Annotated in this window: 57 protein-coding genes and 3 pseudogenes (2 of these 60 running past the window's edge); 31 read left to right on the top strand and 29 right to left on the bottom strand. The window is 61.9% G+C overall.

The window, feature by feature from the left end; genetic code table 11:
* From uvrD to BLW24_RS06985, 5 genes are all read left to right on the top strand, one after another.
* A protein-coding gene (uvrD, locus tag BLW24_RS06965; protein WP_090378417.1) for a DNA helicase II crosses the window boundary here: on the top strand, window positions 1-1,088 show its 3' portion. It extends 1,117 nt beyond the left edge of the window; the window shows 1,088 of its 2,205 coding nt (coding positions 1,118-2,205); the start codon falls outside the window, past its left edge; its stop codon occupies window positions 1,086-1,088.
* A gap of 32 nt (window positions 1,089-1,120) precedes the next feature.
* Entirely contained in the window at window positions 1,121-2,209 is a 1,089-nt protein-coding gene (locus BLW24_RS06970; RefSeq protein ID WP_090378420.1) for a TRAP transporter substrate-binding protein, read from the top strand.
* Window positions 2,210-2,311: 102 nt separating this feature from the next.
* Window positions 2,312-2,890: a TetR family transcriptional regulator gene (locus BLW24_RS06975; protein WP_090378423.1), complete on the top strand. Its 579-nt coding sequence runs from the start codon at window positions 2,312-2,314 to the stop codon at window positions 2,888-2,890.
* A 298-nt stretch (window positions 2,891-3,188) separates the two neighbouring features.
* Window positions 3,189-4,034 carry a Tim44 domain-containing protein gene (locus BLW24_RS06980; protein WP_090378426.1) on the top strand — a complete coding sequence of 282 codons (846 nt, stop codon included), beginning with the start codon at window positions 3,189-3,191 and terminating at the stop codon, window positions 4,032-4,034.
* 135 nt (window positions 4,035-4,169) lie between these two features.
* Entirely contained in the window at window positions 4,170-4,538 is a 369-nt protein-coding gene (locus tag BLW24_RS06985) for a VOC family protein (RefSeq protein ID WP_090387646.1), read from the top strand.
* On the opposite strand, the gene BLW24_RS06990 is transcribed toward BLW24_RS06985, so the two are convergent.
* Together BLW24_RS06990 and BLW24_RS06995 are read right to left on the bottom strand one after the other, a co-directional pair.
* Window positions 4,535-4,777: a hypothetical protein gene (locus tag BLW24_RS06990; protein WP_090378429.1), complete on the bottom strand. Its 243-nt coding sequence runs from the start codon at window positions 4,775-4,777 to the stop codon at window positions 4,535-4,537. The genes BLW24_RS06985 and BLW24_RS06990 overlap by 4 nt on opposite strands.
* Complete coding sequence (locus tag BLW24_RS06995) at window positions 4,774-5,121, bottom strand: hypothetical protein (RefSeq protein WP_090378432.1); 348 nt, start codon at window positions 5,119-5,121, stop codon at window positions 4,774-4,776. Before BLW24_RS06995 ends, BLW24_RS06990 begins: the two co-directional genes overlap by 4 nt.
* Before the next feature lie 134 nt (window positions 5,122-5,255).
* Here BLW24_RS06995 and BLW24_RS07000 point away from each other — a divergent pair, with 134 nt between their 5' ends.
* Window positions 5,256-5,666 (top strand): SMI1/KNR4 family protein, encoded by a 411-nt coding sequence (locus tag BLW24_RS07000; RefSeq protein ID WP_090378435.1) that lies wholly within the window; start codon window positions 5,256-5,258, stop codon window positions 5,664-5,666.
* Between the two features lie 63 nt (window positions 5,667-5,729).
* Here BLW24_RS07000 and BLW24_RS07005 read toward each other — a convergent pair whose 3' ends face one another.
* From BLW24_RS07005 to BLW24_RS07030, 6 genes and pseudogenes are all read right to left on the bottom strand, one after another.
* The gene (locus tag BLW24_RS07005; protein WP_090378438.1) at window positions 5,730-6,422 is read right to left on the bottom strand and encodes a sensor histidine kinase; all 693 of its coding nucleotides are present in this window, start codon (window positions 6,420-6,422) and stop codon (window positions 5,730-5,732) included.
* On the bottom strand, window positions 6,419-6,985 hold the full coding sequence (locus BLW24_RS07010) for a tetratricopeptide repeat protein (RefSeq protein ID WP_090378441.1): 567 nt from the start codon (window positions 6,983-6,985) through the stop codon (window positions 6,419-6,421). The genes BLW24_RS07005 and BLW24_RS07010 overlap by 4 nt, the downstream gene beginning before the upstream one ends.
* 151 nt (window positions 6,986-7,136) lie before the next feature.
* On the bottom strand, window positions 7,137-8,117 hold the full coding sequence (locus BLW24_RS07015; protein WP_090375326.1) for an IS5 family transposase: 981 nt from the start codon (window positions 8,115-8,117) through the stop codon (window positions 7,137-7,139).
* Window positions 8,118-8,187: 70 nt separating this feature from the next.
* A pseudogene (locus BLW24_RS07020) lies at window positions 8,188-9,219 on the bottom strand (response regulator); the annotation flags it as partial.
* 70 nt (window positions 9,220-9,289) lie between these two features.
* Window positions 9,290-9,943 (bottom strand): GntR family transcriptional regulator, encoded by a 654-nt coding sequence (locus BLW24_RS07025; RefSeq protein ID WP_090378447.1) that lies wholly within the window; start codon window positions 9,941-9,943, stop codon window positions 9,290-9,292.
* 207 nt (window positions 9,944-10,150) lie between these two features.
* The gene (locus tag BLW24_RS07030) at window positions 10,151-10,921 is read right to left on the bottom strand and encodes an SDR family NAD(P)-dependent oxidoreductase (protein WP_090378450.1); all 771 of its coding nucleotides are present in this window, start codon (window positions 10,919-10,921) and stop codon (window positions 10,151-10,153) included.
* A gap of 123 nt (window positions 10,922-11,044) precedes the next feature.
* On the opposite strand from BLW24_RS07030, the gene BLW24_RS07035 reads away from it, so the two are divergent.
* The 5 genes from BLW24_RS07035 to BLW24_RS07055 all read left to right on the top strand — a co-directional run bounded on the left by BLW24_RS07035 (window position 11,045) and on the right by BLW24_RS07055 (window position 16,870).
* Window positions 11,045-12,442, top strand: coding sequence for an aspartate aminotransferase family protein (locus BLW24_RS07035; RefSeq protein WP_090387647.1), 1,398 nt, complete (start codon window positions 11,045-11,047; stop codon window positions 12,440-12,442).
* 129 nt (window positions 12,443-12,571) lie between these two features.
* A complete protein-coding gene (locus BLW24_RS07040; RefSeq protein WP_090378454.1) occupies window positions 12,572-13,951 on the top strand; it encodes a glutamine synthetase family protein in 1,380 nt (459 codons plus the stop codon).
* Between the two features lie 55 nt (window positions 13,952-14,006).
* Entirely contained in the window at window positions 14,007-14,738 is a 732-nt protein-coding gene (locus BLW24_RS07045; protein WP_090378457.1) for a substrate-binding periplasmic protein, read from the top strand.
* Window positions 14,739-14,787: 49 nt separating this feature from the next.
* Window positions 14,788-15,267: an acyl-CoA thioesterase gene (locus tag BLW24_RS07050; protein ID WP_090378460.1), complete on the top strand. Its 480-nt coding sequence runs from the start codon at window positions 14,788-14,790 to the stop codon at window positions 15,265-15,267.
* Between the two features lie 64 nt (window positions 15,268-15,331).
* A complete protein-coding gene (locus tag BLW24_RS07055; RefSeq protein WP_090378462.1) occupies window positions 15,332-16,870 on the top strand; it encodes a sensor domain-containing diguanylate cyclase in 1,539 nt (512 codons plus the stop codon).
* 3 nt (window positions 16,871-16,873) lie between these two features.
* Here BLW24_RS07055 and BLW24_RS07060 read toward each other — a convergent pair whose 3' ends face one another.
* On the bottom strand, window positions 16,874-17,407 hold the full coding sequence (locus BLW24_RS07060) for a zf-TFIIB domain-containing protein (protein ID WP_090378465.1): 534 nt from the start codon (window positions 17,405-17,407) through the stop codon (window positions 16,874-16,876).
* A 121-nt stretch (window positions 17,408-17,528) separates the two neighbouring features.
* Between BLW24_RS07060 and BLW24_RS07065 the strand changes: the two genes are divergently transcribed.
* Window positions 17,529-17,933, top strand: coding sequence for a DUF3301 domain-containing protein (locus BLW24_RS07065; protein ID WP_090378467.1), 405 nt, complete (start codon window positions 17,529-17,531; stop codon window positions 17,931-17,933).
* A gap of 39 nt (window positions 17,934-17,972) precedes the next feature.
* On the opposite strand, the gene BLW24_RS07070 is transcribed toward BLW24_RS07065, so the two are convergent.
* The 3 genes from BLW24_RS07070 to BLW24_RS07080 all read right to left on the bottom strand — a co-directional run bounded on the left by BLW24_RS07070 (window position 17,973) and on the right by BLW24_RS07080 (window position 20,114).
* Window positions 17,973-18,347 carry a DUF7079 family protein gene (locus tag BLW24_RS07070; protein WP_090378471.1) on the bottom strand — a complete coding sequence of 125 codons (375 nt, stop codon included), beginning with the start codon at window positions 18,345-18,347 and terminating at the stop codon, window positions 17,973-17,975.
* Between the two features lie 2 nt (window positions 18,348-18,349).
* A complete protein-coding gene (locus BLW24_RS07075; protein WP_090378474.1) occupies window positions 18,350-19,228 on the bottom strand; it encodes an alpha/beta fold hydrolase in 879 nt (292 codons plus the stop codon).
* Window positions 19,229-19,331: 103 nt separating this feature from the next.
* On the bottom strand, window positions 19,332-20,114 hold the full coding sequence (locus BLW24_RS07080; protein ID WP_139272649.1) for an alpha/beta fold hydrolase: 783 nt from the start codon (window positions 20,112-20,114) through the stop codon (window positions 19,332-19,334).
* A 179-nt stretch (window positions 20,115-20,293) separates the two neighbouring features.
* Between BLW24_RS07080 and BLW24_RS07085 the strand changes: the two genes are divergently transcribed.
* The gene (locus BLW24_RS07085; RefSeq protein ID WP_090378480.1) at window positions 20,294-20,914 is read left to right on the top strand and encodes a TetR/AcrR family transcriptional regulator; all 621 of its coding nucleotides are present in this window, start codon (window positions 20,294-20,296) and stop codon (window positions 20,912-20,914) included.
* On the opposite strand, the pseudogene BLW24_RS07090 reads toward BLW24_RS07085, so the two are convergent.
* From BLW24_RS07090 to BLW24_RS07110, 5 genes and pseudogenes are all read right to left on the bottom strand, one after another.
* Window positions 20,911-21,615: pseudogene (locus BLW24_RS07090) on the bottom strand (DUF1329 domain-containing protein); the annotation flags it as partial. The gene BLW24_RS07085 and the pseudogene BLW24_RS07090 overlap by 4 nt on opposite strands.
* Before the next feature lie 57 nt (window positions 21,616-21,672).
* Entirely contained in the window at window positions 21,673-23,229 is a 1,557-nt protein-coding gene (tnpC, locus tag BLW24_RS07095) for an IS66 family transposase (protein WP_090375474.1), read from the bottom strand.
* Window positions 23,230-23,247: 18 nt separating this feature from the next.
* Window positions 23,248-23,643 (bottom strand): IS66 family insertion sequence element accessory protein TnpB, encoded by a 396-nt coding sequence (gene tnpB, locus BLW24_RS07100; protein WP_244161054.1) that lies wholly within the window; start codon window positions 23,641-23,643, stop codon window positions 23,248-23,250.
* Between the two features lie 32 nt (window positions 23,644-23,675).
* A complete protein-coding gene (locus BLW24_RS07105) occupies window positions 23,676-24,344 on the bottom strand; it encodes a DUF1329 domain-containing protein (RefSeq protein WP_244161101.1) in 669 nt (222 codons plus the stop codon).
* A gap of 12 nt (window positions 24,345-24,356) precedes the next feature.
* The gene (locus BLW24_RS07110) at window positions 24,357-25,034 is read right to left on the bottom strand and encodes a DUF1302 family protein (RefSeq protein WP_167360338.1); all 678 of its coding nucleotides are present in this window, start codon (window positions 25,032-25,034) and stop codon (window positions 24,357-24,359) included.
* 145 nt (window positions 25,035-25,179) lie between these two features.
* On the opposite strand from BLW24_RS07110, the gene BLW24_RS07115 reads away from it, so the two are divergent.
* Window positions 25,180-26,160 carry an IS5 family transposase gene (locus tag BLW24_RS07115; protein ID WP_090375425.1) on the top strand — a complete coding sequence of 327 codons (981 nt, stop codon included), beginning with the start codon at window positions 25,180-25,182 and terminating at the stop codon, window positions 26,158-26,160.
* 134 nt (window positions 26,161-26,294) lie between these two features.
* On the opposite strand, the gene BLW24_RS07120 is transcribed toward BLW24_RS07115, so the two are convergent.
* On the bottom strand, window positions 26,295-27,419 hold the full coding sequence (locus BLW24_RS07120) for a DUF1302 domain-containing protein (protein WP_338062049.1): 1,125 nt from the start codon (window positions 27,417-27,419) through the stop codon (window positions 26,295-26,297).
* A gap of 351 nt (window positions 27,420-27,770) precedes the next feature.
* Between BLW24_RS07120 and BLW24_RS07125 the strand changes: the two genes are divergently transcribed.
* The gene (locus BLW24_RS07125) at window positions 27,771-28,628 is read left to right on the top strand and encodes an extracellular medium-chain-length polyhydroxyalkanoate depolymerase (protein ID WP_244161102.1); all 858 of its coding nucleotides are present in this window, start codon (window positions 27,771-27,773) and stop codon (window positions 28,626-28,628) included.
* A gap of 51 nt (window positions 28,629-28,679) precedes the next feature.
* Window positions 28,680-29,477, top strand: coding sequence for a hypothetical protein (locus BLW24_RS07130; RefSeq protein WP_090378487.1), 798 nt, complete (start codon window positions 28,680-28,682; stop codon window positions 29,475-29,477).
* A gap of 14 nt (window positions 29,478-29,491) precedes the next feature.
* Here BLW24_RS07130 and BLW24_RS07135 read toward each other — a convergent pair whose 3' ends face one another.
* Complete coding sequence (locus BLW24_RS07135; RefSeq protein ID WP_090378491.1) at window positions 29,492-30,454, bottom strand: CobW family GTP-binding protein; 963 nt, start codon at window positions 30,452-30,454, stop codon at window positions 29,492-29,494.
* Between the two features lie 143 nt (window positions 30,455-30,597).
* Between BLW24_RS07135 and BLW24_RS07140 the strand changes: the two genes are divergently transcribed.
* On the top strand, window positions 30,598-30,951 hold the full coding sequence (locus BLW24_RS07140) for an NADH:ubiquinone oxidoreductase (protein WP_090378495.1): 354 nt from the start codon (window positions 30,598-30,600) through the stop codon (window positions 30,949-30,951).
* Between the two features lie 324 nt (window positions 30,952-31,275).
* On the opposite strand, the gene BLW24_RS07145 is transcribed toward BLW24_RS07140, so the two are convergent.
* From BLW24_RS07145 to dksA, 3 genes are read right to left on the bottom strand one after another with little or no spacing between them, the layout of a single operon-like run.
* On the bottom strand, window positions 31,276-31,920 hold the full coding sequence (locus BLW24_RS07145; protein ID WP_090378498.1) for a DUF1826 domain-containing protein: 645 nt from the start codon (window positions 31,918-31,920) through the stop codon (window positions 31,276-31,278).
* Window positions 31,920-33,125 carry a zinc metallochaperone GTPase ZigA gene (zigA, locus tag BLW24_RS07150; protein ID WP_090387650.1) on the bottom strand — a complete coding sequence of 402 codons (1,206 nt, stop codon included), beginning with the start codon at window positions 33,123-33,125 and terminating at the stop codon, window positions 31,920-31,922. The genes BLW24_RS07145 and zigA overlap by 1 nt, the downstream gene beginning before the upstream one ends.
* Window positions 33,126-33,129: 4 nt before the next feature.
* Window positions 33,130-33,558, bottom strand: coding sequence for an RNA polymerase-binding protein DksA (dksA, locus tag BLW24_RS07155; protein WP_090387651.1), 429 nt, complete (start codon window positions 33,556-33,558; stop codon window positions 33,130-33,132).
* 75 nt (window positions 33,559-33,633) lie between these two features.
* Between dksA and folE2 the strand changes: the two genes are divergently transcribed.
* From folE2 to BLW24_RS07205, 10 genes and pseudogenes are all read left to right on the top strand, one after another.
* The gene (folE2, locus tag BLW24_RS07160; RefSeq protein ID WP_090378501.1) at window positions 33,634-34,530 is read left to right on the top strand and encodes a GTP cyclohydrolase FolE2; all 897 of its coding nucleotides are present in this window, start codon (window positions 33,634-33,636) and stop codon (window positions 34,528-34,530) included.
* On the top strand, window positions 34,527-35,198 hold the full coding sequence (locus BLW24_RS07165; protein WP_090378503.1) for a metal ABC transporter ATP-binding protein: 672 nt from the start codon (window positions 34,527-34,529) through the stop codon (window positions 35,196-35,198). Before folE2 ends, BLW24_RS07165 begins: the two co-directional genes overlap by 4 nt.
* A gap of 41 nt (window positions 35,199-35,239) precedes the next feature.
* Window positions 35,240-36,066: pseudogene (locus BLW24_RS07170) on the top strand (metal ABC transporter permease).
* A gap of 10 nt (window positions 36,067-36,076) precedes the next feature.
* On the top strand, window positions 36,077-36,949 hold the full coding sequence (locus BLW24_RS07175) for a metal ABC transporter substrate-binding protein (protein WP_090378506.1): 873 nt from the start codon (window positions 36,077-36,079) through the stop codon (window positions 36,947-36,949).
* A complete protein-coding gene (gene hisI, locus BLW24_RS07180; RefSeq protein ID WP_208600147.1) occupies window positions 36,946-37,353 on the top strand; it encodes a phosphoribosyl-AMP cyclohydrolase in 408 nt (135 codons plus the stop codon). The genes BLW24_RS07175 and hisI overlap by 4 nt, the downstream gene beginning before the upstream one ends.
* Window positions 37,350-37,595 carry a membrane protein insertion efficiency factor YidD gene (gene yidD, locus BLW24_RS26145; protein WP_208600148.1) on the top strand — a complete coding sequence of 82 codons (246 nt, stop codon included), beginning with the start codon at window positions 37,350-37,352 and terminating at the stop codon, window positions 37,593-37,595. The genes hisI and yidD overlap by 4 nt, the downstream gene beginning before the upstream one ends.
* Window positions 37,588-38,928 carry a dihydroorotase gene (locus BLW24_RS07190; RefSeq protein WP_090378512.1) on the top strand — a complete coding sequence of 447 codons (1,341 nt, stop codon included), beginning with the start codon at window positions 37,588-37,590 and terminating at the stop codon, window positions 38,926-38,928. The genes yidD and BLW24_RS07190 overlap by 8 nt, the downstream gene beginning before the upstream one ends.
* 212 nt (window positions 38,929-39,140) lie before the next feature.
* Window positions 39,141-41,063 (top strand): threonine--tRNA ligase, encoded by a 1,923-nt coding sequence (gene thrS / locus BLW24_RS07195; RefSeq protein WP_090378515.1) that lies wholly within the window; start codon window positions 39,141-39,143, stop codon window positions 41,061-41,063.
* A 98-nt stretch (window positions 41,064-41,161) separates the two neighbouring features.
* Window positions 41,162-41,644, top strand: coding sequence for a GNAT family N-acetyltransferase (locus BLW24_RS07200; protein WP_090378518.1), 483 nt, complete (start codon window positions 41,162-41,164; stop codon window positions 41,642-41,644).
* Window positions 41,641-41,877 (top strand): hypothetical protein, encoded by a 237-nt coding sequence (locus BLW24_RS07205; RefSeq protein WP_090378522.1) that lies wholly within the window; start codon window positions 41,641-41,643, stop codon window positions 41,875-41,877. The genes BLW24_RS07200 and BLW24_RS07205 overlap by 4 nt, the downstream gene beginning before the upstream one ends.
* A gap of 179 nt (window positions 41,878-42,056) precedes the next feature.
* Here the strand turns inward: BLW24_RS07205 and BLW24_RS26955 are convergent, their stop codons facing one another.
* The 3 genes from BLW24_RS26955 to BLW24_RS07215 are packed head-to-tail and all read right to left on the bottom strand — an operon-like array spanning window position 42,057 to window position 44,550.
* Window positions 42,057-43,061, bottom strand: coding sequence for a DUF2207 family protein (locus BLW24_RS26955; protein ID WP_338062050.1), 1,005 nt, complete (start codon window positions 43,059-43,061; stop codon window positions 42,057-42,059).
* Between the two features lie 9 nt (window positions 43,062-43,070).
* Entirely contained in the window at window positions 43,071-43,982 is a 912-nt protein-coding gene (locus BLW24_RS26960) for a DUF2207 domain-containing protein (RefSeq protein WP_338062051.1), read from the bottom strand.
* 1 nt (window position 43,983) lies between these two features.
* Window positions 43,984-44,550, bottom strand: a complete 567-nt coding sequence (locus tag BLW24_RS07215) for a LemA family protein (protein ID WP_090378525.1) — start codon at window positions 44,548-44,550, stop codon at window positions 43,984-43,986.
* A 360-nt stretch (window positions 44,551-44,910) separates the two neighbouring features.
* On the opposite strand from BLW24_RS07215, the gene BLW24_RS07220 reads away from it, so the two are divergent.
* Entirely contained in the window at window positions 44,911-46,785 is a 1,875-nt protein-coding gene (locus BLW24_RS07220) for a DUF294 nucleotidyltransferase-like domain-containing protein (protein WP_090378527.1), read from the top strand.
* A complete protein-coding gene (locus BLW24_RS07225) occupies window positions 46,782-47,492 on the top strand; it encodes a 3'-5' exonuclease (protein ID WP_208600149.1) in 711 nt (236 codons plus the stop codon). The genes BLW24_RS07220 and BLW24_RS07225 overlap by 4 nt, the downstream gene beginning before the upstream one ends.
* A gap of 120 nt (window positions 47,493-47,612) precedes the next feature.
* Here the strand turns inward: BLW24_RS07225 and BLW24_RS07230 are convergent, their stop codons facing one another.
* The gene (locus BLW24_RS07230; RefSeq protein ID WP_420875032.1) at window positions 47,613-48,977 is read right to left on the bottom strand and encodes a phosphate ABC transporter substrate-binding/OmpA family protein; all 1,365 of its coding nucleotides are present in this window, start codon (window positions 48,975-48,977) and stop codon (window positions 47,613-47,615) included.
* A gap of 219 nt (window positions 48,978-49,196) precedes the next feature.
* Entirely contained in the window at window positions 49,197-50,864 is a 1,668-nt protein-coding gene (locus BLW24_RS07235; protein ID WP_090378535.1) for a BCCT family transporter, read from the bottom strand.
* 272 nt (window positions 50,865-51,136) lie between these two features.
* Between BLW24_RS07235 and BLW24_RS07240 the strand changes: the two genes are divergently transcribed.
* Both BLW24_RS07240 and BLW24_RS26410 read left to right on the top strand, forming a co-directional pair.
* Entirely contained in the window at window positions 51,137-51,751 is a 615-nt protein-coding gene (locus BLW24_RS07240; RefSeq protein WP_244161104.1) for a type 2 periplasmic-binding domain-containing protein, read from the top strand.
* Window positions 51,720-51,884: a hypothetical protein gene (locus tag BLW24_RS26410; RefSeq protein ID WP_244161105.1), complete on the top strand. Its 165-nt coding sequence runs from the start codon at window positions 51,720-51,722 to the stop codon at window positions 51,882-51,884. The genes BLW24_RS07240 and BLW24_RS26410 overlap by 32 nt, the downstream gene beginning before the upstream one ends.
* Here BLW24_RS26410 and BLW24_RS07245 read toward each other — a convergent pair.
* Both BLW24_RS07245 and BLW24_RS07250 read right to left on the bottom strand, forming a co-directional pair.
* Window positions 51,881-53,110 carry a PepSY-associated TM helix domain-containing protein gene (locus tag BLW24_RS07245; RefSeq protein WP_090378538.1) on the bottom strand — a complete coding sequence of 410 codons (1,230 nt, stop codon included), beginning with the start codon at window positions 53,108-53,110 and terminating at the stop codon, window positions 51,881-51,883. The genes BLW24_RS26410 and BLW24_RS07245 overlap by 4 nt on opposite strands.
* 65 nt (window positions 53,111-53,175) lie before the next feature.
* Window positions 53,176-55,163, bottom strand: the 3' portion of a protein-coding gene (locus BLW24_RS07250) for a TonB-dependent siderophore receptor (protein WP_090378540.1). The gene runs 130 nt beyond the window's last position; only the last 1,988 of its 2,118 coding nucleotides appear in the window; the start codon falls outside the window, past its right edge; the stop codon is at window positions 53,176-53,178.

The raw sequence follows: 55,163 nt of genomic DNA on the forward strand, positions 1-55,163 counted from the left end.
AGAAGATCCCCTACCGTATCTACGGCGGCCAGCGCTTCTTTGAACGCGCGGAAATCAAGAACGCCATGGCCTACCTGCGCCTGCTCGACGGCCGCGGCAACGACGCGGCGCTGGAGCGGGTGATCAACGTGCCGGCGCGCGGTATCGGTGAGAAGAGTGTCGAGACCCTCCGCGAATACGCCCGCGCCCATGATGTGTCGATGTGGGAAGCGATTCGCCTGATGGTCGCCGCCAAGGCCCTGCCAGGCCGCGCGTCGAGCGCGCTGGCCGGGTTTATCGAACTGATCGAAAACCTAGCGGCCAAGGCGCTGAGCATGCCGCTGCACCTGATGACCCAGACGGTGATCGAGCAGAGCGGGCTGATCGCCTATCACAAGGCCGAAAAAGGCGAAAAAGCCCAGGCTCGCATCGAGAACCTTGAGGAACTGGTCAGCGCCGCGCGCACCTTCGAGAACAACGAAGACGATGAACTCAGCCCGCTGCAGGCCTTTCTGACCCACGCCTCACTGGAAGCCGGCGACACCCAGGCCGCGGAAAACGAGGACAGCGTGCAGCTGATGACTCTGCACAGCGCCAAGGGCCTGGAATTTCCCCAGGTATTTCTGGTGGGCATGGAAGAAGGCCTGTTCCCACACAAGATGAGCCTGGAAGAACCCGGCCGTTTAGAAGAGGAGCGCCGCCTGGCCTACGTCGGTATCACCCGCGCCATGAGCAAGCTGGTGATCACCTACGCCGAAACCCGACGTCTGTATGGCAACGAGACCTACAACAAGGTGTCGCGCTTCGTCCGCGAGATTCCGCCGCAGCTGATTCAGGAAGTGCGCCTGTCCAATAGCGTCAGCCGGCCGTTCGGCGCGGTCAGCCGCAATATGGGCGGCAATAGCATGAGCGGTGGCAGTCTGTTCGCCGGCAGCGCCGTACCGGACACCGGCTTCAGCCTCGGCCAGCGTGTGCAGCATTCGCTGTTCGGCGAAGGCACCATCCTCAACTTCGAAGGCTCCGGCGCCCAGGCGCGGGTGCAGGTGAATTTCGAGAGCGAAGGCAGCAAATGGCTGATGCTCAGCTATGCCAAGCTGCAGGCGCTGTAATCGACAATCTATTCAAACAATAAGGAGCCGCCATGATCCGCCGCCCCCTGCTGCTTGCCAGCGCCCTGCTCGCCGCCATCGGCCTGAGCGGTTGCAAGGAAGAGCCTGCCGAACCGCAAGCACCAACGCCTGCCGCAGAAAGCTATCAGTGGAAAATGGTCACCGCCTGGCCAAAGAATTTTCCTGGCCTGGGCACCGCCGCCGAGCGTTTGGCCGAGCGGGTCAAGACCATGAGCAACGGCCGCCTGACCATCAAGGTGTATGCCGGTGGCGAGCTGGTGCCGCCGCTGGAGGTGTTTGACGCCGTGTCACGCGGCACTGCCGAGCTGGGTCACGGCGCCGCCTATTACTGGAAGGGCAAGGTGCCGGCGGCGCAGTTCTTCACCGCCGTGCCGTTCGGCCTGTCCACCAGCGAAATGAATGCCTGGCTGAGCAAGGGCGGTGGTCAGGCGCTGTGGGAGGAAGCCTATGCACCGTTCGGCGTAAAGCCGCGGGCGGTAGGCAATACCGGTATGCAGATGGGCGGCTGGTACAACAAGGAAATCAACTCGCTGGATGACCTCAAGGGTCTGAAAATCCGCATGCCAGGCCTGGGCGGCGAAGTGCTGAGCAAACTTGGTGCGACCACCGTCAACCTGCCAGGCGGCGAGATCTTCACCGCCCTGCAAACCAGCGCCATCGACGCCACCGACTGGGTCAGCCCTTATAACGACCTAGCCTTCGGCTTGCACAAAGCTGCCAAGTTCTATTACTACCCCGGCTGGCAAGAGCCACAGGCCGTGTTGGAGTTGCTGATCAACCAGAAAGCCCTCGACAGCCTGCCGGCCGACCTGCAAGCCATCCTCACAGAGGCCACCCGCGCCGCCAACCAGGACATGCTCGACGACTACGTCTACCACAACGCCATGGCCCTGGATCAGCTCAAGCAGCAAGGCACCTTACTCAAGCGCTTCCCCGACGAAGTGCTCGCTGCCATGCAGCGCGAGTCTGAAGTGGTACTCGGCGAATTGGCCGCGCAAAGCGAGCTGAACGAGCGCATCTGGGCCTCGATGCAGGCCTTCCAGGCCCAGGTCAGCCAGATGCACCAGCTGTCGGAGAAAGAGTTGTACAACTGGCGCTGACAGCCGACAGCAACCACCACAAGCGGAACCTTCGGGTTCCGTTTGTCGTTTCAGGCCGGCCCTGCCGCACTCGCCGCCCATACTGCTTGGCGAGGTGAGCCGATGAAACGCGCAACTGTCTCTGCAGCACAGATTCTCGATAGCGCCCTGCAACTGGCCGATGTCTGCGGCTGGGAGCGCCTGCACCTGTTCGATGTGGCTGCCGATCTGGGTGTGGGCCTGGACGCCATCGCCGCGCATTACCGCGAGAAGGATCAACTGGTCGAAGCCTGGTTCGACCGCGCCGACCAGGCGCTACTGGCGCGCGGCACTGACGCCGACCTGCTGACACTGGAGCCGGCCAAACGCCTGGAGGAGCTGCTGATTGCCTGGCTCGACAGCCTGGCCGCGCACCGCGCAGTCAGCGGGCAGATGCTGTTGTACAAGCTCGAACCGGGACATATCCACCTGCAGATTGGCGGCCTGCTGCGCATCAGCCGCACCGTGCAGTGGTGGCGCGAAGCAGCGCAGCGGGAAACCCTGCACCTGTGCCGCATCGCCGAGGAAAGCCTGCTCACCGGCGTCTACCTGCGCTGCTTTATCCACTGGCTACGCCACCCCGAGCAAGACCCCGCCGACTTCCGCGCCCTGCTGCGCCGGCAGTTACGCTGTGGGCCGCTGCTGGTGCTACTGCGCCAGTAGTACATCTCCAGGCAGGTCGGTTGGCGCTGAGCGCAGCGAAGCCCAACGACGCTGTCCGTCCAGAGAACCTATTTAAGATCTTGCGAGCTAGAGTCCTGCAAGGCAAAAACAGGCGAGGAAGCGGAGTGTACTTTTGTACATGAGCATTTCGAGCCTGTTTTTAACGCGGCAGGGCCGACGCGCAGCTGATCGGAGAAAGACCAGAAGGCAAAAGCCCGAAACATTCTAGGCCTAGCCAGCGACGATCACGCCGGGCAAGATGCCGCGCGTAGATCCAATCACCAAGAGACAGCTAACCATGCAGCGTTTCCTTAGCATCGCCCTGGCCATGTTCCTCAGCCTGGGACTGACCACCATGAGTTTCGACGCCGAAGCCAAACGTCTGGGCGGCAGCAAATCCTTCGGTTCTGCGCCAAGCCACCAGGCTCGCCAGGCGCCGGCTCAGCAATCCGCAGCCCCGGCGGCCGCCGGTCGTCAACCTGCCGCAGCCAGCGGTGCATCGAAATGGTTGGGCCCATTGGCCGGTCTGGCCGCCGGTGGTCTGCTGGCCTCGATGTTTATGGGTGACGGCTTTGAAGGCCTGCAGATCATGGACATGCTGATCTTCGGCCTGATCGCCTTCCTGCTGTTCCGCTTCCTCGCCGCTCGTCGTCAGCAAGCCAGCCCGGCGACGGCCAACGGCGCGCCGATGCAGCGTGAAATGCCAACGGCTCCAGCCTCGATCTTCGGCGGCAGCAGCGCCGCAGCCGCAATCAAGCCAGTGATCAACGCTCCGGCCTGGTTCAACGAGCAGAACTTTGTCAACGCCGGTCGCGAGCACTTCCTCAGCCTGCAACAGCACTGGGATGCCAACGAGATGGACAAGATCGGCGAGTTCGTCACCCCGCAGCTGCTGGAATTCCTCAGCCGTGAACGTGCCGAGCTGGGCGATGGCTTCCAGTCCACCTACGTTGACAACCTTGATGTGCAACTCGATGGCGTTGACGATCTCAGCGACAAGACCGTCGCTACCCTGACCTTTACCGGCGTGGCCAAGACCTCGCGCTTTGACCAGGGCGAAGTGTTCAGCGAAAGCTGGCGCCTGGAACGTGCCGTCGGTGACAACCAGCCATGGCTGGTTGCCGGTATCCGCCAGAACGGTTAATACCTGCTGCAATAAAAAACCCGGGCAAGCCCCGGGTTTTCTTTATCCATCATTCAGCACATGTATGGACTGGCGCGCGCGCCATTCAAAGTGCAATCTGAACCGCTCGAACCTACCCAACGCGAGGACTGTGCAATGATCGGATACACCACGGTTGGCACCACTGACATGGAAAAAGCCAAGGCTTTCTACACCCCCTTGCTGGCTGAACTGGGCGCCAAGATGGTCATGGATATGGGCCGCATCGCCTTTTACGGCATCGCCAAGGGTCAGCCGATGTTTGCCGTCTGCCTGCCCTATGACAAGCAAGCGCCTACCCCAGGCAATGGCCAGATGATCGCCCTGCCCGGCGGCTCACGCGAAGGAGTGGACAAACTCTACGCCAAGGCCATTGAGCTGGGCGCAAGCTGTGAAGGCAAACCTGGCGAACGCATACCAGGCTTCTACGGCGCTTACTTCCGCGATCTGGATGGCAACAAGCTGGCCTTCTACCACATGGGCTAGTTGACGCTCTTACCTGGCGGCTTGGCCGCCGGGGCAGGCTGCTGGGCCTTGTCGCTCCAGGCCTGGATATCTTCACTGCGTTTGCGGCTGTTGAGCTGAGCACGATCAATCGCTTCTTCGTAATGCGCCAGCCAGCTGCGCGAGCCTGGCAGCATATTGGCCAGGTCACGCATACCGACCTTCAGGCCCTGCATTACCTGCTGGTAATCACGCTCCTGAGCCTGCAGCACTTTGCTCACTTCAGCGATCTGTCCGGGTTCTCCGCGCGCTCGAACATTCCCGTCAGTTGTGATGCCTGTTGACTGGCCAGCAGTTCCTCTTGATTGCCCAGCGCGGTCTGCTGCACCGCCAGTTGCTTCTCAAGCCGCAGGATCTGCTTCTCCAAGGCCTGAATACGCGGATCGTCGCCGGCACTGAACGCGCGATGAATATTCAGCCCGACCGAAACCAGCATCAGGCTACCCAGTACCCCGGCCAGCGCCAGGATAAACAGGCGGTTGCGCTTGCCAGCGGTAGTCAGCAGCTGTAACCGCTCTTCCTCGCTGAGTGCACCGTCTTCGGACTCTTGCGTTTGACTGTTCATGACCCGACCAACTTATGACGTTCAAAAATTGACGCACTGCTCATCTGCACAATAGCACTGTGCCAGCTTTTTGCTTAGACCCGTCTAGGGTATAAGACACTCCCGTATACCCCGTAATAAATGAGGCAGACACCGTGGAAGAAGTCATCGAACAGTTGCGCGAACTCAACGAGCCGGTGCCCGTCCCGCTGGAGTTGCCGGAAGAAGAAACCCTGGTGGAGATTCAGGAGCAGGTCCTGATCCACCTGCCCTACAGCCTGCGCGAATTCCTCCTACAGGTCAGCGACGTGGTTTACGGCCGTCTGGAGCCGGTGACTGCCAGCGACCCGCAATCACACACTTACCTGCCCGAAGTCGCCGCCACCGCCTGGTCTCTCGGCGTGCCACGCGAATTCGTGCCGCTGTGCGAAGACCACGGCAACTACTACGTGGTCGAAGAGGACGGCACCGTGTTGCTGTGGGAAGCAGACACCACCGAAATCAACGAAGACGAAAGCTGGGAATCGGTCTGGCACTGGGTGCGTGACGTCTGGCTGGAAAGCTAAGAACTTTTTACGACCTGCAATGCGGCCCTGCGGCGTTAAGCACGACGCAGGGCCGCAGTCGCTTCAGGGCAGATAAATCCGAAACACCCCGCCACCCAGCGGCGCGCCGTTGGCCAGCTCGATATGGCCGCGCACGCCATTGCGCTCATGCAGCTCGGCGATGCGGCCGGCGAAGTACAGGCCCAGGCCGGTGCTGCCGGTGCTGTGCTTGAGGCCGAGGACGTAGTTGGATTGCTGGTTGAGCATCTCCTGCGGGTAGCCCTGGCCGTCGTCGCAGATCGCCAGCACCAGCTGGCCGCCTTCCTCCCAGGCCCGGATCAGCAAGGCACTGTGGGCGTAGCGGATGGAGTTGGTGATGATATTGGCGACCACCGAGCCGAGCAGTTCTTCATCGAAGAAACCCATCAGATCGAAGCTTTCCACCTCGCAACGGGCGCTGATCTGCCGGCTTTGCAGCACCTCGAAATGCCGCGCCAGCTGCGCCTGGAGAAAATCCTCAAGCTCGTGATAACCGGGGCGCATGGGCAGCTGGTTGACGCCGAGCTTATACAGGCCGAGCAGCTGCACCAGCATGCCGTTGAGGCGGGCAAACTCGTACTCGATCACCCCCTGCTCGCTGGCCTGTTGCTGCTCCGGCGGAAGCTGCGCCTGCCACTGCGCATGGGCGCGGGTCAGCATGGCCAGAGAGTTTTTCATGTCGCGCACGGTGGAAGCGATCACCGTGGAGAAATCCAGCCCGCCTGGGGAATCACTCATTGGCCGGACGCCCGCCGCTGCAGCTGCAGGTAGCGCGCATGCCGGGCATCGGTCTCGGGTATCTGGCTGACCACTTCCAGACAGCATCGACATTCGTCCAGCAGGGCCGGCGACATTTCGCCACCCGCCGATTGCAGCAGTGATTGCGCGGTATTGAGGGCGATGCTGATGTTTTTCGGCTGCAGGGCAAAGGCCTGACGGAACAGCCTGAGCGCCTCGCCGAACTGCTTCTGCTGGTAGCAGCGTACGCCCTGGCGGTTGAGTTCAACGGCCTCTTTGCCGCCGGAGAGAATGTCGGCGTTGTCGGTCTGCCGAGCCACGCCCTGCATCACCTGGGGATCGTCGCCGTAGACCTCGACACAGCTTTTCAACAGCGCATCACTGGCCTCCGTCTGGCCCAGCGCGCGCAACTGACTGGCGACGCTGAGGGCGGTATCGGCGGCAAACAGTTGCGGCAGCTTTTCCATCGCGGCGGCGGCTTCGGCGGCCAGTTGCGCGGCGCGCTTGGGTTCCCCGGATTTACTCAGGCTGCTGGCCAGGGCCAGGCGTGAACGCACCTGCACATTGGGGATCCTCTGAAGTAGCCATGCATTTCTGGCTGACGTCAGCCTCTGCTGATTTCGAAAGTGATAAATCGATCAAAAACGATCAGATTACCGGCTCATTTCTGTGTTTTTAGCCGCCGCGAGCACCTCGCGGCAGCCATTTCCAGCATTACGGGCGCACCTCTCCTGCATTCGTCAGTAAATGTCGGCGCGCCATCCACAGATTTGACAGCGCGAATAAAGTCACCAGTTGCGCCGTGTTTTTGACCAGGCCACGGAAGCGCGTCTTCACATAACCGAACTGACGCTTGATCACCCGAAACGGATGCTCGACCTTGGCTCGCACTTGGGCCTTGGCCTTCTCGATTTTGCGCTTGGCTTTGTACAGCGCGCTGCGCTTACCGAGTTTCTTGTAAGTGCTACGCCGTGCTGCAACCTGCCAGATCACTTGACGGCCCTCATGCTCGGGGCGCTTCTCGACACCGGTATATCCGGCATCGGCCCCCACCATGTTTTCCTCGCCGTGCAGCAGCTTATCGACCTGGGTGACATCCGCCACGTTGGCGGCAGTACCCACCACGCTGTGCACCAAGCCAGACTCGTCATCCACCCCGATGTGCGCCTTCATGCCGAAGTAATACTGATTGCCTTTCTTGGTTGAGTGCATCTCAGGGTCACGCTTACCGTTCTTGTTCTTGGTTGAACTCGGCGCGTTGATCAGCGTGGCATCGACGATGGTGCCTTGGCGCAGCGACAAACCACGGTCACCCAGGTAGCCATTGATCACGGCCAGGATGCCGGCAGCCAGTTCGTGTTTTTCCAGCAAGCGGCGGAAGTTGAGGATGGTGGTTTCGTCAGGAATGCGCTCCAGAGTCAGCCCGGCAAACTGGCGTAGGATGGTGGTCTCGTACAGCGCCTCTTCCATCGCCGGATCGCTGTAACCGAACCAGTTTTGCATCAGATGCACTCGCAGCATCGCCATCAGCGGATAGGACGGTCGGCCGCCTTCACCCTTTGGATAATGCGGCTCGATCAAAGCGATCAACCCTTTCCATGGCACTACCCGATCCATCTCGATCAGGAACAATTCTTTGCGGGTCTGCTTGCGCTTGCCGGCGTACTCGGCGTCGGCGAAGGTCATCTGCTTCATCGGAAAACTCGGCGGGTGGAGTGCGGATATTTTGCCAAAATCAGGAAGTCTTTTTCAGACCATCCTTGGGGTCATTGGCGTAGGTCTTGTCCAACTCGCCGAGGGCCTGGTTGACCTCGATCTGCAGACGCTTGTCGAGCGCGCCATCACCGGCCTGGGCGGTGATCGCCTGGGCCAGGCCGAGGTAATTCTCCGGGCTTTTGAACTTGGAGGTGCGGCCCTGTTCCATGGCTTGGCGGTAGGCCTTGCCAGCGCTGTCATAGTCCTGGTTATCCAGGGCCAGCTTGCCCAGTTGCATCTGCCGGCGGATCGCCAGCGGCGCGAGCTTCACGGCATCTTCCAGGGCTTGCTGGGCGCGCTGGCTCTCACCCTGGGCCAACAGCACGGCGGCCAGGCCGTCATACAGTGCCGGCATCATCGGGAACAGCTGCAAACCCTTTTCATAGAGGGTCTGCGCGCGGCTCAACTCGCCGCGCTTGTGCAGCAGACTGGCCAGCGCAATCTGCGCCCAGGGTAGCGGCCGCTCGGCCAGCACGCCATTGAGCAACTGCTCCAGTTCATCGTTACGCCCCAGCTCGCGCAGGGCACCGGCCTTGTAACGCTGGCACAGCGGCAGGTAGCGTTTGTCCTGCTGGCTCAGCTCGTTACAAGCCGTCAGCACAGCAGCCGAGTCTTGCTTGTCGAGGCCCTGGAGAATGCCCTTGAGGGCGTTCTTGCGCTCGGCCAGCTTGTCCAGGCGCTGGTCGAGGCTGGCGCGGTTGAACGGTTTGGTCAGGTAGGCATCGGGCTCGTGCTCCAGGGCGCTAAGCACCATGGCCTGGCTGCTTTCGGCGGTGACCATGACGAAGATGCACTGGTGGCTGATCAGCTTGCCGGCGATCAGTTCTTCCAGCACCTGCTGACCGTTCTTGCCGCCGCCCAGGTTGTAGTCATGCAGGATGATGTCGTAGCGCTTGTTGCGGCACAGCGTCAGGGTTTCTTCGCCGCGGTCGGCGGTGTCCACATCGCGCACACCGAGGTCGCGCAACATGGCTTTGACCGAACTACGGAAATCGGAGAAGTCGTCGACAATCAGAAAGCGCTTGCTGCCGTAATCCAGAATCGAGAGAGTCCTTGAACTGCAGGGTCAGAATCACCCCAGTGTAGTTGCCGGCCCACTCGCTGCCAGCTCGTCAACGCTGGCCTGGTTCCAGATCGAGCAAGTTGAGAAGAAAACGCGCGAAGTAGGTCAGGTCCTGCTCCATGGCCTGCCGCGCAGCCTTGGCGTCACCGGCCTCGATGGCGGCAAAAGCATCCTCGTGGAAGTCGTTGAGGCGCAGCGACAAATCGGCGTCGGTGAACAGCCGGTTGAAGAACGGCCCGACCTGCAGCCACAGCGATTCGATGCTGCGCAGCAACACCGGGTTACCGCAGGCGCTGTAGAGGTGCAGGTGGAACTGGCTGTTGGCGTCCAAATAAGCCTGTACCTGGCGCTGCTCGATGGCTTGATCCATACGCGCCACGCATTCGCGCAACTCGACCAGGTTGGCCGGCGTCAGGCGCGGCGTGGCCAGCTCCACGGCCAGGCCTTCAAGGCCCAAACGCACCTGATAGATATTCTGATAACGCTCGCGGGTCATCGGCGGTACGCGCACCGAGCGCTGCGGCTCGCCTTCCAGCGCGCCCTCGGCCACCAGGCGCTGCAGAGCGGCGCGCACCGGCATCGGACTGGTGCCCCATTCGGCCGCCAGATCACGAATTTTCAAACGCTCGCCGGGCTGGAAGCGCCCCGCCAGCAGGCTTTCACGAATACGTTGGTAGAGCTGTTCCTGCAGATTGTCGGCCATGGTCAATCACCCACACGCCGGTGGTGCCGGAAGTTGAGCGAGGGTCAGCGAGCAGTTGCGCATGTAATTCTCCGATGTTTAGAAATTGACCTGAGTGGTTCTGCTAGAGGCAGGCTAGGCGCAGGGAGGCTTGAAAAGCGGAGTTGACTGCAGTCAATGAGCATTTTCGAGCCTTCCTGCAACAACGCCTGACCGACGCAGAAACGCTCAGGGGGCCTTGTTTTCAATAAGACAGTTGCCACCATCCACTACCAGCACTTCACCAGTGATATAGCTAGCCTCGGGCGACGCGAGAAAGACCACGGCGGCAGCCACTTCTTCTGGCCGCCCGGCGCGACGCATCGGCGTGTATTGCGCCGCATGGCGCTCTTCTTCGGTATTCGAACTCGTAGCAATCCAACCCGGCGCCACGCTGTTGACCGTGATGCCCTGCTTGGCCACTTCCAGCGCCAGGCCCATGCTCAGGCCGAGCATACCGGCCTTGGCTGCACTGTAGGCCGCCTCGCCGGGGTTGCTGCCGCGGGTGCCGGTGGTCGAGCTGATATTGACGATGCGCCCGTAACCCCGCGCCCGCATGCCCGGCAGCACCGCGTGAGTGAGCAGAAACGCCGTACCGAGGTTGCGCGCGATGGACAGGTTCCACGTCATCAAATCCATGTCCGCCAGTTCGGCGAACGGTTCGGGGCTGCCTTGCATGGCCATGCCGGCGTTGTTCACCAGAATATCGATCTGCCCCCACTGCGCCTGCGCCCAGTCGAGCAATTCGCCGACCTGCTGCTCATCGGTCAGGTCAGCTGCACGGCCACGTGCTTGAATACCTTCGGCACACAATTCGGCAACCCGTTGCTCAACCCGCGCACTGCTGGCAGTCAGCAACACCCGCGCGCCGGCACGACCCAGGCGGCGGGCAATGGCCAGGCCGATACCGGATTCACTGCCCGCACCGCTGATCAATGCAACGTGCTGTTGGAAGACCATTGCGCAACATCCTGTGATCACAAATATGGCGCTAATCTAGCAATAAAGCCTTAAAAAACCAATTCTTGAGTTTTTTTGTGATCACAAAATAGCATGTGCAGATATTCGAACGAGGTGTTCAACATGACTGCCAGTGGTATCAGCCCATCCGCCGTAGAAGCCTTCACCCAGCGCGAACGCGAGCGTTTTATCGCCCGCAACCCCAAATCCGTGGCCCTGGCCGAACGCGCACGCAACTCCCTATACGGCGGCGTACCGATGCACTGGATGGCCGACTGGTCGACCCCGGTGCCGCTGTTCGTCGAACGCGCCAAGGGCGCGCGCTTCTATGATGTCGACGGCCACGAATACATCGACTTCTGCCTGGGCGACACCGGCACCATGTTCGGCCACTCGCCGGACCCGATCGCCAAGGCCATCAGTGAGCAGGGCAACAACGGCCTGTCCACCATGCTGCCGGGCGAAGACGCCGTGGTCTGCGGCGAGTTGCTGGCCGCGCACTTCGGCCTGCCGTTCTGGCAGGTCACTGCCACGGCAACAGATTCGAATCGCTACGTACTGCGCTGGGCGCGCGAGATCACCCAGCGCAAGACCCTGCTGGTGTTCGACGGCTGCTACCACGGCACCGTTGACGACGTGATGGTGCGCTACCGCGACGGCGAAACCGTGCCGCGCTCCGGGCTGGTCGGCCAGGCCTATGACCTGACCCAGTACAGCCGCTCAATCCCGTTCAACGATGTCGCGGCGCTGGAAGCGGCACTGGCCCAGGGCGACGTCTGCGCCCTGCTCTGCGAGCCGGCGATGACCAACATCGGCATGGTCCTGCCCGAGCCGGGCTTTATGCAGAAGTGCCGCGAGCTGACGCGCAAGTACGGCAGCCTGCTGATCATCGATGAGACCCACACCATTTCCACCGACATCGGCGGCTGCACCAAGCTGTGGAACCTCGACCCGGACTTCTTCGTGGTCGGCAAGCCAATCGCCGGCGGCGTGCCCTGCGGCATCTTCGGCTGCAGCGCCGAGATGGCCGAAGCGATGACCGCCGCGCGCCAACGCGTCAGCGAGAACAGCCATGGCCACGGCCATAGCGGCATGGGCACCACCCTGTCGGCCAATGCCCTGGCCATGCACTGCATGCGCGCCAACCTGGAACAGGTGATGACCCCGGCCGCGTACGCGCACATGCTGCCGCTGGCCAAGCGCCTGGCCGACGGCTTCCGTAGCCTGATCAACAAGCACGACCTCAAGTGGTCGGTCACCGAACTGGGCGCGCGCAGCGAGTTCCAGTTCTGCCCGGTGTCGCCGAAGACCGGCGCCGAAGCCGAAGCCGAAGCCGCCTTCCACGATGAGCTGCAGAGGGCCATCCACCTGTACCTGATCAACCGCGGCATCCTGATCACCCCGTTTCACAACATGACCCTGTGCTGCCCGAGCACCACCGAGGCCGATGTGGACAAGCTGATCAGCATGCTCGACCAGGCCATCAGCGAGCTGCTGGCCATCCCCGGCGCCCGCGAGTGACCCGTAGGGTGGATGACGCTCTTTTCATCCACCAACAGGCCATACCGACATTCAAGACCCCGGTGGATGGATAAAGCGCCATCCACCCTACGCCCAGGGCACAGCGTGCCCACTAGGTGAGACACCACCATGCAATTCGCCCATCCCCAGGAAGCCCGCGACTTCCTCGCCGTCCACCCCGAAGTGCGCCTGATCGAGCTGATGCTGATCGACGCCAACGGCATCCCGCGCGGCAAGCTGTTGCACCGCGACGAACTGCTGGCGATCTTCGAGAACGGCCGCCCGCTGCCCAGTTCCATCCTCTCGCTGACCATCCAGGGCGAGGACGTCGAGGCCAGCGGCCTGGTCTGGGAAGTCGCCGATGCCGACTGCTGGACCTACCCGCTGCCCGGCAGCCTGACCCTGCAGCCATGGCGCGCCACGCCCACCGGCCAGTTGCAGGTGAGCATGCACCCGACCCAGGGCATGCCGGCCAGCCCCGGTGATCCGCGTCATGTGCTTGCCCGTGCCATCGACCGGCTGAAAGCAGACGGCTACCACCCGGTAATGGCGGTGGAGTTGGAGTTCTACCTGCTGGATAAACAGCGCGACGCCAATGGCCGCCCGCAACCGGTGCTGCAGGGCAATGGCGTGCGCCCGCAGGCGCCGCAGGTGTACGGCGTGCTGGAGCTGGAGCAGCAGCAGGCCTTCCTCGACGACCTGTATAGCGCCTGCGAGGCCCAGGGCCTGCAGGTGCGCACGGCGATTTCCGAGTACGCCCCCGGCCAGCTGGAGCTGACCCTGGAGCACCGCTTCGACGCGCTGCAGGCCGTCGATGAAGGCATCCGCTACAAGCGCCTGGTCAAGGGCGTGGCCAACAAGCATGGCCTCATTGCCTGCTTTATGGCCAAGCCGTTCGGCGATCAGGCCGGCAGTGGCCTGCATATGCACGTCAGCCTGGCCGACGAGCAGGGCAACAACCTGATGGCCTCGGAACTTTCTGACCTTGAAGGCGGGCCCGGCACGCTCCTAAGACACGCCATCGGCGGCATGATGGCCACGCTCAACGACGCGCTGGCGATCTTCTGCCCCAACGCCAACTCCTACCGGCGCTTCCAGGCCAACAGCTACGCGCCGCTGGCCAAGAGCTGGGGCGTCAACAACCGCACCGTGTCGTTCCGCGTACCCGGCGGCCCGGCCAAGAGCCGCCATGTGGAGCACCGCATCTGCGGCGCCGATGCCAACCCCTACCTGGCCGCCGCGGCGATCCTGGCTGGTATCCACAAGGGCATTCGCGAGCAGATCGATCCGGGCGATGAGATCATCGGCAACGGTTACGAGCAGGCTCGCGAAACCCTGCCGACCGACTGGCTGACTGCGCTGCGTAACCTGGAACAGTCGGCCTGGGCCAAGGAGGCGCTGGGCGAGGACTTCCTGAAGATCTTCCTGGCGATCAAGTGGGAAGAGTTCCGCCAGTTCGTCGGCGAAGTCGGCGAGCAGGACTGGCGCTGGTACCTGACCCACGCCTGAGGGCTGAAGTGCCACCAGCTACGCTGTACAGATTCGGAGCACCCTGGAGTGGCCCATGCGCCTCTGCATTATCCTGGCCTGCTGGCTGTACAGCGCACTCGCAACGGCCGAACCGTTGCGCGTGGGCTTGGAGAATCACGACTACTACCCCTATTACAGCGCGGTAGAGGGTCAGGGCTTCGATGGCTACTGCATCGCCCTGCTGCAAGCCTTTGCCAAGCGCGAAGGCCTTGAGCTGGAACTGCGCCCGCAACCGGTCAACCGCCTGTACCGCAATTTGCTCAGCGAGCAGAACCTCGACCTGCTGTTCCCCGACAACCCAGCCTGGCCGCGCGAAGCCCGCGATGGCCAGACGCTGTATTACAGCCAGCCGGTGGTGCAGGTTGTCGACGCCACCCTGGTCCGCCCTGAGCGACTGGGCAAGGGCCTGGCTGTGGTCAAACGCCTGGGCATCGTCCGTGGCTTTACCGCCGAGGCCTGGCAGCCTGTCCTGGCCAAGGGCGGCGTTGAACTGGTGGAAGTTCAGGATATTCACAGCCTGATCCGCATGCTCGAGCGCAACCGCATGGATGCCATCTACGTCAACCCACAGGTGGTGCAGCACCAGTTGCGCCAACTGGGCCTCGACGCCGCACACGTGCAGCTCGACCCACAGTTACCCCAGGTCAACACCAGCTTCCACCTGAGCAGCTACAAACACGCCGAACTGATCAAACGCTTTGACCGTTTTCTGCTTGAGGAAGCCGCGCAGTTAAGCCAGCTGCGCCAGCAGTTCAACCTGCCCTAACGCAGCGCCAAGCTGCCTTAAACGCAGCCAACGGCACACGCCAGCTGCTATGGTTGGGCAAATCCCCGCACAGAGCCCGCTATGGAACCCGGACATGGCCAATTTCTCCGGCAATGTCCACGGCGGCACCCTGCTCAAATACCTCGATGAAGTCGCCTATGCCTGCGCCAGCCGCTATGCCGGCTGCTACGTGGTGACCCTGTCAGTGGACCAGGTGATCTTCCGCGAACCGATCCACGTCGGCGAGTTGGTGACCTTTCTCGCCTCGGTCAATTACTCCGGACGCACCTCAATGGAAGTCGGCATCAAGGTGATCACGGAAAATATCCGCGAACGCTCCGTGCGCCACACCAACAGCTGCTTCTTCACCATGGTGGCCGTGGATGAGCACGGTAAACCCGCGCCGATTCCCGCCCTCGAGCCTGCCACCGCCGACGCTGAACGCCGCCAGCGCCAGGCCCTGCAGCGTCGACAGATCCGCCACGAACTGCAACAGCGTTACCAGGCGCTGAACGAAGAAAAAAGCTGAGCGAGCAGACAACCACACACGTCCCCGGCACAATCGCGCCCTGCGCATAACACCGAGTAAGGCCATGGAAAGCCTGTATTTTTCCCCCATGCTGCTGGGTCTGAACCTGATGCTGGCGAGCGCCATAGCCTGCAGTGGGCTCTGGTATTTCTCCCGCCCCTACCGGGGCCCCGGCCTGTGGATGCTGGGCAGCTGGACCCTGATCATCGGCATCCTGCTGTTTATGGGCTTTATGGTCAGTGGCAGCAAATTGCTGAATATTCTCGGCAATGCCCTGCAACTGGCCGGAGAGGCGCTCATCCTGCTCGGTGTGTTCCGCTTTCTCGGCCAGCCACTGCCCTGGTGGACCGTCCCCGCCAGCGCCGGGCTGATGAGCCTGGTCCTGAGCTGGCACTGGTGGCTAAGCCCCATCAACTCGGAATACCTTATCGCCCTGTACGCTGCCATTGGCGGCCTACTGCCGCTGCAGGCCTGCTGGGCGCTATGGCGTGCACCCAGCGAGGTGGAACTGCGCGGTGTCTGCCAGTTTGTCGCCATCGCCTTGTTGGGTTATGCCCTGATCACCCTGCTGCGCGGCGTGATTGGCCTGCACGATGGCCTGCAAGGCATCGTCCATGACGACGTCACGCGCTCGGTAAGCTACCTGCTGCCCTACAACTTCGGCATTCCCCTGTGGCTTATGGCCCTGGTCGGCCTGGTGCTGCTGACCATGCGCCGCATCCTCGCCGACAGCCAGCGCAACGCCCAGCAGGCGGCCGCCAACGCCGAGCGCTTTGAACGTCTGATGAGCGTGAGCAACGCCGGAGTGATGGTGCTCGACGGCGAACGCATCATCGACAGCAACCCCAAGCTGGAACAGCTGTTTGCGCAAACCCGTGAACAACTGCTCGGCCAACCGCTATCGCGGCTATTCGACAGCAGCAGCCAACAGCCGCTCAGCGACCTGCTGCAACAGGCCGACGGCCGTCCCCACGACCTCCTTGCCCAACGCGCTGACAGCCAGCCGTTCGCCGCTGAGTTGAGCATCGCGCGCCTGGCCGAAGCCCAGCAGCAGGTTGCCGAAATCCGCGATGTCAGCCAGCGCAAGACCCTGGAAAAACAGCTGCGCCAGCTCGCCACCACCGACCCGCTGACCAACGCGCTCAACCGCCGCGCCTTCCAGCAGCGCGCCGAACACGAACTGCAGCGCAGCCAGCGCCAAGGCACACCGCTGTGCTTGGCGATGCTCGACTTCGACCACTTCAAACGGGTCAATGATCAGTACGGCCATGCCGTCGGCGATCAGGTGCTGGTGGCATTCAGCGAACTGTGCCGCCAGCAGGCGCGCAGCACCGACCTGTTCGCCCGCTTTGGTGGTGAGGAATTCGTCATCATCCTGCCCGACAGCGACCTCAACGCCGCGCAACAGCGCCTGGAACGCCTGCGCGGCAACCTGCACGCGCAACCCCTCGACACCGCTCAAGGCCCGCTGCAGGTCACCGTCAGCATCGGCCTGAGCTGCGCCCGCCCCGGCGACAGCCTGCAACAGCTGCTACAGCGCGCCGACACCCAGCTGTACAACGCCAAAGCGCAGGGGCGTAACCGTATTGCTCCAGAGGAATGACGGTCACTCGTGACCGATATAGAACAGCAGCTCGCGCCGCTGCGGGTGGTCCTTCAGCCAGCTGCGAATATCGTCCGCGCGGGCAATGGCTTCATCGCCGACCAGGCGGGTGAAGCGCTGCCGACGCGCCTCCTCGGAGGCTTGCTGGCGTACCTTGCGCTGCCAGGCCTCGGTGAAGATGCTCGGCATCTTGTGGCTGAGCTCCAGCGCCTTGAGCAGCTGCCATTCGCCGTTATCCAGCCAGGCCTCATCACAGCTGCTGCACACATCCAGGCGGTTGCCGTGGGTGCCGCTGATCTGGAATTTGCTCATCAATTTGGCGCATTTTGGGCAGCTCAGGGCCTGCTGGCTCTCGCTGGCCGCCTCGACGGCAACCTGCGCCTGCGGCTCATCGTTCTGCGGCTGACGCTCAGCCCAATCACGGTAATACAACAAGGCCACCAGAGCGCCGGAGCACTGTGGGCAGCCGTGGGCCAGCAGGCCGTCATCCAGCTTGGTGGGTTGCAACGGGGTGGTACGGCAGGCAGGACACTGCATGGGAAATTCCTTCTCGGGTTGGCGTGCGCGGACGCTAAAGCAACTGCTTAACGGCGACAAGTCCAGCGCCAAGAACTGTGCGGCAATCGGTTAAGCTCTGCACTCTGCCGCCGGAGCCGCCATGATCGACCTCTTCGATGTATTTCTGCTGATGCTGTTCGCCACCGCGTGCGCCTGGCTGTGGCATGCCCATGGTCTGCGTGAGCGCGCGTTGACCCTGGTGCAGCAGCACTGCGCCAAGGCCGATGTGGAGTTGCTCGATGGCAATGTTGCCCTGCGCCGGCTCGCCCTGTTGCCCGATGCGCGCGGACGCAAGCGCCTGGCGCGAGTGTATGGCTTCGAATTCACGGTCACCGGTGAGCAGCGCCACGCCGGCAGCATCGTCATGTTCGGCAAGCAAGTGGGGCGTATCGAACTGGCGGCCCACCCCTTCCGCGAACCGCCGGCAGACAGTGCCCAGGTGATTGAAATGGAGCAGTGGCGCAGCCAGCGTCATTTGCCCGACGACAGCAGCCCGCGCCACTGAAAACACCGCCTCACTCACCACAGGCGCACTGCCAAAGCGCTAAGTCGTACCGCCCGCAGGTGGCTCGGCCAAGTACCCGAGAATCTGCTGCCATTCACTCTGGCAACCGTAGGTCATTGGCCAGCGCAACAGCCGGCATTTGTAGCGATGCCAACGCCCACGCTGCTGGTTGCGCCGGCAACCGGCGAGCAACCACTGCGAATCGAAACAGCCCCACACCCCAGTAAAGTTCCAGTGATTGAGCCAGACCACAGGGGCCACTTCATACAACAAGACTGCCTCCAGCTGCGCCCTGCTCAAGCCACTACGCCGCAATACATCAGCAATCCCTGCCAGCCAGCGCTGATCCAGCTCGGTATCCAGCCACAGATCGGACAACATCAACCAGACGTCCTCCCGAGTCGCAGCCTGCATGCTTAGCCACGCTGCAGCAGAAAGGCACTAACGCGCGCTGCAGCGGCCTCCGGCTGCTCCTGCATAAAGCAGTGCCCGCCGGGCACCACATGACCACTGACATGCCCATTGCTCGCGCACCAACGGGCCACCGACTTGGCCACAAAGGGGTAGCTGCGCTCACCATAGAGCACCTGGGTCGGGGTGGTGACTTTGCCCAGCGACGGCCACAGACGCTTGGGGAATGAGCTGAAGATATCCGCCTCGCGACTCGGCCGGCAGCGCAGCTCGGCGCCCTTGTCGCTGTCCTTCAATGCATGCTGGATATAGGCGGTAAAGGCCTCTTCGGTCCAGCCGCGGAACATCCCACGGCCATGCAATGCCGCGTGGGCGGCGGCGCGGTCCGGCCAGCTGCTGCGGCGCTTGAGCGCCTTGCTGGCCAGGGTGGTGCGCCGGCTTAAGCCGACCACATCGGACAAGGCCATCACCCCGATCATCGCCGGGCTGAACAACACCGGGTCGAGCAATACCGCGCGCTGAAACAACTGCGGCTGCTGGGCCAGCATCAGGCTGGTCAACACCCCGCCAAAGCTATGGCCCAGCGCATAGGCCGGGGCATCAGCAAAACGCGTACGACCGGCGTTAAAGGCTTCGACCGCCAGCTCAGCGCTGCGGTTCCAACCGTGGAAGCGTCCACCGTGATCACTCTCGCCATGGCCCTGTACATCGCACAACCACAGGTCGAAATCCTCGGCCAACAGCGCCAGCATCGGCGTATACACCCGCCCGCAATAGCCGTTGCCATGCAGAAAATGCAGCACGGGCTTGCCCGTAGGCGGCGTATACCAGCCACGCAGGGTGAAACCGGCGCTGCTGTCGTGGGACCAGGGTTGAAAACTCATAACCGGCTCGCTGTCGTCTGGCTCGCCAGTTTACTGCGCGTGCGCCACAAAAAAATGGGCACCTATAAAGATGCCCGAATGTCCACACTCACCTCTTGCCCCACTACTGGCCGCGAATAAAGCACTCCAGCAGGGCATTTAATTGCTCGGGTTGATCCAGCGGCGTGGCATGCCCGGAATCGCTCACCACCTGCAATTCGGCATTGCGCAGCGCCGCGACATAGGCCTGTTTATATGCCAAGGGCGTGTAATCACGGTCCCCAGCCACGATCAGCATCGGTGTGTCGACGCCATTAACAGCCGGTAGCGCCGACCAGCCGAGAATCGCGCGGATCGCATGCTGGTACGACACCGGATCGTTCGCGCCAATCCGCATGGCGGTGCGCCGGCGCAGCTCGCTCTGTTCGGCATAAGGAAACAGCTTGCGCGCCAGCAGGCGGCCCATGGTTTTCAAGCCAAGCAGGCGGATCAGTGCCAGACGCAACAGCACCTTGCCGCGCAACGCCCAAGAATCCAGGGGGAAACTCGGCGCACTGTTGATCGCCACCAGACGCCCGACCAGTTCTGGCTGCTGCGCCAACAACTGGAAGCCGACCATGCCGCCCATGGAGATGCCCACCAGCACACAGCCCTGAATATTCTGAATGCGAATAAACTTGCCAACATCCTCCGCCAACTCGGCCACACTGACCGGCCCGCGTAGAGGTTCGCTGGCTCCATGACCACGCAAATCGAGAGCGAACACTTCAGCAAAGCGCGACAGCGCCTCGATTTGCGGCTGCCAGTCCTGCCAGGATGAGCCCAGGCCATGCAGCAACAACACCGGCATACCCTGGCCTTGGCGAATATAGGCACAACGGCCACTTTTTAATTGAATATAGTGCACAACTAAACTCCCTTTAATAATAACTATGGGGCACTAATAAACCTGCCCTCCTGAACCGCCGCGGCGGTCAGGAAACAACTAACAAATATATTGAAATTGCCAACTTAGTTATTGCGTTGGTGTTTGCCTTATTCTGCCGAAAAACCTAGAATCGGCCTGCTTCTTATAGAGAGCTCCTTATGTACAGCATTTCCAGCCCGACTCAGGCTCGTAGTAAAAAAGCCTTGGAACGCTTCCTCAACGTGGCTGCCGAATTGCTTGCGGACAATCGCTTCGAAGACACCGGCATTTCCCAGATTGCGCAACTGGCCGAATCCTCGGTCGGCACCTTCTATCGCCTGCTGGGCGACAAGGACGTGCTGCTCTACGCCGTGCATGAGCGCTTCGTCGAGGAAGGCCGCAGCGCCATTGATGCGCTGGTCGCCGACCTCAGCCACAGCAACCTGTTGCTGGCCGAGCAAATCGAGGTCTTTATCCAAGGCATGATTGATCTGTTCGCCGGTCGCGAAGGCCTGCTGCGGGCACTGGTTCGCCGCAGCTCGGCCGATCTGCAATTTCGCCAACGCTTCCACCAGCTCAATGCCTATATTGGCCAGACCTTCTGTCGCATCGTCCTGGTCCGCCAGAGCGAACTCGGCCACCCGCAACCGCAACAGGCCGCCGATCTTTCCGCGCATATGCTGCTGGCCAGCATGAATTACTTCACCATGGTCGGCACACTTGGTGAAACTCCCCGGGAAGTTATTCCCGGAGAACTTTCCAAGCTCATCTGCAATTATCTGCAAGTTGCCAAGCATTAACGTCGGCTGTCCCGGCGTAATTGGGCCGGGGTAAAGTCAGACGGCTTTAAAGCAATATCAAACTGATTGGCCGGCTCTTCATTGGACAACACGCCGATGACATAGCAACCGCCAATCAAGTCATATACCGCATCACCCTTAGTCCAGATCAGCGGCTGGTCATACAGGTTGATGGTGTAGGACTCACCGACTCGCCATAGGGTGTCGCGATTGTCGTAGTGATCGACCACCAGGATCTGGTAGCTGTCCTCATCAAAATACATGTCGCGCTGCTTGTACTGATGGCGCATACCAGCCTTTAACGTGGCGCGCACATGCCAGACGCGGTGCAACTCGTAACGCAGCAGATCCGGGTTGATGTGCCCTCGTTTGACGATATCGCGGTACTTGTTGCTCTTGGTCGCCAGGCGGTAGCTGTTGTACGGCACGATGAGTTCCTTCTTGCCCATCAACTGCCAGTCGTACTTATCCGGCGCGCCGGAAAACATGTCGAAGTTATCCGTGGTACGCATGCCGTCCGACGAGGTACCCGGGGAGTCGTAAGCCACATTCGGCGCGCGACGCACGCGGCGCTGACCCGAGGCGTAGAGCCAGGCCAGGCGCGGCTCTTTAACCTGGTTGACGGTCTCGTGCACCAGCAGTTCGGTGCCGGCTAGGCGCGCGGGCGCGAGTACCGACTGACGAAAGTAGAACAGCACGTTGCCGTTGCTCTGTAAGCGCTCCATAGACCCCACCTCCCTCTGGAGAGGTTTTGCGTTTTACAGTGGCGTCGTTGGTTGGCAGTTCCAAGGCAGCAGCGCTTCGTAGGCTTCAACGCTGTTGGCCAGCGGCAGGCGTTCGAGGACATGGCGCAGCCAGGCGTAGGGCTCCTGGCCATTGGTCTTGGCGGTTTCCACCAGGCTGTAGAGTTGGGCGCTGGCGGTCGCGCCTTTCGGCGTGTCGCTGAACAGCCAGTTCTTGCGACCTATGACGAAGGGCCGGATCGCGCGCTCGGCAGCGTTGTTATCGATCGGCAGGTGGCCAGCCTCGATGTAGCGTTCGAGTCGGCTCCAGTTGCTCGCCAGGTAGTTCACTGCTTTGCCCAGGGCATTCTGCGCCGTGACCTGCGGCTGGGTTTTCTCCAGCCAGGTCTTGAGCTGATCGAGGAGCGGTAGGCTGTGCTGCTGGCGGCCCCGGTAGCGCTGTTCATCGCTGGCATCCTTAAGTTCGCGCTCGATGCCGTAGAGCTTGTTGATCATCCCCAACGCGATGTCGGCACGCCCGGTTTTGCCCTTCGGTTGCACCTTTTGCGCTTCGACGAACTTGCGCCGCGCATGCGCCCAGCAGGCCAGGCGTTCAACACCTTGTTGTGCGGCCACGGCGTTGTAGCCGGCGTAATCGTCGGTCATCAGGTAGCCGCGATAACCGTCGAGCAGGCGCAGCGGCACCTCCTGCGCGCGGCTGGTTGTGTAGTCGAAGAGGATCACCGGTTTGCCAGGCGGGCCACCGGTCTGCACCCACATCCAGGAGTGGCTGCTCGGATCGCGCCCAGGCTCCTTGAGCACCTGCACGCGGGTTTCATCGCAGTGGATCACCGGACTGTCCAGCAGCCTGTCGCGCATCAGGTTGAGCAACGGTTGTAGCAGTTCGCCGCACTGGATCACCCAGCGCGCCAGGGTCTGCCGGGGGATGTCGATGCCATGGCGACTGAGCATCTTTTCGAAGCGATACAGTGGGATGCCGTCGGCGTATTTGCTGGTCAGCAGCATCGCCAGCACGCTCGGGCTGGCCAGGCTTTTCTCGATCAGTTGGGCCGGCTTGTCAGCGGTGACCGGCGCGCTTTCGCAGGCCTTGCAGGCATAGGTCTTGCGAATGTGGCGGATCACCTGAACCTGCATCGGGATGATTTCCAGCTGCTCGCTGGTTTCTTCGCCGATGGCCTGCTTGCGGCAACCGCATTCGCAGGTCAGTTCGTGTTCGGGCAGTTCGTGGATGACCTCGACACGCGGTAGTTCGGCCGGTAACGGCTTGCGCTTGCCGCGGCGCTTGGTCGGCGCAACGACTTCTTCCTCGACCTCAGCGGCCGGAGCTTCAGCCGCCGCTTCGGCCAGGCTTTCCGCTTCGTTGAACATCTCTAGCTGCGGTGAATCCGGGTCGCTGCTCTGCTCGGATTTACGGCCGAACAGGCGCTGGATCAACAGCGCGTTTTGTTCGCGCAGGCGCTCGATCTGCCCATCCTTGTCCTTGGCCAATTCCTGCGCCGACGACAACACCTCAGCGAGCAATTGCTTGAGCGCGGCGGGGTCATCAGGAAGGGTTTCGGGCACAGAAATCATGCCGTGGATTATACCGGCTCAGGTGACGAACCTAGGGGTCAAAACCTGGTGCGGCCGGTTGCGCCACAGGTCGATACCGTCCAACAACCAGTTCAACTCCTGGGCCGTCAGCACGATCGCATCTTCGCCAGGTTCCGGATGCGACTTGAAGCGTTCAGCCTCCAATCGCTTGAGCCACAGGCAAAAGCCGTTGCGCTCCCAATACAAAATCTTCACCCGGCTGCGCGCGCGGTTGAGGAAGACGAACAGCACCGGGTCGAACACCGCCACCTTGATATCCAGCTCGACCAGGGCGGCCAGGCCATCGATGGATTTTCGGAAATCCACCGGCTTGGGGTATAGATAGACTTTTTCGACTTTGGCGTCGGGGCGCATCATGACGGCTGGCTCCAGAAAGAAATTGGAGCTCAGCATTGGCTGGCCTGCGGATCATTTGTAGATGAGGTTTATGGAGCGCTTACGTTGCTCTGGCTGTGATCGCCCGCGGCCTCGTTGAACAGGAACAGATCCTCGATCTTGGTCATAAAGTAGTCGCCACCCGCTTGTGGCACTGCCTGGGCGTAGTAGCGTTTCACGCTGTCGCCGCGGTAGCGCACCAGATGGTTCCACAGCACTTCCATTCCCGATTGTGGCAGCGGGAATGGCGTGGCCAGTTTGAAGTCGGCGATGCCGTTGCCGTCTTCGATCAGCTTGGCCGAGGTCGCATTGTGCTTGGCGGCGGCATATACCTTGTCCGGGTAAGAGGCCGAGCGTCGAGTCGGGTAAACGTTGAGTTTCCAGCTGTCGCTAAAGCGCGTGAGCATGGCCAACTGACCAGGGCTGAGCTGCTCACGGTACTGTTCGGCGTTCGCCGCAGTGATGCTGAACAGCGGTTGATCGGCGGCATAAGGGTCGCGATAGCCCAGGGCCGGATCGTAGGCATTGGCATCACGGGGCAGGCCACCGTCCCAGGCAGGGATAGTGCCGGCGGCATTACCGGCCTTTTCGGCGCCGATAGGGGTCAAGTCCTGGCCGAGACGCGCGGCCTTGGCTGCATCGACCTGAGCCTGGGCCAGCGCGCCACTCAGCAACAAAGTGCCGAATAAGCTGGCACGCAACAATCCTGAAGTCTTCATGATGATCTCGTCCTAGAAACTGTATTTGATGTTGAAGCCGAGGTAGTCGCGGTCGCTGAGCTTGTTGGCCAGGTCGCCGCCGCTGTAGCCGACATATTTGACGCCAACCGTCAGCGACTCCTGATAGATCGCGTCGACCCCCAACGAATAGCTTTTGCGCTCTTCCAGCAGGCCGTTGGTCAGCTGCGGCGCGACGCCATTGATGCCGTACTGATAGCTGACGCTGGGCACTAAGTTGACCACGTTGAACACGTTGCTATAGGTCAGCGACAGGCTGCTTTGCGCGCCCCAGGCACTGGATGTGGCGCCGTAATAATCGACGTCAGACTCCAGCCCCTGCACCCGGCTACCGACCACCTCGCTCATTAACGTGGCAGAGTCGGCACCGAGCAGCCCGTTAAAGCTGTAGATGCCAACCAGCGCGGCTTGCCACATGGCCTTCTCACGGAAACCATCGAGACGCGTACCGGGGGCGATGCCCTGCCGACTGCCCAACAGTGCAGTCGGCAGGTATTCACCCAGGCCCAGGGCAATCGGCGCGTTTGGCCGATAACTCAGCTCGCCTGCCAGCGACAGTCCATTGAGGAAGCTGTCGCCACCAATGCTGGTGTTAAAGCTCAGGCCATACAGGTGGCGCTTCTCCAGGGATGGTCTGAAAAAGACTTCCTGATTTTGGCAAAATATCCGCACTCCACCCGCCGAGTTTTCCGATGAAGCAGATGACCTTCGCCGACGCCGAGTACGCCGGCAAGCGCAAGCAGACCCGCAAAGGAAACTCTGAATAAGACTTCCTGATTTTGGCAAAATGCCCGGACGCCACCCGCCGAGTTTTCCGATGAAGCAAATGACCTTCGCCGATGCCGAGTACGCCGGCAAACGCAAGCAGACCCGCAAAGAGTTGTTCCTGATCGAGATGGATCGGGTGGTGCCGTGGAAGGGTTTGATCGCACTGATCGAACCGTATTACCCCAAGGGTGAAGGCGGTCGGCCGGCCTATCCGCTGATGGCGATGCTACGTGTGCACCTGATGCAGAACTGGTTCGGCTACAGCGACCCGGCGATGGAAGAAGCGCTGTACGAGACCACTATCCTGCGGCAGTTCGCCGGGCTGAGTCTGGAACGTATCCCCGACGAAACCACCATCCTCAACTTCCGTCGTCTGCTGGAGAAACATGAGTTGGCTGCCGGCATCCTGGCCGTCATCAATGGCTATCTTGGCGACCGTGGCCTGTCGTTGCGCCAAGGCACCATCGTCGATGCCACGCTGATCAATGCGCCGAGTTCGACCAAGAACAAGGACGGCAAACGCGACCCAGAGATGCACCAGGCCAAGAAGGGCAACCAATACTACTTCGGCATGAAGGCGCACATTGGCGTGGATGACGAGTCGGGGCTGGTACACAGCGTGGTAGGCACGGCGGCCAACGTGGCGGATGTCACTCAGGTCGACAAGTTGCTGCACGGCGAGGAAAACGTGGTGTGCGCCGATGCGGGTTATACCGGCGTCGAAAAGCGCCCCGAACATGATGGGCGCGAGGTGATCTGGCAGGTTGCTGCCCGCCGCAGCACCTATAAGAAGCTGGGTAAGAGCAGCCCGCTGTACAAAGCCAAACGCAAGATCGAGAAGGCCAAGGCCCAGGTGCGCGCCAAGGTTGAGCACCCGTTCCGGGTGATCAAGCGTCAGTTCAGTTATGTAAAGACACGCTTCCGTGGCTTGGCCAAGAACACGGCGCAACTGGTGACGCTGTTCGCGCTGTCGAACCTGTGGATGGCACGCCGACATTTACTGACCAATGCAGGAGAGGTGCGCCTGTAATGCGGGAAATGGCTGCCGCGAGCTACTCGCGGCGGCTAAAAACACAGAAATGAATGGGTAATCTGATCGTTTTTGATCGATTTGCCGCTTTCAAAATCGGCGGGGCTGAAGTCAGCCAGAAATACATGGCTACTTCAGACCATCCCCAGGTATTCGGCGTAGTACTCCGAGGTGCTGACGTTCGGCTGCGCACCCAGTACAGGCAGCACAATAGGTCGTGCCACCGTCATCCCGAGCATCGGCACGTTCATGTTGTAGCGCAGGTAGTAGAAGCCCAATTCGCTGTCATTAAGCTCCGGCACCATCCAGCGCATGGCCACACCGAACTGCGCGGCATCGTCGGCTTTTACATCCTTGCCACGCGGCATAAAAGTGGTGGGCAGGTAGGTGCGAATCAGGTCGTTTACAAAGCCTGGGCCCAGGCTGTTGGCGTAGGCCTGCGCCGCAGCCGGGTTGTCGAACGCCAGACCGCCGGGCAAGGCTTCCTGCAGGGGCACAACCGACAGATAGTCACAACCGCCGCCCAGCACATCCAGGGTGGAAAAGTAGGTGCCGCAGGGGTCGATCTTGGTCTCTTCCCAAGCGCTGCCTGGCTGCCAGTAGCCCTCAATCGACAGACCTCCGCTCAGCTCGAATGAGGCATAGCCCATCAGGGTCGGCATATAGGCTTCTTTCAGCTCGGAACCCGGCGCGCGCAGGGCGTTGAGATCCACCGGATTGGTCGCGCCGATACCGTTCTGATAGAACAGCCCTTCGCCCCAGTTGATCACCTGGCGGCCCAGACGGACGTTGAGCGCGCGGTCAGCCACTGTCCAACTGCCGTAGACAAAGGCATCCAGTAGATCGATGCTCGACCCGGCATCGTCCAGCCCCTTGTTGGGAATCTCGCGGTGGCGGCGGTTATCGTCCTTCAACTCGAAATCGTAGAAGCCACGGGCGCGCAGAAAGATGCCGTAGTTGTCCTGAAAATTCAGGTCCATCTCGGTGACCACCTTGGCCACCTCGGAGAACAACTCACCCTTCTTGAAGTTGAGGTTGCCGTCATCGGAATTGATCAGGCCACTGTTGTCGCCCTTGCCACCGTTGGCGCGGGCGATCAGGCGTCGATCCTGGTTCTCCATGCGGTAGTTCACCCCGTAAGACAGGGTGGTATCCAACGACAACGCCCAATCCCCCGAGCGCGCCTGAAAGGCATCTGCCTGGCTGGCCGCCAGCAATGCCAAGCAACCTGCCGTCCATGCTGATCTCTGTGTCGCCACGACGATCTCCTGCTGTATTGTTTTTATCGGAACCGGAATATCGGTTCCGATAAAATAGTAGCAACCAAGCCTTTTGGCAAGCCAGGAAAAATTGCCTGGAACAGTTTTTAACGTTGCGCAGCGACGGCCCGCAGGGTGGCCGTCATGGATGGCAGGCCATAAAAGCTTTTTTCTTCTTGTCGATAGCCGGCGCTAGACAGATCGCTGCGCTGCAGCGGGCAGATTGCAAGGCTTCGCCAACTTGACGGAATCGGAACTCTGGTTTCTATTTATTTCGCGAATGTAGGGAATCATCCATCACCGTCAGGAGGACGCCCTGATAAAAAACCAATAAGAAACTGGAGACAGCACATGTTTACTGCCAAGCAAAATGTGCGTCGACTGGGCCTGATCACCCTGTTGACGTGCCTGTTCACAAGCCCAAGCTGGGCCGACTCACCCTGCAGCGAGCGCAAGAAGACCCTGCTGCTTCCCGGCAAGATCAGCTGTAGCCATCAATCCACTTGGATCAATTCAGGCGTACTGGCGACCCGCAAGGTGATCTACCAACGCCCTTCCGGCACCCCGCCGCCAGGTGGTTGGCCGGTGGTGGTGTTCTACCAGGGCTCGTTCTTTGCGCTGGATAATTTCGTTTATTACAGCAATGCCTGGCTAGGCAAGCTGTACAACGAAGGCAAGACTATCAAGACCCTGCTCGATAACGGCTATGCGGTGATTGCGCCCAGCGCACCAGCAGATCTGTTCTGGCATACCAATATCCCCGGCCTGTCCGGGGCGCTGTATGAAACCAGTACCGACTTCACCTTCCTCACCAACCTGTTCACAGCCATCGACAATGGCCACTTCGGCCCCTTGAACGGCCAGCGCAAGTACGCCACTGGGATATCCAGCGGCGGCTACAACACCAGCCGCATGGCCGTCAGTTTCCCCGGCCAATTCAAGGCGCTGGTGGTGCACTCCGGTTCCTACGCGACCTGCAGCGGGCCCATCTGCTCGGTGTCGGACAGCCTGCCAGCCGATCACCCACCGACCTACTTTATCCACGGTTTTGTCGACGCCGTCGTGCCCTGGTGGAGCATGGATATGTACTACGACCGCCTGCTCTACCAAGGCATTCCCACCGGTCGTTACACCGAACCACTGGGCCAGCATGAATGGTTCGAGGCCTCGCCAGGCAAGACCCTGGCCTGGTTTAACGCTTACCCCTGAACCCCTTCACCACGCGCCGGGCAGATGCCCGGCGCACCCCTGGACACCCTTATGAATCATCCCTTCCTGCGGCGGCTCTGCACGCTGGCGACCTTGCTCGCCTGCGTCAGCAGCTACGCGGCAACCACCCCGCAAGCCGCACAGTTGCATCAGCTCCGCCTCGATCTCAATGGCTCACTGGGCGATTTCTACCTGTTGTACGGGGTCGACAGCGATCCGGCGCACCTGGCTTCGGTGCAGCAGCGTGTCACCCAGACCGATCAGCTGCTCAGCCAACTGGATGCTCCAGCTGACAGCGCAGGGCTCAATACCTTGCAGCGATTGCGTGAGCAATGGCCCGCTTACCGTGCGCTGTTACAGGTACTGGCGAGCAGCCTGCAGCAACAGCACAGCCCAAGCGGCGGGTCGATTGCCGAACTGATCCAGCTGAACCGCCTGCTGACGCGCCTGAGTGACACCTTGAGCGTCCACTACCCGCCACTCACGGATCCACTGGCGAGCAAAAGCCAGGCCCTGGCCATGCAGCTGCAGATTATAAATACCGATTATCTGGCCCACAGTGTCGGAGCCAATGTGCTCGGCGGCGACAAGCCGGCACTGGATATACAAAGCAAGGCGTTTAGCGAGAGCCTGCAACAGTTGCTGCAGACGCAAACAAGACCTGAGGCGCAGGCGCTGCTGCAGAGCATCCAGCGCAGGTGGCGCTATATCGAGCCGTCCTTGCGGCATTACCAGCAGGACAATGTTCCCACGTTGGTCAATCGCTACAGCCGGCGGATTATCGCCGACCTGGAGCAGCTACCTACACTGGCTAAACCGGCCCAGGTGGCCAAGGCTCTACAGCACTAACCGGTAAAGTTGCATCACAGCCGGCACTGGGCAAACCCCGCCTGCAGTGCGGCACTCTCCTGCGCCGCGCTAAAGATCAGCTCCAACCGCGAGTCCTTGCGCCATTCGCTGTTCTGCCAATGCAGCGCCTCACCGTTCAGGGCGTTGGCGGACAGCCAGCCGGCGTTGCAGTGCAGCACCAGCTTGGCGCGGCGCCAGGGCAGGCTGCTCAGCCACTGCTGTACCCGCAGCAGTTCGAACTGCTGACTGGGGTGCCAGCGCCAGCCGATGCTCCAGCCTTCTGCTTGCTGTTGCACCTGGCAGATCGGCTCGCTTGGGCTGCACCACAGTTGCGGCAATGGCGCCGCGGCCGTGGGCAGGTTATCCAGCGCATCGTGGCTATCGGCCTGGGCGTTAACGCCGGGAAGCGCTGCCAGTGGCAAGGCACCCTGACGGGTCCAGTAAATCGGTCGCGCGGGCAGTTGCATCTGAATACGCGCCTGGGTGGCTTCATCCAGCCCTTCGGCCTTGTTCAACAGCAGCAGCCCGGCGTGGCCAAGCGTCGCCTGCTGACTCTCTGGCAGCTCGTCACCCGCGGCCAAGGCCTGAGCATCCAGCACCAGCAGCGGCTCCTGCACCGCCAGCACGCCAGCCCAGGGCGCGGCGCCCAGCTGCTCCAGCAGTTGCAGGGGGTGGCCGAGGCCAGACGGTTCGATCAGCAGGCGATGCGGTTTGGCCTTACGCAGCAGGCGGCTGAGGCCAACCTGAAACGGCACGCCGTTGACGCAACACAGACAGCCGCCCGCCACTTCGCCCATGGCAATACCGTCGTCATCACTGGTCAGCAGGGCGGCGTCCAGGCCAACCAGGCCGAACTCGTTGATCAGCACCGCCCAGCGTTCATCAGCCGGGCGCTGCGCCAGCAGATTACGAATCAGACTGGTCTTGCCGGCACCGAGCGGCCCGGCAATGACATGGGTAGGGATATTGTTCAGCATGATCGGTGCGGCCACTGTCCATCGAGAAGAAGATTTCAGCTGCGGCCATTCTAACGGCGTACAGCGTCGGAGGATGCGGCCCTACGCAGACTGATTAAAAACAGCATGCTAGAGTCGCCGGCATATTTTCAGAGGGTCAATTGATGCGTGTTTTTCTGCTGCTGAGCCTGTTCGCACTGTCCGGCCTGGCCTGGGGTGAAGCCTGTGTGGTGCATAGCCAGGCCGAGCGTCTGGATGTGAAGGTATGCCAGCAGAACCGCAGCATCCCACCCAACCTGTTCCGCACCGGTTTCTGCCAACCGCAGCTGAAGGGGCAGAAGGTTGAAGTGGAATTTGTTGAACAGTGCCCGATGGGCGCTTTCGGCGTATGCCGCAATTCAACGGTGGGCGGCACGCCCTATAAGCAGGATGTGCATTATTACGGCGTTGCCAGCGACGCCACCTATCTAAAGCCCTTCTGCGAGCAGCAGAGCAAGGGCGTGTGGATGGAGCGCTAACCGGCTGTTAAAACTCCAGCGCAGGCAATATTGCAGTGCTCATACCACTTTGTCGGTGCAACGCCAGACTATGTGGGAGGAGCTTTAGCCGCGATTCTCTCAACGCAGCCACATCAGTCGCGGCTAAAGCCCCTCCCACGGAAAACGACAAATTATCAGTGTCTCGACACGACACCTATGCCGTACAAGCACCGTCATCATAACGTAACCCTGTCTATGTTCTAGTGGCCTTGGGTACCTCACCCCTGCATGCCGGGTCACGCGCCGGTGTGCCTTTCTGGTGCTTAAGGCTGCTATCTGCGTAGCCTATTTTTTTGCCTGAATTCAGGCCAGCCAATCCAGCGTCAGCAACAAGCGCCGCTCACCGGCCGGCGGTTGCGGTGAGCGGTGAATCAGGCCGCCGCCCTCGTTGCCGATCCATTTCTCGCCCTTGGCCAGCAGTACATGGCCGCTCTCGGCTCGCTTGATCAGCGCAGCATCACTGGGCTCCGCCGCCGGATCGCCCAAGCGCCGGCGCGCCATCACGCCTTCCTCCAGCCACTCACTGCCCACCCCGGCATAGCTGGTAATCAAGCGCACCGGCACGTGATCGACGTGAAAGCGCGGGCACATGGCCTTGTCGAGAATGCGCAGGCGCAAACCGATGCGTTTCACGTCGAACAGGCAGGCGAAGGCGCCGACCAGCCAGCTGACATCCTGCAAGAAGGCCACCTGGCCCGGCAGATCGCTGTAGCCATCGACCAGGCCACTCAGGCTCGGCTCGCTCTCCGGGCTAACCAGCTCCAGCACCATGGATTGCCCCAGCGGCTCACCCTGGGCCAGCAAGGCGTTGGCAAAATCGCTGATCTGCGCGGGCAGCTGGCGTTGCCAGACGGCCAGGTTGACCTCTTCACGCAGCACCTCGCCGAGCACCTCAATCCGCTCGCTGCGGACCTGCTGCAACGGTTGACGCAGCACAGGCGCCAGCATCAGGCGGCCTCCTCATGCCAGGGGCCGAAGGGGTCGGGCAGCGCGCGCCAGGTGTCGACACCGAGAGCCATTTCCGCCTCGGTGAGCAGGCAGGCATCCAGCTCGGCGGTCAGTCGAGCGAAGTCGATGTTCTGGCCTATAAACACCAGCTCCTGGCGGCAGTCGCCGGTCTGGGCCTGCCAGTTTTTCATGATCGCCTGCAGCCCTTCTTCGTCGGTCGGCCATTGCGCCTTGGGTACGAAACGCCACCAGCGCCCGGCAAAACCATGACGCATCAGACCGCCGGCCTGGGACCAGCTGCCGGCTTCCTGATACTTGCTGGCCAGCCAGAAGAAGCCCTTGCTGCGCAGCAGGCGGCCATTGGTCCATTCGCGATTAATGAAGTTGAAGAAGCGCTCGGGATGCAGCGGCTTGCGCGCCCGGTAAGCGCTGGACGCAATGCCGTACTCCTCGGTTTCCGGGACGTGTTCGCCGCGCAGCTCCTTAAGCCATCCAGGAGACTCCGACGCACGCGCGAAGTCGAAACGGCCGGTGTTGAGAATCTTTGAAAGCTCCACCGCGCCCATGGCCATGGGCACGATCTCGGCGTGGGTGTTGAGGCCCTTGAGGATGGCCATCAGCTCCTCGCGCTCATGGCTGCTGATCAGGTCGATCTTGCTGATCAGCAGCACATCGGCGAATTCCACCTGTTCGATCAGCAGGTCGGTGATCGAGCGCTCATCCTCTTCACCGAGGGTTTCGCCGCGGCTGGCCAGGCTTTCGGCCTCGTGGAAGTCGCGCAGAAAGTTCACCCCGTCGACCACCGTGACCATGGTGTCCAGGCGTGCCAGGTCGGCCAGGCTTTGCCCGTCTTCACCGCGGAAGGTGAATGTCTCGGCCACCGGCAGCGGCTCGCTGATACCGGTGGATTCGATCAGCAGATAGTCAAAACGGCCATCACGGGCCAGGCGGCCGACTTCTTCCAGCAGATCTTCGCGCAGGGTGCAGCAGATGCAGCCGTTGCTCATTTCCACGAGTTTTTCTTCGGCGCGGTTCAGGCTGACATCACGCTGAACTTCGCTGCCATCGATATTGATCTCGCTCATATCGTTGACGATTACCGCCAATTTCAAACCCTGGCGGTTTTTCAGGATGGCGTTGAGCAGGGTGCTTTTACCGGCACCGAGAAAGCCGGACAGCACGGTTACGGGAAGGCGATTGGTCATGGTTTCAGTCTCCATCAGCGTGGCGCAGGTGTTTTTCGCGTTGTTCCTGACGCTCTTTGGCTTCGATGCACAGGCTCGCAGTGGGCCGTAGCAGCAGGCGCTTGAGGCCGATCGGCTCGCCGGTTTCCACACACCAGCCGTACTCGCCACGGGCCAGGCGATCGAGGGCTTCATCGGTCTTGTCGAGCAGCTTCTTTTCCCGCTCCAGCAGGCGCAGCTGCCACTGGCGCTGCTCTTCGGCGCTGCCAATGTCGGCGGGGTCGCTACTGGTTTCACGTTCGCGCAGGGTTTCGAACTCCTCGGCGATACGGTTCTGCAGTTCATCGCGCTGGCTGAGCAGCAGCGTGCGGAAGAACTGCTGTTGCGCGGCGTTCATATAGTCATCCGCCGACTGAGCGAGCAGTTCGGCGTGGGTAAGCGGCGTTTCGGTCATCATCAGGATTCACTGGTTTTGCGGTGCAATTGTTATAACATAACATTTAAACCCATAGCCGAGCGTCGATTTCTGATGAACGCACTGACCTTGCCGGACATAGCCGCGCAAACACCTGCCCACGCACAGACTCTGGACTGGGTAGGCATGCAGGGCATCGCACTGCCGATCAATCTGGCTGGGCAACGCATCCATGCCCACGCCGATGTCGGGGTCAGCCTGGATGATGGCAATGCCCGCGGCATTCATATGTCGCGCCTGTACCTGGCGCTGCATGCGCTGGAACAGTGCGAATTGAACACGACGACACTGCAGCAGCTGCTGAACGAGTTTCTGGATAGCCACCAGGACCTGTCACAACAGGCGTCCATTGCCCTGCGTGGCGAGGCCTTGCTTAGTCGCCCAGCGCTGGTCAGCCCCCTCGCCGGTTGGAAGTCCTACCCCTTCGAAGTGCGTGCACGCCAGGATATATGGGGGTTTCACGTGGAACTGCAGGTAGAAGTGGCCTATTCCTCGACCTGCCCGTGCTCCGCTGCCTTGGCGCGCCAGCTGATTCAGCAGCGCTTTATCGAGGACTTCGCAGACCAGCCGCTGGACCACGCACAACTGCTGGCCTGGCTCGGCTCGCCCCAGGGCATAGTCGCCACGCCGCACAGCCAGCGCAGCTACGCCACTTTGCAAGTGCGCCTGCACAGCGACAGCGCGGAGTTGCCGCTGGTTGAGCTGATCGACGCGGCCGAACAGGCCCTCGGCACCGCCGTGCAAACCGCCGTAAAGCGCGCCGATGAGCAGGCCTTTGCCCTGGCCAACGGACAAAACCTGATGTTCTGCGAAGACGCCGCGCGCCGCCTGCACAGCGCCTTGCGTGAACAACCGGCGTTCAGCGCCTTTCAGCTACGCGTGGTGCACGCGGAAAGCCTGCACGCTCACGATGCCGTCGCCGTCAGCTGCTGGAACTGGAGTCCGGCATGATCCACTGCCACAACCTGCAATGGGGCCCCGCCGGCCACCCGCTGACACCGCCCCTGAACCTGCACCTGGCCCGCGCCAGCCTGACCGGGGTGGTCGGCAGCAATGGATGTGGCAAAAGCAACCTGCTCAAGGTCATCGCCGGCATCGCCCAGCCCTTGCGTGGCCAGGTCGAATTGGCCGTGCCGCGCCTGGGTGGCGTGGCCTATCTGGTGCAGCAGCAGGCGCTGGATCGGCAGTTCCCCATCGCCCTGCAGGATCTGGTCAGCGCCGGGTTATGGCGCAGCCGCCTGAGTCGCCCACAGCGTCAGGCGCGGCTGGAGCAGGCATTGGCCGACTGGGGCCTGAGCGAGTTGCAACAACACAGCCTGCAGGCCTTATCCGGCGGCGAATTGCAGCGCGCCCTGCTGGCTCGTCTGAGCCTGACCGATGCGCAGATTCTGCTGCTCGACGAGCCGGAAGCCGCACTGGATGAACAGGGTCTGACCCTGCTCTGGCAGCACATCGCACGCTGGCAGGCCGAGGGCCGCACACAGATCGTTGTCAGCCATTCCATCAGCCATATGAGTCAGCATCTGGACAACGCCCTGCTGGTGTCACGCAACGGCTGCATCTTCGCGCCAATTCGTGAGCTGATGGGCCAGCGCTCGCCGCTGGAGCATGTGGCGTGAGCCTGGAACTGCTGTGGACGCCCTTCGTCGAGTTCGCCTTTATGCGCCGCGCGTTAGTGGGCGGCGTGGCGCTGGCGATCAGTGCGGCACCGCTGGGGGTGTTTCTGGTGCTGCGCCGCCTGAGCCTGATGGGCGATGCGATTGCCCACGGTATTCTGCCCGGCGCGGCGCGGCGCTGGGCTTCTGGCTGTTTGGCCTGAGCCTGCCGGCCTTGACCCTGGGCGGCCTGGTCGCAGGCCTTGGCATGGCCGGGATCGCCGCCTGGGTAACGCGGCGCACCGGCCTGCGTGAGGACGCCAGTTTGGCCGCTATTTACCCAATTTCGCTGGCCAGCGGCGTGTTGCTGCTGGGTCTGGCCGGTAACAAACTCGACCTGCTGCACCTGCTGTTCGGCTCGGTGCTGGCCGTGGACCCGCCCACCCTGAACGGCATGTTGCTGGTGTCCATCGGCAGCCTGTTGCTGCTCGCCCTGATTTACCGCTGGCTGCTGATGGACAGCCTCGACCCGCTGTTTCTCGGCGGGGTCAGCCGCTTCGGGCCGCTGGCCTACGGCCTGTTTCTGGGCTTGGTGGTGCTCAATTTAGTGGTCGGTTTTCAGGCCATCGGCGCGCTGATGGTGGTCGGTTTGATGATGTTACCCGCCGCCGCCGCACGTTTCTGGAGCCGCCGCCTGCCGCGCATGTTGCTGCTCGCCGCCCTGAGTGGCGCAACCTGCGTCTGGCTCGGCCTGCTGCTCTCCTACTACGCCAACCTGCCCAGCGGCCCGTGCATCGTGCTGCTCGCCGGTTTCGCTTATATCGGCTCCGTCGCATTTGGCCCGCTAAACGGCCTGCTGCGTCGTCCTCCGCATTTATCTCACGCACCCTAAGGAACCCACCATGCGCACCCTGATTGCCCTGCTGACCTTAAGTTTTGCCCTGTTCGCCCACGCTGAAGAGAAGCTCAAAGTTGTTACCAGCTTTAGCATTTTGGCCGATATTACCCAGCAAATTGCCGGAGATAAGCTCGAACTTCGCAATCTGGTCGGTGCCGATGCCGATGCGCATGTCTATCAGCCCAGCGCCGAGGATGCCAAAGCCGTGTTCGCCGCCGACCTGATTATCGCCAACGGCCTGGGCTTCGAGCCCTGGTTGGCGCGCCTGATCGACAGCAGCGAAGCGCCCGGCATGCGCATCGATGCCAGCACCGGTGTGCTGCCGCTGATGCTCGATGAGGACGGCCAGCAGGTGGCCGATCCGCATGCCTGGCAGAACCTGGCCAATGCCGAGATTTATGTACGCAACATCACCAGGGCGCTGAGCCAGCTCGACCCAGCCAACGCAGAGTTTTATACCTACCGCAGCGAGGCCTATATCAGCCAGATTCGCGCCCTGCTGAGTGAAGCCCGCGCCAGCCTGGGCCAGCTGCCGCCGGCACAGCGCACCATCATCACCAGCCATGACGCTTTCGCCTACCTGGGCCAGGCCTACAGCCTGAAATTTGTCGCGCCGCAGGGTTTGAGCACAGCCGATGAGCCCTCTGCCGCCGAAGTGGCCGCGCTGATCCGGCAGATTCGCGCCGACGGGGTAAAAGCCGTGTTCGTGGAGAACATCCGCGACCCGCGCCTGATCCAGCAGATCGCCAGCGAAGCCGGGGCCCAGGTCGGCGGTACCCTGTACTCCGATGCCCTGGCCAGCGAAGGGCCGGCCAGCACCTACCTGGGCATGTTCCAGCACAACCTCGACACCCTGCTGGCCGCGCTTAAACCATGAACCTGTGGCTGCAACTGGAACAGGCCAGGCTGGGCGACAGCCGCTCGCTAGCCGAGGTGCTGGACGCGATCCCCTGGAACGCCAATGGTCTGATTGCCGCCATCGCCCAGCAGCACGACTCAGGCGAGGTGCTGATGCTGGCCTGGATGAATCGGGCGGCATTGGAGGAAACCCTGAGCACGGGCCAGGTCTGCTACTGGTCGCGTTCGCGCCAGCAGCTGTGGCGCAAGGGCGAGACCAGCGGCCACCGCCAATGCCTGGTCGAGGCGCGCCTGGACTGCGACGGCGACGCCATTTTGCTGCTGGTAGAGCAACAGGGCCCGGCCTGCCACACCGGCCGGCCCAACTGCTTCTACAACGCCATCCGCAACGTGCAGGTGTGCGTGATCAGCGTGCCGCAATGAAACGCCTGCTGCTGAGCCTGGTGCGGCTCTACCAGTACCTGATCAGCCCATTGCTCGGCCCGCGCTGCCGCTTCCACCCCAGCTGTTCGCATTACGCCATCGACGCGCTGCAAACCCACGGCGCATGGCGCGGCAGTTGGCTGGCCGTGCGCCGCTTGTTGCGCTGCCATCCCTGGCATCCGGGCGGCTACGACCCGGTGCCGCCCATCCATCGCTGCAATCAGGAACATCCCCATGACTGATCTGCTGATCCGCAACGCCCGCCTGATCAACGAAGGCCGCGAATCCGATGCCGACCTGCTGGTGCGCCACGGCCGCATCGAAACCATCGCCAGCAGCCTGACCGGCATAAATGCCAAGGTTGAGATCGACGCCGCCGGCCAGTACCTGCTGCCGGGGATGATCGACGACCAGGTGCACTTCCGTGACCCCGGCGCGCCGCACAAGGGCAGCTTCGCCACGGAATCGCGCGCGGCGGTGGCCGGCGGCATCACCAGCGTGATGGACATGCCCAACACCAACCCGGCGACCCTGACCCTGGAAGCCTTGGAGGCCAAGGAGCGGCGTGCCGCCAGCTGCTCAAAAGCCAACTACGGTTTCCACTTCGGCGTCAGCCACGCAAACCTCGACATCGTCGCCGCCCTGCACCCTAACCGGGTGGCGGCGGTGAAGGTGTTTATGGGCGCCAGCACCGGCAATATGCTGGTCGATGACCTGCCCTCGCTGGAACGCCTGTTCCGTGATTGCCCGACCATTGTCCTGACCCACTGCGAATACACCCCACGCATCCGCGAGCGCGAATTGCTCTGGCACAACCGCTATGGCGAGCAGATTCCGCCCGATCAGCACCCGCTGATCCGCGATGCCGAGGCCTGCTACCAATCGTCCAGCCTGGCCGTCAGCCTGGCGCGGCGCTTCGATACCCAGCTGCATGTGCTGCACATCACCAGCGCCCGCGAGCTGAGCCTGTTCCAGCCAGGCCCCCTGGCCGGCAAGCAGATCACCGCCGAGGTCTGCGCCCATCACCTGTTCTTCGATGACCGCGACTACGCGGCGCTCGGCCACCTGATCAAGTGCAACCCGGCGATCAAGACCCAGGCCGACCGCGACGCCCTGCGTCAGGCCCTGCTGTGCGGGCGGCTGGACATTATCGGCACCGACCACGCGCCGCACACCCTGGAAGAAAAACAGCGCCCCTACCTGCAAGCCCCGTCTGGCCTACCCCTGGTGCAACACACCCTGCCGGCGCTGCTGGAACTAGTCGCCGACGGCCTGCTGCCCCTGACCACCCTGGTGGAGAAAACCAGCCATGCCGTGGCGCAGCGCTTTGCCATCGAGCAGCGCGGCTACCTGCGCGAAGGCTACTGGGCCGACCTGACCCTAGTCGAGCGCCTGCGCGAACCGCGCCCGGTGGAAGCCGACCCAACACTCGCCCACTGCGGCTGGACACCCTTCCAGGGCCGCGCCTTCCGCCATGCCGTGCGCACAACCATCGTCTCCGGCCAACTGGCCTGGCACAACGGTCAGGTGCATGACGAATGCGAGGGCTTGCCGCTGCGCTATCAGCGCCAATAACAACTGTAGGGTGGGTTAGCGGCGCCAAGCTACAAGCGAGCAGACACCGCCCTCGTGGCGCGCCGCGTAACCCACCGGGCGATCTCCCTGTGTTGCGCCGATGGTGGGTTACGCGGTGCACGGACTACGTGGTGGCCTCCATAGCTGCGCCTTTGCGCCGCTAACCCACCCTACGAATCTCACCTTTAACCGCCCCTGATTAGAGAACCGATATGCCCAGCATCACCCTGCCCGACGGCAGCCAGCGTCACTACTCCCAAGCCCTGAGCGTGGCCGAGGTGGCCGCCGATATCGGCCCAGGCCTGGCCAAAGCGGCATTGGCCGGCCGGCTGGATGGCCAGTTGGTGGACACCAGCGCGCTGATCGAAAACGACGCCCAGCTGAGCCTGATCACCGCCCGTGATCCCGAGGGCCTGGAGTTGCTGCGCCACTCCTGCGCACACCTGCTGGCCATGGCGGTCAAGCAACTGTACCCCAGCGCTCAGGTGACCATCGGCCCGGTGATCGAGGATGGATTTTTCTATGATTTTGCCTTCGAACGACCCTTTACCCCCGACGATCTCGAACGCATCGAAGCGCGCATGCACGAGCTGGCCGCTGCCGATCTGCCAGTCAGCCGTCGCCAACTGTCACGCGATCAAGCCATCGCCCACTTCGAGGCTCAGGCCGAGCACTACAAGGCCGAGCTGATCCGCGATATTGCCGTAGGCGAGGTGCTGTCGCTGTACCGTCAGGGCGACTTCGAAGACCTCTGCCGCGGCCCGCACATCCCGCGCACCGGTCTGCTGCAAGCGTTCAAACTGACCAAGGTGGCCGGTGCTTACTGGCGCGGCGACGCCAAAAATGCCGCACTACAACGCATCTACGGCACCTGCTGGGCTACGCCGAAAGAGCTCAAGGCCTACCTCACGCGCCTGGAAGAAGCCGGCAAGCGCGACCACCGCAAACTCGGCGCCCAGCTCGACCTGTTCCACTTCGACGACTGCGCCCCTGGCTCGGTGTTCTGGCACCCCAAAGGCTGGACCCTGTTCCAGCAGCTGATCGGCTACATGCGCCAGCAGCAAGACGCCGCCGGCTACGTCGAGGTCAACACCCCGGACGTGATGGACCGCAGCCTGTGGGAAACCTCCGGGCACTGGTTCAACTACCGCGAGGCCATGTTCACCACCAGCACCGAAGACGAACGGGTGTTCGCCCTCAAGCCGATGAACTGCCCCGGCGCGGTGGCGCTCTACGCCCGCGGCCTGAAAAGTTACCGCGACCTGCCGCTGCGCATGGCCGAGTTCGGCAAGGTGCACCGCTACGAGCCGTCCGGCGCCCTGCACGGCCTGCTGCGCGTGCGCCACTTCACCCAGGACGACGCACACATCTTCTGCACCGCCGCGCAGATGGAACAGGAGTGCGCCGACACCATCGCCCTGGTGTTCGCTATCTACCGCGATTTTGGTTTTAACGAAGTGGCGGTGAAACTCTCCACCCGCCCGGCCAACCGCATCGGCAGCGACGCCACCTGGGATCAACTCGAAGGCGCACTGTCCGGCGCGTTGCAACGGATGGGCATCGACTACCAACTCAACCCCGGCGAAGGCGCCTTCTACGGGCCCAAGCTGGAATTCGTCCTGCGCGACGCCATCGGCCGCGACTGGCAGTGCGGCACCTTGCAGGTCGACCTCAACCTGCCGGAGCGCTTCGACATCGGCTACATCAACGAGCATGGCGAGCGCGAGCGCCCGGTGATGCTGCACCGCGCCCTGTTCGGCTCGCTGGAACGCTTCACCGGCATTCTCATCGAGCACTACAGCGGCCTGTTCCGGCTGTGGCTGGCGCCGCAGCAGGCGGCCGTGCTGACCATCAGCGAGGGGCAGAACGACTACGCCCGCCAGGTGCTGTCCGCCCTCAAACGCGCCGGCCTGCGGGCAGCGGCGGACCTGCGCAACGAGAAGATCGGCTACAAGATCCGCGAAGCCACCCTGCAGAAAGTGCCCTACCTGCTGGTGATCGGCGAGCAGGAAAAGGCCGAGAGCCGCGTCACCCTGCGCAGCCGCGCCGGCGACAACCTCGGCAGTCTGGCGCTGGTCGAGCTGGTCGAGCGGCTGCGCACCGAGGCGCGTATGCCCGCTCAGCACGCGGACTGATCCGCCCAACGGCAAGGGTCCGGATAATGCACCGGGCCCTTGAGCCGCATACCGCTGCGACGGACAATCTCCTCACGCCCACCGCACGACACTCACCCATGCCACCGTCCCTGCGCCTACGCCCCTATCACGCCGATAACCTAACAGCATTGGTCGCGTTGTTTCAGGCCTCGGTCAATCAGCTGACCGCCCCGCACTACGGCGCCGCGCAGCGTCAGGCCTGGGCGCCCGAGATTGCGGATCTGACGGCCTGGCAGACACGTTTCGCCTCACTTGAACTGCTGATTGCCGACGATGACCAGACGATCGCCGGCTTTATCGGCTTTAGCCTGGATGGGCATATCGACCTGCTGTACTGCGCGCCCAGCCATGCCCGCCAAGGTGTCGCCAGCGCCTTGTATGCCGCTGCCGAACAACGCCTGCGGGAGGCTGGTGTGCACACGCTGCATACCGAAGCCAGCCTGGTGGCCCAGGCGTTTTTTGCCAGCCAGGGATTTTCTGTGCAGCAGGCACAGACGGTGACGCGCGGCGCTGTTATGTTGCCGCGCATGCTGATGGGCAAAACTCTGGAGCGGCGATGAACACCCTGACGATTATCGTGCTGACCGCCGTGGTGCTGGCAGCCTGCGCCCTGGCGCTGTGGAGCTGGCACAACCAGCGCAAGCTGGAAAAACTCGATGAGCGAATCAACCGGCAGAGCGAGTTGATCGCACAGCTCGACAGCGTGTTGGAAAACCCGCAGCTCAGCGAAGCCGAGCAGCTGGAAAAAAGCGAAGCCTTGCTGGCCAAGCTGCAGGAAACCCGCAAGCCCTAGTGTTGCTGATGCCATGTGTGGGAGGGGCTTTAGCCGCGACTACCGTTAATCGCGGCTACGACTGCATGGGTGCAGGAGGTGGCGCCGCGCCGGCTCCCGGCCGGCTTGCGGCATGCACCACATCCCTGTGGATTGTGAAGCAGGATGCCCGAGGCGAAAGCCCCTCCCACAAAAGCGCTCTACCAACCGCCGCCTCCGCCACCGCCGCCACCACCTGACGAACCGCCGCCGGATGAACCGCCGCCGCCCGAGGAACTGCTCGACGGTGGCGATGAAGCCAGTGCCGTGGCGCTGCTCAGGCCAGCAGCCAGAGCAGCGCTCATCGCCAGTGGTGTGCTGAATGAGCTGCGGCTGTGGTACCAGTCCGGTTGATAGTCACGCTGCGCCGGATCGATCAGGCCATTGGCCAATGCCGCGCTGAAACGCGCGCTCCACTTGTCCTCCACGCCGAGGGCCATGGCGTAAGGCAGGTGTTTTTCGTACAACGCAATGCTCATCGCCGGAGCATTGCCGGCCAGGGCCAGTGCGTCGCTTTCCGCCAGTTGCAAGTAGTCGCGGTAGCCTTCTAGCTGATCGAGCAAACGCCGCCCTTCAACCGATGGCGCCGGTAGCAGGTGATAGAACAGCACCACCACCAACACATATACGCAGAGCAGCAGCAAGGCTGGCACCGACGCCGCATCACTGAGCATCCACAAGCCAATCGGTACCGGCCAGACAAACATCAAGCCCGCCAGGCCCAGGCCGATCTGCTTGCCCAAACTGGGCTGGTTCCAGGCCATGTACAGCACAAACAGCGACGGCACGCCAAAGCCCAGGGTGAACACCACACCCGCCAGGCCGGCGGCCACATCGTCTTCGCCACGCGCGCCGGTCAGCACCATCACCAGGCAACCAACCACCGCCCAGATCAGGCCCCAGGTCCAGATGCCGCGGTTATTGCTGAACCAGGCCTTGCCCTGGGTTTGCAGTTGAGTGTGCAACCCGGCCACGGCATCGGCCAGGCGCGGCTCGTAGTCGCTGCCAATCTCCAGGGCGATACCTTCCTTGTTGGCCGGAAACAGGCGCTTGCGCAGGTCGCGATCACCCTCGCTAAAGTCGGCGCGCTCACCCGTGCCGCGGGCCAGGCTAAAACCGCCACCACGCGGTTTGTCTTCGAGATGCAGGTGCTTGCGTATGGCCATATCGGTGAGTCACACACTGAACGCCCGCGCATCCTGATAAGCCCCTTTGAAACCGCGATGCCAGAGGTAGCCGGCCTGCACCGCGCTCATGCCGCGCGGGGCTTCGAACAGAGGAATGATCAGACCTTTTTCCGGGTCACGGCCGACCCGGTCCCAGGCGCGCAGGTAAAAAATCACCAGACCGACCAGCAGCAGCGCACCCAGACACAGGCCAAGGTTATCCAACAGCACCGAGCCCAGGCGCTGCATTACACCCGGCCGCGCCACCAGGCCGGCTGGCCAATCCACGGCGACCGTCAGGCCGTGGTAGGCCGGCAAGGCTTGGCTGGTGGCCAGGCGCAGGTAGTCGTCACGCTGTTCGAGCACCTCATAGGCCTTGCCCTGCTCACCACCTGCCCCGGTATAGGCGGCCACATCACCGATCCGCGCACCCGGCGGCAGCTTGACCTCGACCGAGGCCTGAAGAATCGGGAACACCCACTGATTACCGGTGACGTTCCAATACAGCTCGTCGGTATTGCGGTGGTGCAACAGCTGGCGCTCAACCCGATAACGCAGCTCGTACTGATAGCGCCCTGACTGCAGCAGATGGTCGGCCGAGCCGAGGTAATAGCGTACCCAGCTGCCGTTCTGCTCGACCCGCACACGCTCCGCCTGGCCGTTTCGGCTCACCCCAAGCAGGGTGATCGGGCTGCTCAGCAACAGGCCCAGGGGCAAGCTGTAGCTGACCGGCAGATCGCGGTAGATCCCGCGCTTGATCTGCTCACCTTCGGCCTGCACGGTAATCCGCTCGGTCACCAGCAGGTTGCCGTCCGCCTGCACCTGCAGGGTCACGGCAAAGTCTTCAATCACCTCGGCTGCTGCAGCCCATAGCGGCAGCAGGCACAGGCTCAACAGGGCAAAACGCAGCACTCGCAGCATGTCAAAACTCCATTTTGGGCGATTGGGCGTCACGCGGGTCATCCAGGCTGAAGTACTCGGCCTGGGTAAAGGCAAAGGGCCGCGCCACCAGGTTGCTCGGCACCGACTCGACCAGCACATTCAACTCGCGCACCGCGCCGTTGTAATAACGCCGAGCCATCTGGATATGCTCCTCGACCTCGCTGATGTTGCGCTGCAGATCAAGGAACTGACCATCGGCCTTGAGCGCAGGATAATCCTCAATCAAGGCAAACAACTGGCGCAGCTGCGTACCCAGATGCGCCTCTACCGGGCCCCGCGCCCCCGGTGGCGAATCGGCCAGCTGCACCGCACGCGTACGCTCCTGCACCAGCGCCTGCAAGGCGCCCTGCTCGTAGCTCATGTACTGACGCACGCACTCGACCAGCGCCGGAATCAGGCTGGCGCGGCGCTTGAGCTGCACGTCGATACCACTCCACGCCTCGGCCACCCGTGCGCGGTTGAACACCAGGCGGTTGTAGTAATAAATCGTCAAACCAGCGAGCGCCAACAACAGCGCCAGCACCACCCAGAATACCGCCCCTTGCATAGCCACTCCTTGAGTCGCCGGTCATTAAAAACAGCGCTGTTTTAATTGCGGCTGGTGAGGTGATCAATCGTAGGTTGGCGTTGAGCGCAGCGAAGCCCAACAGACCGTGACCTTTCTTGTTGGGCTTCGTCGCGTTGCTCCTCAACGGAGCCCGCCCGACCCAACCTACCCGCCCAATCGCGGGCATGGCCAGCCCCTACAATGGGCCGAGCATTACGCACTCAGCATAGCCGTGGCGATCCAGCGAGCGGATCAACTTCACTCCCGCTCACACGCAGCGCCACACCCGGTAACGCCAGCAGGGCGGACAGCTCCCGGCAATCGCCGTATCCTCTAGTGCCAGCCACTACGAGGCACCCCATGCAGATCGAGTTACTGGAAATCCGCGATCACCTGCAGCGCTTCCCACCCTTCGATGCGCTGCCCGAGGACGACCTCGACGCCATCGCCCGGCAGGTCGAAGTCACCTACTTCAAAGCCGGCAGCGACATTCTGCTGTACGGCGCGGCGATTCACGAGCTGCACTATGTACGCAGCGGCGCGGTGGAAATCTACCGGCGCAATGGCGAGCTGTACAACCGCCTGAGCGAAGGCGACATCTTCGGCCAAGCCGGCCTGCTGCGCAGCAACAAGGTGCGCTTCCCGGCGCGCGCCATCGAAGACAGCCTGATCTACTTTATCCCCGCCACGCTGTTCGCCCAGCTCTGCGAAGAGCACGACGGCTTTGCTGAGTTCGTCGAGGCCGAAGGCCAGTCGCGGCTGAAATCCGCAGTGGAAAGCCAGGGCCAGGCCAGCGAGCTGATCCAGCTCAAGGTGCGCAAACTGATCTCGCGCCAGCCGGTCTGCGTCAGCCTGGATACGCCCGTGCAACAGGCTGCCCAGCTGATGACCGAACAGAGCGTGTCATCTCTGGTGATTGTCGACAGCAATACACCCGGCGCGGCGATGGTCGGCATCCTTACCGACCGCGACCTGCGCACCCGCGTGCTCGCTGCCGGGCTTGCAAGCAGCACAGCGGTCAGCCAGGTGATGACCCCCGAGCCCTTCACCGTGCAGGCCGATGACAGCGTGTTCGAGGCCATGCTGTGCATGCTGCGCCACAACATCCATCACCTGCCGGTGGTGCAGCGGCGCCGGCCGATTGGCCTGATCAACCTCAGCGACATCATCCGCTACGAGTCGCAGAGCAGCCTGTACCTGGCCAACTCGATCTTCAACCAGCCGAATGTCTCCGGCCTGCAGAGCCTGCTGGCGGACCTGCGCGGCACCTTCGTGCGCATGGTCAACGAGCAGGCCACCGCGCACATGGTCGGCAGCGCCATGGCCGGCATCGGCCGCGCCTTTACCCAGCGCCTGCTGGAACTGGCCGAACAGCAACTCGGCCCGCCGCCGGTGCCCTACTGCTTTATGGTCGCCGGCTCCATGGCCCGCGACGAACAGCTGCTGGTCACCGATCAGGACAACGCCCTGGTACTCGATGACCGCTTCGACCCGGCGCAGCACGACGCCTATTTCGCCGCCCTCGCCCAGTTCGTCAGCGACGGCCTGGCCGCCTGTGGCTACAGCTACTGCAAGGGCGGCATCATGGCCAGCAACGCCCAGTGGCGGCAGCCGCTGAGTGTCTGGCGCGGCTACTTCCAGCAGTGGATCGATAAACCCAAGCCGCAGACCCTGCTGCACAGCTGCATCTTCTTCGACCTCGACGGCGTGTATGGCGAGATCGAACTGGTGGAAAACCTCAAAGACCTGCTCGCGCAGAAGGCCAGCAGCAACCCGGCCTTCCTCGCTGCCCTGGCGCGCAACGCCCTCAACCGCACACCGCCGCTGGGCTTCTTCCGCACCTTTGTGATGGAAACCGACGGCCAGCAGAAAAACATCATCAACCTCAAGGGCCGTGGCACCGCGCCGCTCACCGACCTGATCCGCGTGCACGCCCTGGCCTGCGGCAGCAAGGCGCAGAACTCCCTGGAGCGCCTCGACGCCATCGGCAAAACCAAACTGCTGCAGCCCGAAGCCATCAGCCAGCTGCGCTACGCCCTGGAGTTTCTCAGCCTGGTACGCGCCCGCCACCAGGCCATGGCGGCGGCAGACGGTGCGCAACCGAACAACTACATCGAGCCGGAAAAAGTTTCCGCCAGTGATCGGCACAACCTCAAGGAAGCCTTTGGCGTGCTCAGCAACGCGCAGAAATTCCTGCGCTTCCGCTACCCCGCGCAGCCGGGCAAAAGCCTGTGACCGCGCCCGCCACGCCACTCGACTGGGCCGCGCGTTTTAGCGAACTCGCCGCCAGCGCGACCGACCCTCGCTTGCAAGCCTTCTACCAGGCCGGCTGCGTAACCGCCGACACCCCGCTGCAAGAGGTGCCGCTGCTGGCCCTGGACGTGGAAACCACCGGCCTGGATGCCAGCCAGCACGCCATCGTCAGCCTCGGCCTGCTGCCCTTCAGCCTGCAACGCATCCGCTGCGGCGCGGCGCGTTACTGGGTGGTCAAGCCGGCCAGCGAGCTGAGCGGCGAATCGGTGGCCTTCCACCACATCACCCACTCGGATATCCGCCATGCGCCGCGTTTGGGGCAGATCCTCGACGAACTGCTGACCGTCATGGCCGGCAAGGTGATGGTGGTGCACTACCGCAATATCGAGCGCAGCTTTCTCGACCAGGCGTTGCGTCAGCAACTCGGTGAGGGTTGGCAGTTCCCGGTGATCGACACCATGCAGCTGGAGGCGCGCCTGTATCCCAAGCGTCAGCCCGGCTGGCTGGGCCGCTTGTTGGGCCGGCAACCGCTGTCGATTCGTCTGGCTGACAGCCGCTCGCGCTACAACCTGCCGATGTACCAGGCACACCATGCGTTGACCGATGCGCTGGCGACTGCAGAGCTGCTGCAGGCGCAGGTGGCGACACGGTATTCGGTGGATACGCCGGTTGGGGCGTTATGGAGTTGAGACGAAGGATGTAGGCCCACTAAATCCAGCGCTTGGCGTTACACGCTGCCCAAGGCCACAGCCTGCGGCCCTGGGCAGAAGCGTTGTCCGTCAGCGCTGACTGCCAAGAGAAGACGTGGCTCAGTACACCCAGACCTCAACGCGGCGGTTCTTGATGCGCCCGCTTTCAATCTCATTGCTGGCCACAGGCAGAATCTGCCCGAGGCCTTCAACGTCTTGCACCGTCACACCGGCCTTGGACAGCTCACGCCGAACGGCCATGGCCCGCAGCTTGGACAGCAACAGCGCACGGGCCGGGTCTTCCTTGGCATCGCCAAAGCCAATGAGGCTGACACGGGCACTCAGCTTATTCTCGGCTTTCAGAAAGCTAACAATGCGCTGCACGTCCTGAATGGCCTTATTGTCCAACGTGGCATTCCCTTCATTGAAACGGAAGGTGACCGACAAGCGTTGTGCATTCTCGACCAGGTGTCGGTAACGCTCAGGCATGTCGGTGCTCACGTCGACCTTGATGGCGCTGACGGTTTGCGCCACAAAACCGTTGGCCGCCACGACCTGCTGCCCTTCCGGGCTTTGCGCAAACGCCACCAGAGCCCTGGCCCAGGGATTCTGCTCATCGGGCTTGAGGTAAAGGAATAACCGCCGCGACAACGGATAATCCTCACTGGCAACCAAGCCCAGCGTCGGCGCCATCGCCTCAGCCTGGCCATCCGCAATGGCCAGTGGCTTGGCCTTACCAACGTAGGCCAGCCCCACAAAACCGATGCTTTGAGGGGTTTGTGCGACATCGTCGGCAAGCACGCTGCTCACCGCATAACGCCCCGTATCAGTCCGCAACGTCATGCCCTGCGCCGCCAGCACGGCCGTGTTGAACGTGTCGAAGGTGCCTGAGTTGTCATCCATCGTCATCACACGGATTTCACCGCCGCTGCCACCCAGTTCTTCCCAGGTTTTAATCGACCCTGAAAATACTCCCGCCAACTGCGCGGAGGTCAGCTGATTCAACGCGTTGCGTGGATGCACAATGACGGCCACGCCATCAATGCCGATCACTTGCTCAGCCGATGCACTGCGCATATCACCTGCAGCAGCCAGCCGTTCAACTTCTTGATCCCTGATCGGACGAGAGGATGCAGCCACTTCAGCCCGTTGCTCAGCCAGCGCAGTAAAGCCTGCACTTGACCCCTGCGCGACCACCTCAACGTGCACCGCTTGGCCATTGGCCACCGGGCCTGTTATGCGTTTGAGATTGGCCTCGGGCATTGTTTGAATTTTGATATTTTTCAGCCCTTCACGCTGCATCAGCGCCTCCACCAGCGCGGGCGCCAGGGCGTCACCGATGGTGTTGGAACCCTCAATTCGAAGGGCATTTTGTCCCGCCGCGGGCAAGGGCAGTTGGGCATACGCATCAAGTGCAAACAGTTGTGCAAGGCAAAGCATCAGCATGCCGGCGAGAGACGCTTGCTTGCCAAGTGTTAAATTCATGAGGAAAGACCTGGAGCTTGAGGGTTTTAGATCCACTTTATTGTGACCCCTTGATGACCTTGCGATTCTGCAGACCTACATTTTAAGTAATAGACCTCACAGTCATTCATCTAAAAGGTAGCACAGCACGCACTAGTCACCGCGAGCGCGCTCCCACGTCAGAACCCTGCGCATAAAAAACGCGCCCGAAGGCGCGTTTGTGCAACGCATAAACACGGATCAGCGCGGTTCGCTCATCAAACCTTTGACGATCGAAATACAGCCCACCAACAGCACAATGGTAAAGGGCAAACCGGTCGACACCGCCATGGCCTGCAGGGCCACCAGCCCGCCACCTAGCAGCAAAGCAATGGCGATGATGCCCTCGATCACCACCCAGAACACCCGCTGCGGCACAGGCGCGTTGACCTTGCCGCCAGCGGTAATGGTGTCGATCACCAGCGAGCCAGAGTCCGACGAGGTGACGAAGAACACGATCACCAGCACGATGCCGATAAACGAGCTGATCTCCGCCAACGGCAGTTCCGCCAGCATGGCAAACAGCTTCAGCTCCAGCGCCGCGTCCTGCACGCCGGTAAAGCCATCGCCGACCAGCTGACTGATGCCAGTGCCACCAAACGCGGTCATCCACAACACCGAGACCAGCGACGGCACCAACAGCACGGCGATCAGAAACTCGCGCACGGTGCGGCCACGGCTGACGCGGGCGATAAACATGCCCACGAACGGCGACCAGCTGATCCACCAGGCCCAGTAGAAGGCCGTCCAGCCTTGACTGAAGTTGGCGTCTTCACGGGCAATCGGGTTGGACAGCGCCGGCAGGTGCTGCAGGTAAGCGCCGAGGTTATCGAAGAAGCCGGTTAGGATGGCCAGGGTCGGCCCGGCGATGATGACGAACAGCAGCAACAGAATGGCCAGGCCCATGTTCAGCTCGGACAGGCGTTTGACGCCCTTGTCCAACCCCGCCAGCACAGACACCAGGGCGATGGCGGTGATGCCGATAATCAGCAGTACCTTGCTCGCGTCCGTGGCGGCGATGCCGAACAGTTTATCCAGGCCGGCGGCTGCCTGTTCCGCACCGAGGCCGAGGGAGGTGGCCAGGCCAAACAGGGTGGCGAACACCGCGAGGATGTCGATGATATGCCCCGGCCAGCCCCACACGCGCTCACCGAGAATCGGGTAGAAGATCGAGCGGATCGACAGTGGCAGGCCCTTGTTGAAGGAGAACAGCGCCAGCGCCAAAGCGACGATGGCGTAGATCGCCCAGGGGTGCAGGCCCCAGTGGAAGATGGTCGCAGCCATGCCCAAACGCGCAGCGGCTTCGGCATCACCGGCAGCGCCAGCCAGAGGCGCCCAGTCGGTGCGTATGCCGTCTTCACCCACGCTGACCCCGCCCATGGCCGCCGAGAAGTGCGACATCGGCTCGGCCACGCCGTAGAACATCAGGCCGATACCCATACCGGCGGCGAACAGCATGGAGAACCAGCCGGTGTAGCTGTAGTCCGCGGAGGCATCCATACCGCCGAGGCGCACCTTGCCCAGCGGCGAGACGATCAGGCCGAGGCAGAGCAGCACGAAGATGTTGGCCGAGCCAAGGAAGAACCAGGCCAGGTGATGGGTGAGCCAGCCGCGCATGGCGCTGAACAACGGCTCTACATGGTTTTGCAAGGCCAGGGTCAGCACCACAAACAGCACGATGGTCAGTGCGGAAATGCTGAAGACTTTGCCGTGAATGTCGAGGGCGAAGGAGAACTGCCCTTTGATGTTGTCCTGACCGATGACGTAGTCAGTATCGATCAGATTTGCCTCGCCCGAGGGGGCGGGGATGCCGTCCAGGATTACCGCTTCTGGTTGCGGGATCGTGTCAGACGAAGGGTCTTTTCCCATATGGAATGCTCCTTTGGCGTGTGGCACGCATTACGCGCACGAGGACGGATTGCCCTACTCGTACAGCCGCCATCGCGGCGGCTGCGGGGCATAGGGTAACAGCCATGGCCCCAGCGTGCAGGCGCAAAGCCAGTATTGGCGGCCATTGCAGCCATTTGGCAGGCATTTTTTTGCGCAGTTAGTCAGATTTAATCCGCGCTAAAGCTCCCGTGTCGGCGGGCAATTGGCTATGGTTGGCCTAGACCATACAGTTATCGTGCGAGATGCCGTCGATGAGACTTCTGCTGCCTTTGCTGACATGCCTGTCACTCCAGCTGTTGTCGCCTGCACAGGCCGAGACTTTTAAGGTCGGGGTCGAGCTGCAGCCCTACTTGCCTTACTCCAACGTGCAGGATGGCGAATACCTGGGCTATGGCCGTGACCTGCTGGACGCCTTTGCGGCGCACCAGGGCCATGAACTTATCTACCAGCCACTGCCGGTAAGGCGCCTGCTCAGCGACTTTCTCAACAACCGGGTGGATTTCAAATACCCGGACAACCCGCGCTGGAATGGCGATCTGAAACAAGGCCACACCCTGCATTACAGCCAGGCGGCGGCACCGGCCATCGATGGTGTACTGGTCAAACCGCGGTTTCTCGGCCAGGGCAAAGAGCGCCTTCGCCGCCTCGGCACCCAGCGCGGTTTTACCCCCTGGCCTTACTTGAATGACATCAAGGCGGGCAAGATTCTGCTGATCCAGGCCAACCAGATCGACTCGCTGCTGGCCATGGCCATGAGCGACCGCGTCGACGGCGTTTACCTCAACCCGCAAGTGGTCCGTCATCAACTCTATAAACAGCGCCGGAAGCGGCCTGGTGTTCGACCCCAAACTGCCTTATCAGGATAACCACTACTTCCTTTCCAGCATCAGCCACCCCGAAGTGATCAAACAGTTCGACGCCTTTCTCACCAGCCAGGCCGAGCTGGTGCAAACACTAAAAGACCGCCACGGCATCAGTGATCCGCTTAACGGCCATTAAGGTTGCTGCAACGCCCCCTGAGCTGCCAACCCACGGTGCTGATTACGCCGCTCACTTAATACCCGCGAGCGGCGCTTCTTCGCCCAGATAACGATGCCAGTCAGCGACAGCATGGCCACTACCAGCCCCAGCAGCGACACCAGAATGCGCCCCGGCATGCCGAGGATGCGTCCTGAATGCAGGGGGAATTGCGCCTGCATAAAGATATCCCCGGCACTCCCCGTGCCCGGAATCTGCGTGCCTGCCAACGCGCCGCTCTGCCCGTCCAGGTACAACCAGGGATTACCTAGGCCGCCATCACCGTGGTCGTTTTCTGCGGTGTAGAAGCCCACACCGTAAACATCGAATTCCGGCGAATAGAACACCCCGCCAGGGGGCTTATCCAAGCCCAGACGCGCCGCTTCAGCGGCTGCCAAGCTGACCGCTTCATCCCGGCTAATGCCTGGAAACTTCTGCTCATCGAGGCTGACCGGCGTACGGCTGGCGAACGGACTAGGCGTCAGTGGCGAGAACAACTCGACCAGCGGCCGCGTCACCTGCACGTTGAGGTTCATCGACACCGAGGTGACCGCCAGGATCAGCAGCAAGCCCCAGATCCACACCCCGCCGGAGCGGTGCAGGTCGAAATTCAGTTTGTACCCGCCCTGCTTCCAGCGAAAGGCGAAGGACTTGCGCCAGGCACGCCAGTTGGGGAAGGAGAGCCAAAGAGCTATAAAGCAATCCAGAGTCCAGACAATCGCGACGATACCGAACAGCAGAATGCCCAGCTCGATACCAAAACCCTCGGGGATATGCATGCTGTAGTGCAGCTTATAGAGGAACGGCATCAGATTTTCACGGCTCAGTGAAACCTCACCCCACATACGCCGTCCCTGCTCCTCACCAGTCACCGGGTCGAGGCCGATCTGGTTGAAGTCCAGCTCATAAGCCTTGCCCGTGGCCGGATCGATACGTGGGTTGACGCTGACGCCGAAGGAGTGACCCGGCTCGGTATACAGCGGCATAAAACCGACTTGCAGACGCGGGTCGCGCGCTTCCAACTGCGCCGCCAGGGCTTGCGGCGTTTGTGTCGGCCCCTCGCTACGCGCCTCGAACAACTGTGGGTTAAGCCATTCATCAACCTCGTGATCCCAGGAGATCACCGCCCCGGTCAGGCCGGAAACAAACAGGAACACGGCGATAAACAGGCCGAACCAACGATGCAGAAGAACCAGTGAGGCACGCATGGGCTATCTCGTCACGGTAAGTGGCAACATGCCGGCCGCCTCTGCGGCGCCGGCATGGCAGCTTTCTAGTAGTTCCAGCTGACCGTCATGCTGGCGTTGCGCGGGGCCGCATAGAAGCCCTGCTCCCAATACAAACTGGAGAGGTACTTCTCGTTGGTGAGGTTGTTGAGGTTGGCCGACACACTCCAATTCGGGTCGATGTCGTAGGCCGCCATCAAACCCACCACGGCGTAGTCGTCTTGTTCTATCCGTCCACCGCTACCATCGGCCAGACTAATCGAACGGTAGATATCGTCCTGCCAGCTCAGGTTCGCCCCCACTTTTAACTGTGGGTGCTGCGCAATGCGGTAGACGGTGGAGGCGCGCAGCATGTGCTTCGGCGCGTAGGTGCGCCCATGGCTATGGTCCGCATTCTGAATATCGACGTAGGTGTAGCCGCCCATTACCTGCAGACCCGGCAGCACCTCCCCGGACACTTCCAGCTCATAGCCTTCACTCAAGTAATCCGCTCCGTCATAGAGCTGTTTACCGCTAACGGGATCGAAACGAAGGGACTCCGCGACGTTGGACTGCTTGGTCTTAAACACGGCGGCCGAAACGTTCAACTTGCCGTCGAGCAGCTCACCCTTGATGCCGAGCTCGTAGTTTTCGCCTTCGATAGGGTCGAGACGCTGACGATCAGCGCCCTCTTCCTTCTGCGGGTTGAATATCTCGGTGTAACTGGCGTAGACCGAGTACTCATCGTTCAGGTCATAGACCAGGCCGGCGTAAGGCAGGATCGTATCGTTCTTGCGCTTGCGGTCGTTGCCATAGGAGAAACCCTCGGTCTTGAGGGTGATGGCGCGGGCGCCAGCGATGAAGGTCAGCTCATCAGTGAGGCTAAAGCGCGCCGCCGAGTAGAGGCTCTTCTGCTGGTCTTCATACTCACCACCGTCTGAGCTTCCCCAGACCGTCGGCTTGGGGAAAGCACCGTTATAGATTTGCTCCGAAGACACGGCGACAGATCGTCCCGGAATATAGCGCGACAGCTCTTCCACCTTGGACTTGTACCAATTGGCTCCCAGCACCAGCTCATGCTCGCGGCCCGCCAGGCTGAATGGACCGCCGATCGAGACATCAGCGATCCACTGGTGGAAGTCGGCTGAGTACTGCGACGGGTACCCGAAGAGCCCGTCACCCATCAGCGCATTCGGGGTGCCAAATACGTAGAACAGCTCCGAGTCGCTTTGCTTCTTTACATAGGTGACGCTGCCCTTGGCCTGCCAGCCGTTGGCGAAGTTGTGGGTCAGTTCGGTGAAGGTGCGTTGCTCTTGGTTGTTCCACCACGACCAGTCAGCAGCAGTACTGGTTGAACGCGACAGTTGGGTCGGCTTGCCAACCGAATCGAACAACGGCAGCGCACCCCACAACGGACTATTGGCATTGTTCTTGTCCAGGCTATAGCCAATGGAGAACAGCGTTTCGGGGTTCAGATCGGCTTCAAGCACGCCGTAGAACACATTGACCTCACGCGAATAACGATCAAGGTAGGAGTTCTTGTTTTCGTGGGCATAGACCGCTCGACCGCGGATAGTGCCCTCGTCGGTCAGCGCACCGGAGACGTCGGCCTGGATGCGCCGTTCATCCCAGGAGCCGGCAGTCAGATCGACCTGCGCCTGAGGCTTAAAGGTCGGGCGTTTGCGCACGAAATTGACGGTAGCGGACGGGTTGCCGCTGCCACTCATCAGGCCATTGGCACCTCGCAAAACCTCGATACGCTCATAGGGCGCAAGATCGATAGCGCCATCCTGGCCGCCGGATGAAAACGGGATACCCACACCATCGAACTGGAAGTTGGTGATATCGAAACCGCGTGAGGTGAAGTAGGTGCGGTCAGTCTCGATTTCCTCGACGGTAATGCCGGGGGTAAATTTCAGTACGTCGTTGATGCTGTTGAGCTGGAAATCATCAATCTGCGCACGGGTGATGGTCGACATCGACTGCGGTGTCTGCCGTGGCGTCAGATCCAGCTTGGTAGCGGCGCTGCTGGGCTGCGACTTGTAGTTGTCTGGCT

This window comes from Pseudomonas anguilliseptica, assembly GCF_900105355.1.
Lineage (GTDB): Bacteria > Pseudomonadota > Gammaproteobacteria > Pseudomonadales > Pseudomonadaceae > Aquipseudomonas > Aquipseudomonas anguilliseptica.

What these genes read in the sequence shown, in the direction of transcription:
- BLW24_RS07055 (WP_090378462.1), top strand. Translation starts at nt 15,332, where the DNA reads ATGGAAAGCCTGTATTTTTCCCCCATGCTGCTGGGTCTGAACCTGATG.
- BLW24_RS07240 (WP_244161104.1), top strand. Translation starts at nt 51,137, where the DNA reads ATGAGACTTCTGCTGCCTTTGCTGACATGCCTGTCACTCCAGCTGTTG.
- BLW24_RS07040 (WP_090378454.1), top strand. Translation starts at nt 12,572, where the DNA reads ATGCAATTCGCCCATCCCCAGGAAGCCCGCGACTTCCTCGCCGTCCAC.
- BLW24_RS07060 (WP_090378465.1), bottom strand. Translation starts at nt 17,407, where the DNA reads ATGCAGTGTCCTGCCTGCCGTACCACCCCGTTGCAACCCACCAAGCTG.
- BLW24_RS07235 (WP_090378535.1), bottom strand. Translation starts at nt 50,864, where the DNA reads ATGGGAAAAGACCCTTCGTCTGACACGATCCCGCAACCAGAAGCGGTA.
- BLW24_RS26955 (WP_338062050.1), bottom strand. Translation starts at nt 43,061, where the DNA reads ATGGCCATACGCAAGCACCTGCATCTCGAAGACAAACCGCGTGGTGGC.
- yidD (WP_208600148.1), top strand. Translation starts at nt 37,350, where the DNA reads ATGAAACGCCTGCTGCTGAGCCTGGTGCGGCTCTACCAGTACCTGATC.
- BLW24_RS06995 (WP_090378432.1), bottom strand. Translation starts at nt 5,121, where the DNA reads ATGAACAGTCAAACGCAAGAGTCCGAAGACGGTGCACTCAGCGAGGAA.
- BLW24_RS07165 (WP_090378503.1), top strand. Translation starts at nt 34,527, where the DNA reads ATGATCCACTGCCACAACCTGCAATGGGGCCCCGCCGGCCACCCGCTG.
- BLW24_RS07065 (WP_090378467.1), top strand. Translation starts at nt 17,529, where the DNA reads ATGATCGACCTCTTCGATGTATTTCTGCTGATGCTGTTCGCCACCGCG.
- BLW24_RS07125 (WP_244161102.1), top strand. Translation starts at nt 27,771, where the DNA reads ATGTTTACTGCCAAGCAAAATGTGCGTCGACTGGGCCTGATCACCCTG.
- BLW24_RS07175 (WP_090378506.1), top strand. Translation starts at nt 36,077, where the DNA reads ATGCGCACCCTGATTGCCCTGCTGACCTTAAGTTTTGCCCTGTTCGCC.
- tnpC (WP_090375474.1), bottom strand. Translation starts at nt 23,229, where the DNA reads ATGATTTCTGTGCCCGAAACCCTTCCTGATGACCCCGCCGCGCTCAAG.
- BLW24_RS06970 (WP_090378420.1), top strand. Translation starts at nt 1,121, where the DNA reads ATGATCCGCCGCCCCCTGCTGCTTGCCAGCGCCCTGCTCGCCGCCATC.
- BLW24_RS07045 (WP_090378457.1), top strand. Translation starts at nt 14,007, where the DNA reads ATGCGCCTCTGCATTATCCTGGCCTGCTGGCTGTACAGCGCACTCGCA.
- BLW24_RS07025 (WP_090378447.1), bottom strand. Translation starts at nt 9,943, where the DNA reads ATGGCCGACAATCTGCAGGAACAGCTCTACCAACGTATTCGTGAAAGC.
- BLW24_RS07085 (WP_090378480.1), top strand. Translation starts at nt 20,294, where the DNA reads ATGTACAGCATTTCCAGCCCGACTCAGGCTCGTAGTAAAAAAGCCTTG.
- BLW24_RS07050 (WP_090378460.1), top strand. Translation starts at nt 14,788, where the DNA reads ATGGTTGGGCAAATCCCCGCACAGAGCCCGCTATGGAACCCGGACATG.
- BLW24_RS07015 (WP_090375326.1), bottom strand. Translation starts at nt 8,117, where the DNA reads ATGAAGCAGATGACCTTCGCCGACGCCGAGTACGCCGGCAAGCGCAAG.
- zigA (WP_090387650.1), bottom strand. Translation starts at nt 33,125, where the DNA reads ATGACCAATCGCCTTCCCGTAACCGTGCTGTCCGGCTTTCTCGGTGCC.
- BLW24_RS07035 (WP_090387647.1), top strand. Translation starts at nt 11,045, where the DNA reads ATGACTGCCAGTGGTATCAGCCCATCCGCCGTAGAAGCCTTCACCCAG.
- BLW24_RS07135 (WP_090378491.1), bottom strand. Translation starts at nt 30,454, where the DNA reads ATGCTGAACAATATCCCTACCCATGTCATTGCCGGGCCGCTCGGTGCC.
- BLW24_RS07030 (WP_090378450.1), bottom strand. Translation starts at nt 10,921, where the DNA reads ATGGTCTTCCAACAGCACGTTGCATTGATCAGCGGTGCGGGCAGTGAA.
- dksA (WP_090387651.1), bottom strand. Translation starts at nt 33,558, where the DNA reads ATGACCGAAACGCCGCTTACCCACGCCGAACTGCTCGCTCAGTCGGCG.
- folE2 (WP_090378501.1), top strand. Translation starts at nt 33,634, where the DNA reads ATGAACGCACTGACCTTGCCGGACATAGCCGCGCAAACACCTGCCCAC.
- BLW24_RS06980 (WP_090378426.1), top strand. Translation starts at nt 3,189, where the DNA reads ATGCAGCGTTTCCTTAGCATCGCCCTGGCCATGTTCCTCAGCCTGGGA.
- BLW24_RS07230 (WP_420875032.1), bottom strand. Translation starts at nt 48,977, where the DNA reads ATGAATTTAACACTTGGCAAGCAAGCGTCTCTCGCCGGCATGCTGATG.
- thrS (WP_090378515.1), top strand. Translation starts at nt 39,141, where the DNA reads ATGCCCAGCATCACCCTGCCCGACGGCAGCCAGCGTCACTACTCCCAA.
- BLW24_RS07215 (WP_090378525.1), bottom strand. Translation starts at nt 44,550, where the DNA reads ATGCAAGGGGCGGTATTCTGGGTGGTGCTGGCGCTGTTGTTGGCGCTC.
- BLW24_RS06985 (WP_090387646.1), top strand. Translation starts at nt 4,170, where the DNA reads ATGATCGGATACACCACGGTTGGCACCACTGACATGGAAAAAGCCAAG.
- tnpB (WP_244161054.1), bottom strand. Translation starts at nt 23,643, where the DNA reads ATGCTGAGCTCCAATTTCTTTCTGGAGCCAGCCGTCATGATGCGCCCC.
- BLW24_RS07145 (WP_090378498.1), bottom strand. Translation starts at nt 31,920, where the DNA reads ATGCTGGCGCCTGTGCTGCGTCAACCGTTGCAGCAGGTCCGCAGCGAG.
- BLW24_RS06975 (WP_090378423.1), top strand. Translation starts at nt 2,312, where the DNA reads ATGAAACGCGCAACTGTCTCTGCAGCACAGATTCTCGATAGCGCCCTG.
- BLW24_RS26960 (WP_338062051.1), bottom strand. Translation starts at nt 43,982, where the DNA reads ATGCTGCGAGTGCTGCGTTTTGCCCTGTTGAGCCTGTGCCTGCTGCCG.
- BLW24_RS07205 (WP_090378522.1), top strand. Translation starts at nt 41,641, where the DNA reads ATGAACACCCTGACGATTATCGTGCTGACCGCCGTGGTGCTGGCAGCC.
- BLW24_RS07105 (WP_244161101.1), bottom strand. Translation starts at nt 24,344, where the DNA reads ATGAAGACTTCAGGATTGTTGCGTGCCAGCTTATTCGGCACTTTGTTG.
- BLW24_RS07200 (WP_090378518.1), top strand. Translation starts at nt 41,162, where the DNA reads ATGCCACCGTCCCTGCGCCTACGCCCCTATCACGCCGATAACCTAACA.
- BLW24_RS07245 (WP_090378538.1), bottom strand. Translation starts at nt 53,110, where the DNA reads ATGCGTGCCTCACTGGTTCTTCTGCATCGTTGGTTCGGCCTGTTTATC.
- BLW24_RS07005 (WP_090378438.1), bottom strand. Translation starts at nt 6,422, where the DNA reads ATGAGTGATTCCCCAGGCGGGCTGGATTTCTCCACGGTGATCGCTTCC.
- hisI (WP_208600147.1), top strand. Translation starts at nt 36,946, where the DNA reads ATGAACCTGTGGCTGCAACTGGAACAGGCCAGGCTGGGCGACAGCCGC.
- BLW24_RS07075 (WP_090378474.1), bottom strand. Translation starts at nt 19,228, where the DNA reads ATGAGTTTTCAACCCTGGTCCCACGACAGCAGCGCCGGTTTCACCCTG.
- BLW24_RS07220 (WP_090378527.1), top strand. Translation starts at nt 44,911, where the DNA reads ATGCAGATCGAGTTACTGGAAATCCGCGATCACCTGCAGCGCTTCCCA.
- BLW24_RS07070 (WP_090378471.1), bottom strand. Translation starts at nt 18,347, where the DNA reads ATGCAGGCTGCGACTCGGGAGGACGTCTGGTTGATGTTGTCCGATCTG.
- BLW24_RS07130 (WP_090378487.1), top strand. Translation starts at nt 28,680, where the DNA reads ATGAATCATCCCTTCCTGCGGCGGCTCTGCACGCTGGCGACCTTGCTC.
- BLW24_RS07140 (WP_090378495.1), top strand. Translation starts at nt 30,598, where the DNA reads ATGCGTGTTTTTCTGCTGCTGAGCCTGTTCGCACTGTCCGGCCTGGCC.
- BLW24_RS07190 (WP_090378512.1), top strand. Translation starts at nt 37,588, where the DNA reads ATGACTGATCTGCTGATCCGCAACGCCCGCCTGATCAACGAAGGCCGC.
- BLW24_RS07115 (WP_090375425.1), top strand. Translation starts at nt 25,180, where the DNA reads ATGAAGCAAATGACCTTCGCCGATGCCGAGTACGCCGGCAAACGCAAG.